The sequence below is a fragment of the Lysinibacillus sp. NPDC097214 genome (genome assembly GCF_050277945.1).
In the GTDB taxonomy this organism is placed as follows: domain Bacteria; phylum Bacillota; class Bacilli; order Bacillales_A; family Planococcaceae; genus Lysinibacillus; species Lysinibacillus xylanilyticus_B.
Genome location: NZ_JBNNSS010000007.1, coordinates 160,521 through 218,191, shown reverse-complemented (window position 1 = coordinate 218,191; position 57,671 = coordinate 160,521). Strand labels below are relative to the sequence as shown.

General features: G+C 35.5%; 56 protein-coding genes and 1 pseudogene (1 of these 57 only partly in view). 40 read left to right on the top strand and 17 right to left on the bottom strand.

The window, feature by feature from the left end; all coding sequences use genetic code 11:
• Positions 1-299: 299 nt before the first annotated feature.
• A complete protein-coding gene (locus tag ACQKMI_RS17460; protein ID WP_427490994.1) occupies positions 300-821 on the top strand; it encodes a type 1 glutamine amidotransferase domain-containing protein in 522 nt (173 codons plus the stop codon).
• A 294-nt stretch (positions 822-1,115) separates the two neighbouring features.
• Here ACQKMI_RS17460 and ACQKMI_RS17455 read toward each other — a convergent pair whose 3' ends face one another.
• Both ACQKMI_RS17455 and ACQKMI_RS17450 read right to left on the bottom strand, forming a co-directional pair.
• Positions 1,116-1,688 carry a hypothetical protein gene (locus ACQKMI_RS17455; RefSeq protein WP_323648029.1) on the bottom strand — a complete coding sequence of 191 codons (573 nt, stop codon included), beginning with the start codon at positions 1,686-1,688 and terminating at the stop codon, positions 1,116-1,118.
• Positions 1,678-2,019, bottom strand: coding sequence for a PadR family transcriptional regulator (locus ACQKMI_RS17450; protein ID WP_427490992.1), 342 nt, complete (start codon positions 2,017-2,019; stop codon positions 1,678-1,680). Before ACQKMI_RS17450 ends, ACQKMI_RS17455 begins: the two co-directional genes overlap by 11 nt.
• Before the next feature lie 840 nt (positions 2,020-2,859).
• Here ACQKMI_RS17450 and glmS point away from each other — a divergent pair.
• Both glmS and ACQKMI_RS17440 read left to right on the top strand, forming a co-directional pair.
• Positions 2,860-4,662 (top strand): glutamine--fructose-6-phosphate transaminase (isomerizing), encoded by a 1,803-nt coding sequence (glmS, locus tag ACQKMI_RS17445; protein WP_427491014.1) that lies wholly within the window; start codon positions 2,860-2,862, stop codon positions 4,660-4,662.
• A gap of 274 nt (positions 4,663-4,936) precedes the next feature.
• A complete protein-coding gene (locus ACQKMI_RS17440) occupies positions 4,937-5,185 on the top strand; it encodes a LapA family protein (RefSeq protein ID WP_323648011.1) in 249 nt (82 codons plus the stop codon).
• Between the two features lie 413 nt (positions 5,186-5,598).
• On the opposite strand, the gene ACQKMI_RS17435 is transcribed toward ACQKMI_RS17440, so the two are convergent.
• Positions 5,599-5,784, bottom strand: coding sequence for a hypothetical protein (locus tag ACQKMI_RS17435; protein WP_427490990.1), 186 nt, complete (start codon positions 5,782-5,784; stop codon positions 5,599-5,601).
• A gap of 326 nt (positions 5,785-6,110) precedes the next feature.
• Here ACQKMI_RS17435 and ACQKMI_RS17430 point away from each other — a divergent pair, with 326 nt between their 5' ends.
• The 7 genes and pseudogenes from ACQKMI_RS17430 to ACQKMI_RS17400 all read left to right on the top strand — a co-directional run bounded on the left by ACQKMI_RS17430 (position 6,111) and on the right by ACQKMI_RS17400 (position 15,462).
• The gene (locus tag ACQKMI_RS17430; RefSeq protein WP_427490988.1) at positions 6,111-8,585 is read left to right on the top strand and encodes an S-layer homology domain-containing protein; all 2,475 of its coding nucleotides are present in this window, start codon (positions 6,111-6,113) and stop codon (positions 8,583-8,585) included.
• A gap of 233 nt (positions 8,586-8,818) precedes the next feature.
• Complete coding sequence (locus tag ACQKMI_RS17425) at positions 8,819-10,180, top strand: TraB/GumN family protein (RefSeq protein ID WP_427490986.1); 1,362 nt, start codon at positions 8,819-8,821, stop codon at positions 10,178-10,180.
• Positions 10,181-10,430: 250 nt separating this feature from the next.
• A complete protein-coding gene (gene tlp, locus ACQKMI_RS17420) occupies positions 10,431-10,667 on the top strand; it encodes a small acid-soluble spore protein Tlp (protein ID WP_053595505.1) in 237 nt (78 codons plus the stop codon).
• 358 nt (positions 10,668-11,025) lie between these two features.
• A pseudogene (locus tag ACQKMI_RS17415) lies at positions 11,026-11,106 on the top strand (RNA polymerase sigma factor); the annotation flags it as partial.
• A 171-nt stretch (positions 11,107-11,277) separates the two neighbouring features.
• Positions 11,278-11,811: an RNA polymerase sigma factor gene (locus ACQKMI_RS17410; RefSeq protein WP_427490984.1), complete on the top strand. Its 534-nt coding sequence runs from the start codon at positions 11,278-11,280 to the stop codon at positions 11,809-11,811.
• Entirely contained in the window at positions 11,798-13,450 is a 1,653-nt protein-coding gene (locus ACQKMI_RS17405) for a DUF4179 domain-containing protein (protein ID WP_427490982.1), read from the top strand. Before ACQKMI_RS17410 ends, ACQKMI_RS17405 begins: the two co-directional genes overlap by 14 nt.
• A 572-nt stretch (positions 13,451-14,022) precedes the next feature.
• Positions 14,023-15,462: an MDR family MFS transporter gene (locus ACQKMI_RS17400; RefSeq protein ID WP_427490980.1), complete on the top strand. Its 1,440-nt coding sequence runs from the start codon at positions 14,023-14,025 to the stop codon at positions 15,460-15,462.
• 107 nt (positions 15,463-15,569) lie between these two features.
• Here the strand turns inward: ACQKMI_RS17400 and ACQKMI_RS17395 are convergent, their stop codons facing one another.
• A complete protein-coding gene (locus ACQKMI_RS17395) occupies positions 15,570-15,941 on the bottom strand; it encodes a winged helix-turn-helix transcriptional regulator (RefSeq protein ID WP_427490978.1) in 372 nt (123 codons plus the stop codon).
• A gap of 30 nt (positions 15,942-15,971) precedes the next feature.
• Between ACQKMI_RS17395 and ACQKMI_RS17390 the strand changes: the two genes are divergently transcribed.
• The 7 genes from ACQKMI_RS17390 to ACQKMI_RS17360 all read left to right on the top strand — a co-directional run bounded on the left by ACQKMI_RS17390 (position 15,972) and on the right by ACQKMI_RS17360 (position 22,996).
• Complete coding sequence (locus ACQKMI_RS17390; protein WP_427490976.1) at positions 15,972-16,691, top strand: nitroreductase family protein; 720 nt, start codon at positions 15,972-15,974, stop codon at positions 16,689-16,691.
• Positions 16,692-17,309: 618 nt separating this feature from the next.
• Positions 17,310-19,082, top strand: coding sequence for an oleate hydratase (locus ACQKMI_RS17385; RefSeq protein ID WP_323647993.1), 1,773 nt, complete (start codon positions 17,310-17,312; stop codon positions 19,080-19,082).
• A 354-nt stretch (positions 19,083-19,436) separates the two neighbouring features.
• Positions 19,437-19,742 carry a CD3324 family protein gene (locus ACQKMI_RS17380; protein ID WP_427490974.1) on the top strand — a complete coding sequence of 102 codons (306 nt, stop codon included), beginning with the start codon at positions 19,437-19,439 and terminating at the stop codon, positions 19,740-19,742.
• 265 nt (positions 19,743-20,007) lie between these two features.
• On the top strand, positions 20,008-20,583 hold the full coding sequence (locus ACQKMI_RS17375; RefSeq protein WP_427490972.1) for a GNAT family N-acetyltransferase: 576 nt from the start codon (positions 20,008-20,010) through the stop codon (positions 20,581-20,583).
• 283 nt (positions 20,584-20,866) lie between these two features.
• The gene (locus ACQKMI_RS17370) at positions 20,867-21,118 is read left to right on the top strand and encodes a hypothetical protein (RefSeq protein ID WP_427490970.1); all 252 of its coding nucleotides are present in this window, start codon (positions 20,867-20,869) and stop codon (positions 21,116-21,118) included.
• Between the two features lie 343 nt (positions 21,119-21,461).
• Positions 21,462-21,965, top strand: coding sequence for a GNAT family N-acetyltransferase (locus ACQKMI_RS17365; RefSeq protein ID WP_427490968.1), 504 nt, complete (start codon positions 21,462-21,464; stop codon positions 21,963-21,965).
• Positions 21,966-22,039: 74 nt separating this feature from the next.
• A complete protein-coding gene (locus ACQKMI_RS17360) occupies positions 22,040-22,996 on the top strand; it encodes an alpha/beta fold hydrolase (protein WP_427490966.1) in 957 nt (318 codons plus the stop codon).
• 66 nt (positions 22,997-23,062) lie between these two features.
• Here ACQKMI_RS17360 and ACQKMI_RS17355 read toward each other — a convergent pair whose 3' ends face one another.
• Entirely contained in the window at positions 23,063-23,632 is a 570-nt protein-coding gene (locus ACQKMI_RS17355) for a TetR/AcrR family transcriptional regulator (RefSeq protein WP_427490964.1), read from the bottom strand.
• Between the two features lie 142 nt (positions 23,633-23,774).
• On the opposite strand from ACQKMI_RS17355, the gene ACQKMI_RS17350 reads away from it, so the two are divergent.
• The 4 genes from ACQKMI_RS17350 to ACQKMI_RS17335 all read left to right on the top strand — a co-directional run bounded on the left by ACQKMI_RS17350 (position 23,775) and on the right by ACQKMI_RS17335 (position 26,801).
• Positions 23,775-24,713, top strand: coding sequence for a DsbA family protein (locus ACQKMI_RS17350; RefSeq protein ID WP_427490962.1), 939 nt, complete (start codon positions 23,775-23,777; stop codon positions 24,711-24,713).
• 15 nt (positions 24,714-24,728) lie between these two features.
• The gene (locus tag ACQKMI_RS17345; protein WP_427490960.1) at positions 24,729-25,034 is read left to right on the top strand and encodes a monooxygenase; all 306 of its coding nucleotides are present in this window, start codon (positions 24,729-24,731) and stop codon (positions 25,032-25,034) included.
• Between the two features lie 287 nt (positions 25,035-25,321).
• A complete protein-coding gene (locus ACQKMI_RS17340; RefSeq protein ID WP_427490958.1) occupies positions 25,322-26,179 on the top strand; it encodes an ABC transporter ATP-binding protein in 858 nt (285 codons plus the stop codon).
• A 4-nt stretch (positions 26,180-26,183) separates the two neighbouring features.
• Complete coding sequence (locus ACQKMI_RS17335) at positions 26,184-26,801, top strand: ABC-2 transporter permease (RefSeq protein WP_427490956.1); 618 nt, start codon at positions 26,184-26,186, stop codon at positions 26,799-26,801.
• A 47-nt stretch (positions 26,802-26,848) separates the two neighbouring features.
• Here the strand turns inward: ACQKMI_RS17335 and ACQKMI_RS17330 are convergent, their stop codons facing one another.
• Together ACQKMI_RS17330 and ACQKMI_RS17325 are read right to left on the bottom strand one after the other, a co-directional pair.
• Positions 26,849-28,483 carry a hypothetical protein gene (locus ACQKMI_RS17330; protein ID WP_427490954.1) on the bottom strand — a complete coding sequence of 545 codons (1,635 nt, stop codon included), beginning with the start codon at positions 28,481-28,483 and terminating at the stop codon, positions 26,849-26,851.
• 2 nt (positions 28,484-28,485) lie between these two features.
• Positions 28,486-29,262, bottom strand: a complete 777-nt coding sequence (locus ACQKMI_RS17325; RefSeq protein WP_427490952.1) for an ABC transporter ATP-binding protein — start codon at positions 29,260-29,262, stop codon at positions 28,486-28,488.
• A gap of 219 nt (positions 29,263-29,481) precedes the next feature.
• On the opposite strand from ACQKMI_RS17325, the gene ACQKMI_RS17320 reads away from it, so the two are divergent.
• Together ACQKMI_RS17320 and ACQKMI_RS17315 are read left to right on the top strand one after the other, a co-directional pair.
• Positions 29,482-30,183, top strand: a complete 702-nt coding sequence (locus ACQKMI_RS17320) for an SAM-dependent methyltransferase (RefSeq protein ID WP_427490950.1) — start codon at positions 29,482-29,484, stop codon at positions 30,181-30,183.
• Between the two features lie 43 nt (positions 30,184-30,226).
• Complete coding sequence (locus tag ACQKMI_RS17315) at positions 30,227-30,349, top strand: GrpB family protein (RefSeq protein ID WP_427491012.1); 123 nt, start codon at positions 30,227-30,229, stop codon at positions 30,347-30,349.
• A gap of 485 nt (positions 30,350-30,834) precedes the next feature.
• Here the strand turns inward: ACQKMI_RS17315 and ACQKMI_RS17310 are convergent, their stop codons facing one another.
• On the bottom strand, positions 30,835-31,059 hold the full coding sequence (locus ACQKMI_RS17310) for a hypothetical protein (RefSeq protein ID WP_427490948.1): 225 nt from the start codon (positions 31,057-31,059) through the stop codon (positions 30,835-30,837).
• 624 nt (positions 31,060-31,683) lie between these two features.
• The gene (locus tag ACQKMI_RS17305) at positions 31,684-32,271 is read right to left on the bottom strand and encodes a hypothetical protein (RefSeq protein WP_427490946.1); all 588 of its coding nucleotides are present in this window, start codon (positions 32,269-32,271) and stop codon (positions 31,684-31,686) included.
• 205 nt (positions 32,272-32,476) lie between these two features.
• Here ACQKMI_RS17305 and ACQKMI_RS17300 point away from each other — a divergent pair, with 205 nt between their 5' ends.
• The 4 genes from ACQKMI_RS17300 to ACQKMI_RS17285 all read left to right on the top strand — a co-directional run bounded on the left by ACQKMI_RS17300 (position 32,477) and on the right by ACQKMI_RS17285 (position 36,832).
• A complete protein-coding gene (locus ACQKMI_RS17300) occupies positions 32,477-33,349 on the top strand; it encodes a helix-turn-helix domain-containing protein (RefSeq protein ID WP_427490944.1) in 873 nt (290 codons plus the stop codon).
• A 499-nt stretch (positions 33,350-33,848) separates the two neighbouring features.
• On the top strand, positions 33,849-34,196 hold the full coding sequence (locus ACQKMI_RS17295; RefSeq protein WP_427491010.1) for a hypothetical protein: 348 nt from the start codon (positions 33,849-33,851) through the stop codon (positions 34,194-34,196).
• Positions 34,197-34,470: 274 nt separating this feature from the next.
• Positions 34,471-35,919, top strand: coding sequence for a PLP-dependent aminotransferase family protein (locus ACQKMI_RS17290; protein WP_427490942.1), 1,449 nt, complete (start codon positions 34,471-34,473; stop codon positions 35,917-35,919).
• 4 nt (positions 35,920-35,923) lie between these two features.
• Positions 35,924-36,832 carry a D-alanine--D-alanine ligase gene (locus ACQKMI_RS17285; RefSeq protein ID WP_427491008.1) on the top strand — a complete coding sequence of 303 codons (909 nt, stop codon included), beginning with the start codon at positions 35,924-35,926 and terminating at the stop codon, positions 36,830-36,832.
• Between the two features lie 234 nt (positions 36,833-37,066).
• On the opposite strand, the gene ACQKMI_RS17280 is transcribed toward ACQKMI_RS17285, so the two are convergent.
• Complete coding sequence (locus ACQKMI_RS17280; protein ID WP_427490940.1) at positions 37,067-37,906, bottom strand: YitT family protein; 840 nt, start codon at positions 37,904-37,906, stop codon at positions 37,067-37,069.
• Positions 37,907-38,280: 374 nt separating this feature from the next.
• Between ACQKMI_RS17280 and ACQKMI_RS17275 the strand changes: the two genes are divergently transcribed.
• Positions 38,281-38,721, top strand: coding sequence for an SRPBCC domain-containing protein (locus ACQKMI_RS17275; RefSeq protein WP_427490938.1), 441 nt, complete (start codon positions 38,281-38,283; stop codon positions 38,719-38,721).
• Positions 38,722-38,876: 155 nt separating this feature from the next.
• Complete coding sequence (locus ACQKMI_RS17270; protein ID WP_427490936.1) at positions 38,877-39,446, top strand: cupin domain-containing protein; 570 nt, start codon at positions 38,877-38,879, stop codon at positions 39,444-39,446.
• Positions 39,447-39,510: 64 nt separating this feature from the next.
• Here ACQKMI_RS17270 and ACQKMI_RS17265 read toward each other — a convergent pair whose 3' ends face one another.
• Complete coding sequence (locus tag ACQKMI_RS17265) at positions 39,511-40,980, bottom strand: serine hydrolase domain-containing protein (RefSeq protein WP_427491006.1); 1,470 nt, start codon at positions 40,978-40,980, stop codon at positions 39,511-39,513.
• 223 nt (positions 40,981-41,203) lie between these two features.
• On the opposite strand from ACQKMI_RS17265, the gene ACQKMI_RS17260 reads away from it, so the two are divergent.
• The 4 genes from ACQKMI_RS17260 to ACQKMI_RS17245 all read left to right on the top strand — a co-directional run bounded on the left by ACQKMI_RS17260 (position 41,204) and on the right by ACQKMI_RS17245 (position 44,759).
• Positions 41,204-41,728 carry a GNAT family N-acetyltransferase gene (locus ACQKMI_RS17260; protein WP_427490934.1) on the top strand — a complete coding sequence of 175 codons (525 nt, stop codon included), beginning with the start codon at positions 41,204-41,206 and terminating at the stop codon, positions 41,726-41,728.
• A 540-nt stretch (positions 41,729-42,268) separates the two neighbouring features.
• Positions 42,269-42,811 (top strand): NADPH-dependent FMN reductase, encoded by a 543-nt coding sequence (locus ACQKMI_RS17255; protein WP_427490932.1) that lies wholly within the window; start codon positions 42,269-42,271, stop codon positions 42,809-42,811.
• A 386-nt stretch (positions 42,812-43,197) separates the two neighbouring features.
• Entirely contained in the window at positions 43,198-44,136 is a 939-nt protein-coding gene (locus tag ACQKMI_RS17250; RefSeq protein ID WP_427490930.1) for a ring-cleaving dioxygenase, read from the top strand.
• Positions 44,137-44,150: 14 nt separating this feature from the next.
• On the top strand, positions 44,151-44,759 hold the full coding sequence (locus ACQKMI_RS17245) for a flavin reductase family protein (protein WP_427490928.1): 609 nt from the start codon (positions 44,151-44,153) through the stop codon (positions 44,757-44,759).
• A 56-nt stretch (positions 44,760-44,815) separates the two neighbouring features.
• Here the strand turns inward: ACQKMI_RS17245 and ACQKMI_RS17240 are convergent, their stop codons facing one another.
• Together ACQKMI_RS17240 and ACQKMI_RS17235 are read right to left on the bottom strand one after the other, a co-directional pair.
• Complete coding sequence (locus ACQKMI_RS17240; RefSeq protein WP_427490926.1) at positions 44,816-45,751, bottom strand: aldo/keto reductase; 936 nt, start codon at positions 45,749-45,751, stop codon at positions 44,816-44,818.
• 142 nt (positions 45,752-45,893) lie between these two features.
• Entirely contained in the window at positions 45,894-46,646 is a 753-nt protein-coding gene (locus tag ACQKMI_RS17235) for an IclR family transcriptional regulator (RefSeq protein ID WP_427490924.1), read from the bottom strand.
• A gap of 257 nt (positions 46,647-46,903) precedes the next feature.
• On the opposite strand from ACQKMI_RS17235, the gene ACQKMI_RS17230 reads away from it, so the two are divergent.
• Positions 46,904-48,337, top strand: a complete 1,434-nt coding sequence (locus tag ACQKMI_RS17230; protein ID WP_427490922.1) for an alpha/beta hydrolase family protein — start codon at positions 46,904-46,906, stop codon at positions 48,335-48,337.
• Between the two features lie 46 nt (positions 48,338-48,383).
• Here ACQKMI_RS17230 and ACQKMI_RS17225 read toward each other — a convergent pair whose 3' ends face one another.
• The gene (locus tag ACQKMI_RS17225) at positions 48,384-49,340 is read right to left on the bottom strand and encodes a MerR family transcriptional regulator (protein WP_427490920.1); all 957 of its coding nucleotides are present in this window, start codon (positions 49,338-49,340) and stop codon (positions 48,384-48,386) included.
• A gap of 448 nt (positions 49,341-49,788) precedes the next feature.
• On the opposite strand from ACQKMI_RS17225, the gene ACQKMI_RS17220 reads away from it, so the two are divergent.
• The 4 genes from ACQKMI_RS17220 (at position 49,789) to ACQKMI_RS17205 (ending at position 54,335) form a co-directional block, all read left to right on the top strand.
• Positions 49,789-51,189 (top strand): amino acid permease, encoded by a 1,401-nt coding sequence (locus ACQKMI_RS17220; RefSeq protein ID WP_427490918.1) that lies wholly within the window; start codon positions 49,789-49,791, stop codon positions 51,187-51,189.
• A gap of 881 nt (positions 51,190-52,070) precedes the next feature.
• On the top strand, positions 52,071-53,114 hold the full coding sequence (locus ACQKMI_RS17215; protein ID WP_427490916.1) for an AI-2E family transporter: 1,044 nt from the start codon (positions 52,071-52,073) through the stop codon (positions 53,112-53,114).
• Positions 53,115-53,405: 291 nt separating this feature from the next.
• Positions 53,406-53,669, top strand: coding sequence for a CD3324 family protein (locus ACQKMI_RS17210; RefSeq protein ID WP_323647946.1), 264 nt, complete (start codon positions 53,406-53,408; stop codon positions 53,667-53,669).
• Positions 53,670-53,795: 126 nt separating this feature from the next.
• Positions 53,796-54,335 carry a GNAT family N-acetyltransferase gene (locus tag ACQKMI_RS17205; protein WP_427490914.1) on the top strand — a complete coding sequence of 180 codons (540 nt, stop codon included), beginning with the start codon at positions 53,796-53,798 and terminating at the stop codon, positions 54,333-54,335.
• Between the two features lie 59 nt (positions 54,336-54,394).
• On the opposite strand, the gene ACQKMI_RS17200 is transcribed toward ACQKMI_RS17205, so the two are convergent.
• Together ACQKMI_RS17200 and ACQKMI_RS17195 are read right to left on the bottom strand one after the other, a co-directional pair.
• Complete coding sequence (locus ACQKMI_RS17200) at positions 54,395-55,744, bottom strand: MATE family efflux transporter (RefSeq protein WP_427490912.1); 1,350 nt, start codon at positions 55,742-55,744, stop codon at positions 54,395-54,397.
• Positions 55,731-56,198, bottom strand: a complete 468-nt coding sequence (locus ACQKMI_RS17195; RefSeq protein WP_427490910.1) for a GNAT family N-acetyltransferase — start codon at positions 56,196-56,198, stop codon at positions 55,731-55,733. The genes ACQKMI_RS17200 and ACQKMI_RS17195 overlap by 14 nt, the downstream gene beginning before the upstream one ends.
• A gap of 176 nt (positions 56,199-56,374) precedes the next feature.
• Between ACQKMI_RS17195 and ACQKMI_RS17190 the strand changes: the two genes are divergently transcribed.
• Complete coding sequence (locus tag ACQKMI_RS17190; RefSeq protein ID WP_427490908.1) at positions 56,375-57,205, top strand: MerR family transcriptional regulator; 831 nt, start codon at positions 56,375-56,377, stop codon at positions 57,203-57,205.
• Between the two features lie 39 nt (positions 57,206-57,244).
• Here ACQKMI_RS17190 and ACQKMI_RS17185 read toward each other — a convergent pair whose 3' ends face one another.
• A complete protein-coding gene (locus ACQKMI_RS17185) occupies positions 57,245-57,556 on the bottom strand; it encodes a carboxylic ester hydrolase (protein ID WP_427490906.1) in 312 nt (103 codons plus the stop codon).
• Between the two features lie 7 nt (positions 57,557-57,563).
• Between ACQKMI_RS17185 and ACQKMI_RS17180 the strand changes: the two genes are divergently transcribed.
• Positions 57,564-57,671, top strand: partial view of a hypothetical protein gene (locus ACQKMI_RS17180; protein WP_427490904.1) — the start only. 192 nt of this gene lie beyond the right edge of the window; only the first 108 of its 300 coding nucleotides appear in the window; its start codon is at positions 57,564-57,566; its stop codon lies beyond the right edge, outside the window.

Here is a 57,671-nt window from a genome sequence, read left to right as displayed (position 1 = left end):
CACGTCCTGTGGCATTACCGAAATGACCGACATCGTGTCGGCCCTCGTGCAGGCCTAGGCACAATTCAAAATCCAGACGAAATTACGCCAAGGCGAAATTTATCAACAACTCGATCTCCTTTCAAAGGAGGTCGGGTTTTTTTATTAGGCAGAAAAAAGAGACGGATAGAAAAGCAAGAGTTGTGGATAGAATTATCGAAGTGACGGATAGTATTGAAAGCTCGCCGATGAAATGAATGTTTTCAAAGAGAATGGGAACAGTAGTACAGAGTCACAATGACAAGGAGTGTTGTATTGCAATGGCTAAAATTGCTACGGTGATTACTGATATGTTCGAGGACGCCGAATTTACGAGTCCTAAAGGAGCATTAGAAGCGGCAGGTCATGAACTAATAACGATTGATACGACAGCGGGCATTGAGGTAGAAGGTAAGCACGGAGAGAAAGTAAAAATTGATAAAGGCATCGATGAGGTAACGGCTTCTGAATTTGATGCATTGTTCATCCCAGGTGGGTTTTCTCCTGATATATTACGTGTAGATGATCGTGTTGTGGCATTTGTAAAGGAGTTTATGGACGATATGAAGCCAACCTTTGCTATTTGTCATGGGCCTCAATTACTCATTACAGCAAAAACATTAAATGGTCGTGACTCAACTGGCTACAAATCAATTCGAGTAGACTTAGAAAATGCAGGTGCGATATTCCATGATGAGGAAGTGTTTGTTTGCCAAAAACAATTAGTAACAAGTCGCACACCGGAGGATCTACCAGCATTTAATCGAGAAATTGTGAAATTATTAGAGAGTGAAGAAGGCTAAGTTTAAAAGGCACAAGCGATTCTGCTTGTGCCTTTTATGTTTTAACTTCTTTCGGTAAATGTCTTTTGTACCGAAAGCGTAGCGACAGGTACAGAATTCTCCCACCTCTATAGTGGTGGGATTAATGCAAATTAAAGTTACTTTTCAGCAGGTGTCCAAACACCTGCTAAAATATAGGAACTCAGTCTAAGAACGCCACGTCCTGTGGCAACGACTGAGTGACCAACATCGTGTTGGCCTAAAGCCTCCGGACGCAATTATGCCGAGGCATAATTGATTCTAATTAGGACAGTCCTACTTCTTTTTCAACGCGATAATAGCATTGGTAATTTGCCCAAGTCCGATACCGATGATAATGCCAACACCAGCGCCGATTGCAGTATTAATCCAGCCTCTGTCCAAAAAAGCTTCATATCCACCGCCAGTTAGAAAACCGATTAAACCGCCGATACCCAATCCTAAAAATAGAAAACCACCATAAAACAACCCGATCGCCTCATAATCTGCAGGGTCACGATCTTCGTAATACTGTTGGAAGCGTTCATTTAAATCCTCAGATTGCTCAGAGTTACTAGCAAATTTCAATTCCTCGCTGGCCTTATTAAAAGCATCCTGCTCCGTTAAACCTTGTGACATTAAATCATTCATATAATCGCTCATATATAGTGTCATGTCGTCTTGTGCTTCTCGACCCTGATCGGAACGCCCTTTAAACTTGGCCAGTTGCTTGTCTAGTTTACGTTTAGTTTGCCCGCTTTTTTTGCGCAGCTTTTCCATATAGGTCATTTCTGCGTCTTGCAAATAATTCTGAGATTGTTCTTTTGCAAAACGATTAATTCTCTCCTGAATTTCACGACTAAAGCTCATGTTCGTTCCCTCCATTATTTCTTAAAATTTCAATGCGACTACTTAAAAAATCCCATTTAGCCCAGAAGGACATCAATCTTTCTTGTCCTTGTTCATTAAGCGTATAAAATTTCCTTGGTGGACCCATTTCAGATGGCTTTTTGACAATATTAACAAGACGGTTTCTTTCTAACCGCATAAGTAACGAATAAACAGTTCCTTCAGCTATGCCCTCAAACCCCATTTGCGTGAGATGTTTGACAATCTCATAACCATAGATTTCACCACGGCTGATGATTTCTAATACAATACCTTCTAAAACTCCTTTGAGCATTTCACTCAGATTATCCACGATCTCACCCCTAGACTAAGCTTTACCTGTACTAAGTGTTGCTAAGTACTGTATATAGTATTGCTAAGTAGTGGGTTTTGTCAAGCGCAATCAATTATGCCTCGGCATAATTGCGTCCGGAATCGGCTTTGTGCTTAGGCCTGCAGATGTTTTTTGTGCGAAAGCGAAGCGTCAGCAACAGATGTTTTTTGTGCGAAAGCGCAGTGCTAACGCAGCTTCTATAGCAGAGAATAGTTGTTGCTGACCTATGAAAAATACATCATATATTTAATAGGAATTTCAAAATAATGCTTTATAGCAGATTGTTTGTCTACATGTTGTCACTAAAAAGTAGGGGAAATAGGTGTTTTTTATAACGAAAATTTGACGTACAGCATATGATTGAGTATTATGGAGAAGTTGAATATGAGGTCCGACCTTATCATTTAACGAGAGCGCATAAGGAGGGAAGAAAGCGCAAAATCGGAAAAACAATTATAGCGCCTGAGCTGAAGAAATTGGACGAAACTATCTTCAGCAGACGAGGTGGAGGTTTATCGAAAATTCGGCGGATACCTCCCGATCGACATACCCGATTGTCACTTTTCATTTTGAAAGCATTTGAGTGATTGAATGTACAGAAAATGGAGAAGGTATAGTTAAAGCAATAGATAAATAGAGAAACCTCACGTATCGAATGGTTACTGTTCAGATGGCTGAATGAGTGTTAAAAATGTGTATGTATTAGTTACGCTTATTTTATTTAAAAATAAGTATAGCTTTTACATTCATAAAAAATTCGATAAGTTAAGGTCTAATTTGTCATTGCGTCAAATTGACGATATCGGAGGACAAGAAATTATGTGTGGAATTGTAGGATATATTGGTGAATCAGATGCAAAGGAAATCTTATTAAAAGGTTTAGAGAAACTAGAGTACCGTGGCTATGACTCAGCAGGTATTGCAGTACGTAATGAAGAAGGTGTAACAGTCTTCAAAGAAAAGGGCCGTATTGCTGATTTACGTGACGCAGTAGACGAGGACGTTGCTGCAAAAGTAGGTATTGGTCATACACGTTGGGCAACTCACGGTGTGCCAAACCGTCTGAATGCACATCCTCATCAAAGTACATCAGGACGTTTTACGTTAGTACACAACGGAGTTATTGAAAACTATCATTTATTACAAAAAACTTATTTAAAAGGTATCCCGATGAAATCTGATACAGACACAGAAGTCATCGTGCAATTAGTAGAGTTATTTGTGAAAGAAGGTTTAAGCACAACTGAGGCGTTCCGTAAAACTTTATCTTTATTACACGGCTCTTATGCTTTAGCTCTTCTAGATGCAGAAGCGGCTGATACAATTTTCGTTGCGAAAAACAAATCGCCACTTTTAGTAGGTGTTGGTGAAGGCTTCAATGTAGTAGCTTCAGATGCGATGGCTATGCTACAGGTAACTGATCAATATGTGGAGCTACACGATAAAGAGGTCGTAATCGTACACAAAGCTAGCGTTGAAATTTCAAAATTAGACGGTTCAATAGTAGAGCGTGCACCATACACAGCAGAGCTTGATATGAGCGATATTGAAAAAGGTACTTACCCTCACTATATGTTGAAAGAAATGGATGAGCAGCCAACAGTTATTCGTAAAATCATTCAAGCATACGAAGGCGAGAATGGCGAATTAACAATTGACGCAAATATTTTAGAAGCATTACGAGCAGCAGACCGTCTATATATTATTGCTGCCGGCACAAGCTATCATGCAGGTCTAATTGGTAAGCAATATTTCGAAAAAATGGCTGGTATTCCAGTAGAAGTTCATATTTCAAGTGAATTCGGCTACAATATGCCATTACTTTCAGAAAAACCATTGTTTATCTTTATTACACAATCAGGTGAAACAGCAGATAGCCGTCAAGTACTTGTGAAAATTAAAGAGCTTGGTTATCCAACATTAACAATTACAAACGTACCTGGCTCTACACTATCACGTGAAGCCGATCATACGCTGTTATTACATGCAGGCCCTGAAATTGCAGTAGCTTCTACAAAAGCATATGTAGCGCAAGTAGCTGTACTTGCTGTAACAGCCTATGTAACGGCGAAAGCTAATGGCAAAGGCTTAGAATTCGATTTGAAACAAGAACTTGCGATTGCAGCAAATGGTATCCAAACAATTATCGATTCAAAAGATGTATTAGAGGATATCGCAGAGGACTATTTAAAAATCGCACGCAACGCATTCTTCATCGGTCGTAACATCGACTTTTATGTAAGCCTTGAGGGTGCCTTGAAGCTAAAAGAAATCTCTTACATTCAAGCAGAAGGCTTCGCAGGTGGCGAGCTAAAACACGGAACAATTGCCTTGATCGAAGAAGGTACACCAGTGTTTGCCCTTGTTACACAAGAAGCGGTATCATTAAACATCCGTGGTAATGTTAAAGAGGTAGCTGCACGTGGAGCATACCCATGCATTATTGCCATGGCTGGCGTAGATGAAGACGGTGACCGTTTAGTAATCCCTCAAGTTCATGAATACCTAACACCACTTGTATCTGTAGTGCCATTACAATTAATTAGCTATTACGCAGCACTACACCGCCGCTGTGATGTGGATAAACCACGTAACTTGGCTAAATCAGTGACGGTTGAGTAATTTTATGTAAGCTACAGGTTTCTTCTTGTTAGCATATAAATAAAGTCGTTAAAAATAATTATTTAAATATCGTGCAATTTGCATCCGTTCGCTTGTAATAAAAGAAGCGAGCGGATGTTTTTTGTTTTGGATGTTTCATGGTAATAAAGATATTTGAAAAATAATAGAGTTGTTAAGGCTATACCCTTACTGCGAAATAGTGATTGTCCTAAGTTAATCCAGATTCTATAATAGTGAATATAGAATCGTTAAATAACAATGAATGAGGTGACTTATGAAAAAGCAATGGAACTTAATATTAGCAATAATTGTGGTCTTAATTATCGCGGTATTTTCAGTTATAAATGTTGACAAGGTAACGGTTAATTATTTATTTGGAAAAGCAGAGTGGCCATTGATCCTCGTTATTATTGGGTCAGTCCTATTGGGAGCCCTATTAGTTGGATTAATTAGTATGATGAAAATTTATCAACTTCAAAGAGCTTTGAAAAAAGCAGGAGGAGAAATAGATCAACATTCTTAAATGTTGATCTATTTCTCTAAGAGCCCTATTGTAAAACAACCCAGCTGTTGTTATATAAACATCACTAAAATAAGATATCAATATTTTTTTTCATTCAATAATTTGAATATCGTTTTTCAGTACTCTTGCAAATCAATATTAATATTAAAGGGATCTCATTGAAGTATTAACTGAATTACTCACGCTAATACTTAGCTCAGCCTGTTTCCCACTCACAACTCCAATGGTAATGCATAGCTCAAACTAATACATTCAAATTTTAAATTAGGTACTAGCTATTTACCTATTTATTTTACATTAACATCAATATTGGTTCATCGACTGAAGGGTGGCCAATACGGTGATGTTTGCTTCCTTAAAAAAGCAGTGCCCAGAAAAAATGGGGCACTGCTTTTTTAATTATCAATAATTATTTATGGTAGTTTCTGTATGATATCAGAATAAACATTTATCTTGGTTGCAATATCAGCTTGTTTTCCATTAATGTCGTAATCCGCCCTAATCTCACCATAAATATTCTCAATAATGATAACGTTACTGTGGAAATAAGGCTTCATAATCAGTTCAATTGCATTTGCCTTACGATCTTTGATTTGCATGGATGTATAAATACCGTTATTCAGATAGTATGTATTTTATTTACCAATTATAGAGGTATAAATTACCTGTTAGACCAATTTAGTAGTAAAATTACCTTATTTTTAGTATTTATTTTTTGGAATGGAAGTAATATTATTGTCTAGTAAGGCAAATTATGATTGGTATATTTAATCATTATAAATTTAGAAGATGCTTTACATATAATTTTTTGTAATAAATATATTATTTTCGAAAACTTATTATACATATTTTAAAAATTAATAGAGCGATAATATTGTTTTCGCAGAATAATCAGATTTTACTAAATTTCTGGAGGAATATAATAATGGCAAAGCAAAACAAAGGTCGTAAATTTTTCGCAACTGCAGCTACAGCAGCTCTAGTAGCATCAGCAATCGTACCAGTAGCATCAGCTGCTGAATTTAAAGATGCAGATAGCATTTCATCTTGGGCAAAAGAAGCTGTACAATTTTTAACTGACAAAGGTTTCATCCAAGGTGATGAAAAAGGAAACTTCAACCCAGCTGGTACCCTTACTCGTGCGGAAGCTGCTGAAATTTTATCAAAAGCATTGGATTTAAAAGCTACAGGAACAGAAGATTTTTCTGATGTAAATGAAAATGACTGGTTCTATAACGCAGTACTTGCAACTTCACCAGAATTATTTGACGGTATGGGCAATGGTAAATTTGAACCTAAAGCTCAATTAACAAGAGAACAAGCTGCTAAAGTTATCGTACAAGGTTACCAATTAACAGGTAAAGCAGATCTTAGCAAATTCTCAGATGCTTCTAAAGCTTCTAAATGGGCTGTATCTTACTTAGAAACGGCTGTTGAAAACGGTGTAATCAATGGTAAAGGCTCATTATTAGCACCACAAGATAAAATTAGCCGCGAAGAATTCGCTACTATGGTAAAACGTACAATTGATGCAACAACTAAAGTGGTAACACCAGCTGTAGATTCTGTAAAAGGACTTAATGCGAAGGAACTTGAAGTGAAGTTCAACACAGCTGTTGATAAAACTGATGCTGAAATGACAACGAAATATGTTATCAATGGTGTAACTATCACGAACGCAAAAGTATCTGAAGACGGCATGACTGTTACTTTAACAACTAATAAAGAGTTAAAATTAACTAATGACAAAGTTACTGTAAAACCAATCAAAACGAAAGCAGATGCTAAAGTTCTAACTGAAGAGTTCAACAAATTAATCACATTTGCAGACACAACTCCTGTTAGCGTAAATTCTGTTGAAGCAAAAGGCACTAAAGCCGTTATCACTTTCGATGAGCCTGTACAAAGTGAAGGAACAGTAAGCTTAAATGGTACTGAACTTGCTAAGGATCGTTATACTTTATCTGGTAAAACGTTAACAATCAATGGTTTAACTGCTGAACAAACTTATAAAGTAGACATTGTTGGCGCAACTGATTTCGCTAATAATATCGCAAATCCTATCGCAGTTAACTTTACAGTTCTTAAAGCAGACGTTGATAATTCAAAACCAACTGTTTCTACAGCTGTGAACGGTACAGAAATCACTTTTGATTTCTCAGAAGAATTAAAGAAACAAAATCTTGATGGAAAAGCTCCTGCTGCAGAATATGCAAAAGTAACTGTTGGCTCAACTGTTTTCTACTTAACAGATGCTGATATTAAAAATGTAGATGATAAAACAGTATTCACTATTGATGCAGCATCTGCATTAGATACAGCGAATTTCATTAATACAAACATTAAAGTAGAAGGACATAAAGATTTAGCTGGAAATGCTGGAGATGCATTTGAGTTCAATGCTATTCTATCTAAAGATTTAACGCCTGCTACACTTGTATCTGCCTCTACTAAAATGTTAGTAGCTGATGATGTAAATGCTACTACAGACGTAGATGCTTTATACCTTACTTTTAGCGAACCTGTAAAAGTAGATGGAAAATTAACAATCAAAACTCAAAATGGTATTGCTTACACGACTGGAAAAGAAACAACGGTGAAAGCAGATGCTGGCTTCGATGTAGATGGTAACGGTAAAATTGAGGGTGCAGAGAAAAACACAGTGAAAGTTGACATTGATTTAGATAGCAATTCAACATATACATTTGAATTATCTGCTAAAGCAGTTGCAGATTTAGTTGGCAACGTGACTACAGATACAATTACATTCAATGTTACAACTGGTACGTTCGAAGCTACACCTGAAACAACTACAGATTCATTAGTATTTGGAACTACACCAGTTGTTGTAACAGATAACAATGTATTTACTGTTGAATATGCTGCAGATGTGACTGCAACAGCAACAAATGCTGCTAACTACACACTTGGAGGAAAAGAGCTACCTGCTGGAACTCAACTTCAATTTGTAGATGGTACTAAAAAAGTAAGATTCACTTTACCAGAAGGTACTATCACAGCTAATGGTAATTATGTATTTGAAGCTAAGAATGTAGTAGATTCTAAAGGTAACACACTTAAAAATGGAAAAGCTACTACTCTAGTAGCACTTAAAGAAAATGTTGTGCCTGTAGCTTCTAAAGTAACGGTAGTAGATAGCAAAACATTTACAGTAGACTTCTCTAAAAGTATTACTAACCAAGTTACAGCAACAGGTTTAACAGTTAAAATTGCTGGAAAAACTGTAGATCTTGATTCTGCTGTTGCAGACGGTGGTAAACTTACTATTAAAACTAAAGCTGACTATGATCAAACAGATAGCATTGTAGTTGAATTCAAATCAACGAACCTAGTTGATGCTAATAACAACAAAGTTAAAGACGGTTCTATTTCAAAATAATAAGTTTGTAATGTAAACCGTTCAAAATATAAAAGCCTTGTGGAGATATCTCCACAAGGCTTTTTCTTTTTTGAAACCCAAATAGGATATTAAATAACCAAGCATTTTCTGGTTTTTAAAGTCGATACAAAATTGTAAACATTTTCACATTTAGTATAAAACAGAGCGGAAATATATGTTATAATTTCAAACGATGTTAACTCAGAAAATAGGACCAAGGGAGAGAAGATAATATGATGAAAAAGATAATGAAACGTACGGGTGCTGCGTTGCTTGGCGCTTCATTGATGCTGACTACAGTTGTGCCAGTGATCCATGCAGAGGAGCAATCACCTCCCTTAGCGCCATCGATTAGTGAGTGGGCTATTGAGACCTTAAACGAGGGTGAAAAATACGGTATTTTCCCAATTGAATGGTATTACGAAGACTTCCTTCAAGAAATCTCTGTGGAAAAGGTAAATGAACTGCTAGCATTAACGGAAAAGAAAATTGCCTCATTGGGCTTAGCGGAAAATAAAAAGTATAAGCCAGTAAGCGTGAAGAACGATAACACACGCGGTGATATTGTAAAGCGTTTGTATAATATCGTGGCGCGGTATGATTTACCTGTTGGCAAAGATGCCATTAAGTTTATGAAAGAACATAATATTTTACAAGGCTCTTCAAACGGACTGCAATTAGAGAAGGAAGCAACGACGCAACAAGCTGTGCTACTAGCTGTTCGCTTCATTCAGAGTACATATGCACTTGCTGAGCAAGGAGCGAAGGGGGTAGCCTGGGTAGTGGAGGATGAGGATACACGTGTGTATTTACTAGGTTCCATTCACCTAGGTACACCTGACTTATATCCATTCGATCAAAAATTAGTGAAGGCGTTCGATGAAGCTGATGCGCTATTAGTAGAGGCAAATCTTCTGGATACGAAAGGGCACGAATATTATGCGGAAAAGGCAATGTATTCAGATGGCTCAACACTGAAAGATGCTGTTGCACCAGAAACATATGCGAAGCTTGAGAAAGTTGCAAAGCTATACAATCTTCCGATGGAACAACTGACATTGCAAAAGCCTTGGACGTTGTCAAGCACCCTAGCAATGCTGTCAACAGATGATTCCTTTGGTATAACACCACAAGAAATGGCGATGCACGGTATTGATATGTACTTTTTATTAAATGCACAGCTGCAACAAAAGCCAGTGATTGAATTAGAAGGTATGAAAGCACAAGTTGATATGTTTGACGCGTTATCGCCAGAAGCACAGGAACAGTCATTAGTTGCTGTGTTGGATAACATCATCATTCCATCTGAAGAAAACCAATCTAACATCCTCCAAGAGTGGTTTACAAGCTGGAAGCAGGGCAACGTCGAAGAGTTTGCAAAAAGCTTCCAAGCGATGGAAGGCGGAACGTCAGAGTACAATGAAATGCTATTTGGTTTACGTGATGAACAAATGGCAAAGAAAATCATGAATGTACTTAAAGATAAAAAAGGTACGTACTTTGTTGTTGTTGGTTCAGGTCACTTCTTAGGTGAGAAAAGCATTCGCTATCATTTGGAGAAAAACGAGTACAAAGTGAAGCCATTTTATCAATAAAAAAAGCTAAAGAGCACGGGGATTAAGGGTAAGTTGTACCTTAATATAGTTATTTGAGTAAAAAAGCCTTTAAGGGATCTATTTCCTTAAGGGCTTTTTGTCTCCTCACTTGGCAAGAAAACTGTAAGCCTTTCTCCAGTGCTTGTTGTGCCAAAAAGGGCAAAAGCACTTTTCTTAGTAAAAATTAGTGTACATATAAACATAAAAAAAATACAAACTAATTGTAACGTCGAAATTTTAGGAGGTTACAATGGCCAATTCAAGACACTCGAAACCAGATGATAGATCCAATAACGTTGAACGAATTCGTGATATCGTTAAGAACACTGAAGAAAAACTCCATGAAGCGGAAATTAGTTTGGAGTTTGCAGACCCTATGCAAAGTGAAATGATTAAAGAAAAAAATAAGCGACGTCAAAAGTCGATTGAAGGATTAAAAGAAGAAATGAAAGATGAAATGGCAGCACGTAAAAAAGGAGAAGTGTAGAATTGGAGGTTTAGAAAGAGGAACTACCTTTTCGCCAACTTGAAAGTACTTCCCAACAAAAGCAGATGGTTTAGAAGTTCTATAATGGGCCTCTATATCACCGTCTGCATTTATTATGAGGTTGTAAATAACTTAAAATAAATATAGATAAAATGAACCCCGCACTTTGACATTGTTTCAAAATGCGGGGTTCTTTAGAATAAAAGCTTTCTCTTCTATTGTAGCTGTCTTAGTATTGAATAACAAAGTACATAAAAGGCATTAAGTATAATTAAAGAATAATTTAACTAAAAAAGATGAACCTTTTCCAATAGTCATTTGTTTATAAAGTATAACGCAGAGAAAGGAGCGCCTTGGATTGACAGAGCGTGAACTATTCGATTCTTATAACAAGTGTGTATACCGCACATGTTATTACATGCTGCGGAACGCACAAGATGGAGTTTTAGGATAAAAGCTTTCTCGTCTATTGCAGCTATCTTAGTATTGAATAACAAAGTATACAAAAAGGGATTAAGTGTAATTAAAGAATAATTTAACTAAAAAAGATGAACCTTTTCCAATAGTCATTTGTTTATAAAGTATAAGACAGAGAAAGGAGTGCCTTGGATTGACAGAGCGTGAATTATTCGATTCTTATAACAAGGATGTATACCGCACATGTTATTACATGCTGCGAAACGCACAAGATGCGGAAGATCTCTGCCATGACGTATTTATCACCGTTTTTCGTCAGGATTGGCAAAGCGTTGAGCATACGCGTGCCTGGATTATGCGCATCGCAATGAACCAGTGCTTAAACTTGCTAAAACGGAATCAGACTCAGCGGGATAAACAGGGTCAGGTTCAATGGCTTCATGAGCAGGCCACATTTTCAATTAAATCCGTAGACACGATTGTAGCAGAAAAAACAGCTCAGGAAGAATGGGAGGAACTACTGAAGCAACTACCAGACAAATTGATGGCAGTTGTTACACTCCGCTATCTCGGTGAGCTATCCATGGCTGAGATCGCTGAAACCCTGCAGATTCCTGTGGGTACAGTGAAGTCGAGACTCCATAAGGCATTAAAAATCATGCGCAAAAAACTTGATCAAAAAAACAACTTATGGTTGAAGGGAGAGAACCAATTTGGAACGCATTGAAAACAAGGTTAAAAACCAAATGAAGGATTCAAATAACGTCGATTACCCTGACTTTGATCAGATGTGGAGCAGTATCCAGCAGGACGAGCTAAAGGTTGCTGGTGGTGAAGCGATTGGCCTTCGCCCTCGAAAACGAAAACGCTTTGCTTTGGTGGCAGGGCTATCTGTAGCTTTGATGGCTACACCAGTTTATGCAGCACTCACTTATGACTGGTCCAGCATGCTTACCTATAGAGAAGGTATTCAGTCCGCGTTAGAGAAGGGCTTAGGCCAAAAGATTGAGCAATCCGTTACAAAGGAAGGTTTCACGTTAACCATTCACACGGCGTTTGTAGACGAGAACAGAACTGTATTGCTGTATAGTTTGAAACCTGAAACATCCCAAGATGTAAAGGATGTAAAGGATATAAATTTTAAACTTATCGGACTAAAAGATTCGAAGGGTAACTTTATTGAAGGGAATTATACGAACGAGTGGAATGAGGAGCATGGTGAATTCCAGGGATTTTTTGAGACGGACTGGGTTGCCGAAGGGCAGACGACCGATGTTGAGTTTATAATGGAGAATATCCAATTCATCGGCAATAAGAAGCAGTCCATTAGCTATAATCCTAATGACTCAACTACGCAAGTGTTCCCAATTCAAAAGGATGGGGTGGGTAGCGTGACCTTACAGTCTTTTGAACAAGCTGAAGGTAAAGTTCTCCTAAGATCAGACGTTACGCTTACGGATACTGAAATGCCGTACAAACGTGTAGAATTCGAGGCAATCAATGATGCAGGTGAATCTGTTAAACAAGTGCAAGGTACTTCTTTTTCATTCCGCGACGGAAAATCAAACGTCGATCAACTATTCAAGTCTGACACTTTACGTAAAGAAGGAACTAAATTCCAGATCTCTTATGAGCATATACTAGAAACAAAAGAAAGTACTTGGAGCACAAATATGAATCTTTCCAAAAAACAGATGGAAAATGGGTCATATAAGCAAGTGCTAGACATCCCTATGGGTAATGTTCCTAACACGAAAATCCATGAAATGAAGGTTACACCAACCCAAGTTCGTTTGCTGCTTACTCAAGATCAAGGTATGTACGAAACTATTCCTTTTCAGGAATATCAACTGGATGTAGGTGGAACTTTGTTAAATTCTAGGGGTGTATGGTTTGGTAAAAACATTGGCGAAACAGAGCTACGCTTTGAAGTAAAAGGGCTGGATGTGGCTTCTCTTGCTAATCAGCCTGTAACCTTCGTCGCGAAGCACCGTGTTGATGCAATTAGGGGAGACGACAATCCAATCCATTTGACTGACATATCAGTAAAACCTCAAAGCGTAACGTCTAGCATTGCAGGGTATCCAATCACATGGACTTATTATTTGAAGGACAATAACCTCTATGTGGAATCCTTGAGCTCAGACCCGGCGTTTGCTGGAGTCAATCAAACCTATTACCAGGACGGCGATAATGGACCTATCTTTGGGAAACCAGACCTGATGGGTACACTTAAAGATGGAAGTAATAAAGCAATGGATGTGTATGAAAATTTCAATAAGAAAGAGCTAGATATTTACATTGAAAAGTATTTAATCGACAAGCCGAACGAGGAGCTTCGTATTCCGCTTAAGTCTGGAAAATGATCTGTATTAATTATTGAAAATTTAAGATAGTCCTATTCATATAACAAAATGAAGTAACGTAAAAACCCAACTTCTCTATATTCATTTGCAGAGAAGTTGGGCCTTTTAATTAAAGTAACAATCTCTTTTAAATGAGATTAACTATAACGCTCTTATATTCTACTTTCTCAATTTACAACTTTATTATCTCTTCACATCAATCACCTCTTTAGCTATGCTTTGAGGTGGTTATTTTTATGGATATTTGTGTTAAAATTAATGACTGTCTTGTGAATTATATAATGAGCAATTATCAAGAAGGTTAATGAATAACTTTTCTTGTTTCATTAACGAGGGCGATTGTTCATTGATCGCTTTTTGTGCTAACTGGGGAGGATTAGTTGAAGTACATAATGTTGATGAGGGATAAATTAACGGGGCCTGACGATAATTGCTTGATTGATATCCGTTTCAATGGTGGAGATATTCAATTTGACGTTTTAGAAGATACATAGTTATTAGTTGATATATAATAAAAAAATACTTAGCTATCTATTGGTTTTTTTAACTAGATGGAAGTGAAAGGGAAAAATATGAGAAAAAAAGTTATTTTATCATTAATGTTAATGACATTTCTTTCTGCTGTAGAAGGAACAATTATTAGTACAGCAATCCCCCGTATAACGAATGATTTGTCAGGCGTCGAACTTGTTAGTTGGGTTTATGCAATTTATATGCTTGCCACAGCTGTTTCAACTCCAATCTACGGGAAACTGGCTGATTTATTCGGTCGTAAAAAAGTTTTACTTATCGGAGCTACAATATTTTTAATTGGCTCTGCACTTTGCGGTATCGTTACATCAATGGAACAGCTCATCATCTTTCGTGCCCTTCAAGGTCTAGGTGCTGGCGCTATTATGCCAATAACAATGACCATCATTGGTGACTTATATAGCGAAGTGAAAGATCGTGCAAAAGCACAGGGGTGGATTAGTGCTGTTTGGGGTATTTCTGGCGTTATTGGACCATTAGTTGGCGGATTTTTAGTTGATTCCCTTTCTTGGCGTTATATCTTCTTCTTAAACGTGCCATTTGGAATTATCGCTTGCATAATGATTGTCATTTATTATAAAGAATCTATTAAGCCTGCTAAACATCATATCGACTATCTTGGTGCAACAGTATTCTCATTAAGTACAATCGCTCTACTTTACGCATTACTAACAGGTAGCAGTAAGCAAAACTGGGGGGACATGACGATTGTTGGTCTCTTAATCTTTGCAGCTGTTTCATTCATTGTTTTCTTATTCATTGAGAAAAAATCGCCGGAACCATTAATTCCGCTAGCACTTTTCTCTAACCGTACATTATCTATTATAAATATACTAACTCTTATTTCTGGTGCAATGATTATTAGTATTACAATGTATCTTCCGATTTGGAGCCAGGGTGTATTAGGAAAAAACGCAACAGACGCCGGACTCATTTTAATGCCACTACCTGTAATGTGGACATTTGGCACTATTTTCTCAGGTAAATTAGTTGGTAGCTTAAATACGAAACAAATCATTCTACTTGGAGCTAGCGTCCTTTCGGTTGCTGCCTTTTCATTATTTACATTGTCAACAGATTCACCAGCATTCCTCATTTATGTTGCAGTTGGATTATTCGGCTTAGGAATGGGGCTTATAACACCTATCTACATGGTAACAATTCAAGCGGCTGTTCCAAATCATACGCGCGGGACAGCAATTGGCTTAAACACATTTATCAATACGTTTAGCCAAACATTAGGAGCTGCAGTTTTCGGGGCAATGTTCAACACGATGATTCATGCACGCGGTATTAAAAACCTTGACCTTGTAACTTCTGGTGGACATGAAGGAACGACAGCAAACATAGTAACTGAATCGCAAGAAGCATTAGCTTCAAGTGTACATTTTATTTATATGGGTACGTTTATATTAGCACTAGTAACTTTAGTAATTGTTTGGTTCTTATTAAAACCATCTACACAAACTAGTGAGCAATAAAAAATGTTAAAAAGAGGACAAGCGTGTCCTCTTTTTTATATAAATATTCTAGTAACTTCATATAGTTCTCGATTTGTTTATCTACTAAATAATAATTGTTTTGTGAATTATGAGTGGGAATCATTAGGTGAAGTTTGATCACAATAGATTTGTTGTTCTTTATCTATACCTTTAATAGTTGCATACTGATTACCCCATGCACACATTGTGTTTAATACTGGTACAAATGATCTTCCTAAATCCGTTAAGCTGTATTCTACTTTTGGTGGTACCTCTTTAAAAATTTCTCTTCGTACAAGTCCATCTCTTTCTAACTGTTTCAATTGATCCGTTAAGACTTTTTGTGTAATTCCAGGTAATAAATCATAAAACTCTTTTGTCCTTACTGATTTTTGGCTCAAGAAAAAGAGTATTAAACATTTCCATTTCCCACCTGCGATATTCATAAAAAGGTTGATTCCAGTATTATAGTTAACCATGTACTTTCTCCCCTAAATAGGCACTTAAAAGTGGCTATACCACATTTTTGTGCGTTATTTTCTTATTTATTATTGCTTACTATAATTAAAGGTGCAATAAATAAAAATTTCGGAGTTGATACCATGAGTGTAAAAAATATTTTGGAAAAAAGACGTTCAGTTAGACATTACGATTCAAGTTATAACATAAGTTCTGAAATTCTAGCCTCATTAGTTGAAAGTGCAAGTAAGTCTCCTAATGGAAATAATATTCAAGCTACTCGATACTTAATTATTGATGATCCGGACTTAAGAAATTTATTAATGCCTATAGCTTTTAATCAACAACAAGTGACAGAAGCTTCAACTTTAATTGTTATGTTGGGTGATTATCAGGCATTTGACAAAGATAATATTATTAAAATACATGAAGAAGGCTTCCAAGCGGGTTATTTTGATGAATCGCTCAGAGATTATCTAGCGAATGCTGCAATAAATTATTATGAAAATAAATCAAAAGAAGATCTAAAGATAGAATTAACTAGAGATGTAAGTCTTGCGTCCATGTCATTAATTTTGTTAGCAAATGAAGCTGGTTTTGACACAATTACTATGTCAGGCTATGATTCTAAGAAATTAAAAGATATCTTAAATATTTCTGAAAGGTATTTAGATGTTATGCTTATAGCCATTGGTAAAGGTACTAAAGTCGGCCATAAGACCGTAAGGCATAATGTTAGTAAGGTAATGTATAGAAATAACATAATTTAGTTATCTTATTATTTTAATCGACAGAGAAAGAAATATGTTATTCCGTATTCGGGCGCGATTATAGAACAATGTAAATAAAAGATGATCACATTTTTTAATAAAAATCCAAACTAAAATCTAATGAAGAATAAGCCATTTTGATCAACCTTTGAACGGAGCCGTATCACGATTTTTTAATCGCGTATACGGCTTATTTTTGTTGCTGAAATTGTTTTGATTTATAAAAGGGGGACCCTGAACCATTATTTTGTTCCTTTTTCGTCCCCTTTTAGTTTCTCAATATAATAATTATGCAAGGCTGTCCTCGAAAATTTGTATACTTTATCCTTTTAGGATAGCCTTCTGGTTAATATGATTGAAGGAGAATTAAGCAATTAATCCAAGCGCTTTCAAGTTTATTCGTTATAAGATGCATTTACTTTTTATTTATTGCAGTTCCGCTGATACAAAAGGTGTTGGTATAAAAATACAATAAAATGATGTGTCAAATTAGAAGGATATGTATTTTTACATGCCAACTCCGAAATTGAATTTTTTGTTAATTTATCTCTCATTTTACCATTATCATGCTAATTAGTGGTATGCTATATCACGATAATAGTTTATGGAGGCGGTATTATGTATTACAGTAATGGTAATTATGAGGCTTTCGCACGTCCTAAAAAACCTGTGGGTGTTGATGAGAAATCAGCGTATCTTGTTGGTTCGGGGCTAGCTTCACTGTCAGCCGCATGTTTTTTAATTCGTGATGGTCAAATGAAGGGAGAGAATATTCATATTCTCGAGGAACTAGATATCTCAGGCGGTAGCCTTGATGGTATTCTAAATCCGACAAGAGGCTTCATTATTCGTGGTGGTCGGGAAATGGAAGATCATTTTGAATGCTTATGGGACTTATTCCGTTCAATCCCATCTTTAGAAATAGAAAACGCTTCAGTTTTAGATGAATTTTATTGGTTAAACAAAGAGGATCCTAACTATTCAAAATGTAGATTGATTGAAAATAGAGGTCAAAGACTTGAGGATGATGGCAAGTTTACATTATCTGATAAAGCATCTGAAGAAATGATTAAATTATTCTTTACGCCTGAAGAGAAATTAGATGATGTAAAAATTACAGATGTTTTCTCTGAAGAGTTCTTTGAATCGAACTTCTGGCTATATTGGTCTACGATGTTTGCTTTTGAAAAATGGCATTCTGCAATGGAAATGCGTCGTTATATTATGCGTTTCATTCATCATGTTGGGGGCCTTCCTGATTTATCTGCTTTAAAATTTACGAAATATAACCAGTACGAATCTTTAGTACTACCTATGATTAAATATTTGGAAAGCCACAATGTTGATTTCCAATTTAATACGGTTGTAGAGAATGTTTTAGTTGATAAAGTTGGCGATAAAAAGGTAGCTCATACTTTAGTGTTAAAACAAGATGGTGTGAAAAAGAATATTGAGTTAACAGAAAATGAATTAGTGTTTGTTACAAATGGTAGTATCACGGAGAGTACAACTTATGGTGACAATAATACGCCAGCCCCTATAAGCACTGATTTAGGCGGAAGCTGGTCACTTTGGAAAAACATCGCTTCCCAAGACTCTGAGTTTGGTAGACCAGAAAAATTCTGCGATGATCTTCCGGAAGAAAGTTGGTTTGTTTCAGCAACACTAACTACATTGGATGCTAAAGTTGCTCCATATATTGAAAAGATCAGTAAAAGAGATCCGTATGCAGGCAAGGTAGTTACTGGTGGTATTGTAACTGCGACAGATTCTAATTGGATGCTAAGCTATACGTTGAACCGACAACCTCATTTTAAAGATCAACCAAAAGACCAATTAGTCGTTTGGATTTATGGTTTACTATCTAATAAACCAGGTGATTTTATTAAAAAGAGTATTACTGAATGCTCTGGAAGTGAGATAGCGCAAGAGTGGTTGTACCATATGGGTGTTCCAGTAGATGAAATACCGGATTTAGCGCAAAATTCTTGTAATACAATTCCATGTTACATGCCTTATATAACATCTTACTTCATGCCTAGAGCAATGGGAGATCGTCCTTTAGTTGTCCCTAATGGATCTGTTAACTTAGCTTTCATGGGGAACTTTAGTGAAACTGAAAGAGACACAGTATTTACAACTGAGTATTCAGTAAGAACAGCGATGGAAGCTGTCTATCAATTGTTAGATATTGATCGAGGCGTTCCAGAAGTATTTGCATCTACTTATGATATCCGTACTTTATTATCTTCAACTGCTCGCTTACTTGACGGTAAAAAATTAACAGATGTAGATGCGCCATTTATCTTAAAACAAATAGGTAAATTTGGTATTCATAAAACAAAAGACACAATCATCTATGATTTACTCAAAGACAGTAAATTGATATAAATATATATGCTAAAAAAGCTGATTCTTAATTGAATCAGCTTTTTTGCGATACGATCTTAAAGCATCAACCATAGCGGTTAGATCCTTAGCATTTTTCAGAAACAGTCTAGTTGCCACATTAGCAGTTATATCGCTGTACTTTTTCATTTGTTTATCAAAGCGTACGGGAATTTATAAAACCCCTTTGTATTTTTGATTATATAGTATATTATGGAATAAAATTACAAAGATATAGAGGGGGGATTGTTTGATGAGAAGGTATACTTTTTTTGCATAGCAAAGGCTATTGCAATATAAGATAAATAAAATAGCCTTTGCTCTTCCTAAAAAATATTAACATTTAGGAGTGCAAATATGAGCTATAAAAAAGCAAAGCATATTCTACCAGCTGAGTTGTTAGAGTTAATACAAGAATATGTGGACGGTGAATATATTTATATACCGCGAAGAGCAGAACATAAGAAGGACTGGGGGTCCAATACTGCAACCAGAAAAGAATTGGATGTAAGAAACTATAACTTCTTTCAGCGGGTTTCCAAAAAACCGCTGAAAGAAGTTAAAGCCTCCGGCGGATGTCACGGAATCGGAAAGGAGTTCTTTGTGCAAGCACAAAGCCGATTCCGGACGCAATTATGCCGAGGCATAATTGATTTTTTATAACGATTATCTATCGGGAGCGGACACGGCTACTTTAGGTGAAAAATATTATTTGTCCTCAAAGAGTATTCAAAGAATTGTACTAAAAGAGAAAAAAAGAAGAATAGAATAAGCCAGTGTGGTTTTTGGCCACGTTGGCTTATTTTCTTTTATGAAATATGTATGAGGTTTTTTCATGCAATCTAGGCAGGGTATGATTTAATCAGATTCTTTAGAATTTGCATCTTTAGTTTATTTTGATATGCATTCAAAAAAAGGAGAGAAAAAAATGAACTTTACCGAGTTATTAGGAACCTCTTTTCCAACAGTACAAACTGAACGTATTAAATTAAGAAAGTTGAAGTTGGAGGATGCTCCTGCGTTATTCAATTATTATTCAAATGAAAATGTATATCGCTATCTTGATTGGAACGGACCAGAGACTTTAGAAAGAAGTTATGAAGTAATTCATTTTTGGAACGAAGGCTATGATAAAGGTTGGATTATTCGTTTTGCTATTGCTAACAAAGAAACGGATGAAGTTATTGGTACCATTTTCTTGAGTGAATTTGCGGGCAAACGAGCTGAAATTGGCTATGAATTATCTGAAGAATATTGGCATCGTGGTATTATGTCTGAAGCTGTTAAAGAAGTATTATCAATAGGATTTAATCAGTTAGGTTTAGTAAGAATACAGGCAATTGTCACGGAAGGAAATATAGCTTCAAAGAAGTTATTGTCGAAATTCAACTTTAAGGAAGAAGGCTGCTTAAGACAGTTTGAATGCCATAGCGTTACAGGAGAATGCAAAGATATGTTGATCTATAGTTTGTTGAATACCGAGTTTTCGAAGAAGAATATATAAGTTTTATGGTAATCTCAGATGGCGCTTTTCTATTTGATAATAATGATCCCGACGATCGAGGACGGTATGTAAATGATGGAGATTATGCCTTGAGATAATTGCTAGAATTCATCTATGAAATGGATGATTATACGGACTTTTTGAAGTGCGACAACAATCTAATTAATGAGTTTTGTCGCGTTATTAGGTAGTATTCTACTTTTTTATATTCCTGAAAATTCCTTTTAATAGAATTTTTGATATGTAATAATAAGCATACAATAAGTAAGGAAAGGGGAATAAAATGGAGAGAAATATAAAGTTAAGTATCAAATATAGCTTAATTAGTTATATCATTATTTTTGTTTTAACTTTAATAATCAGAGGTTTGACAGGTGCAGAACAGTATCAAAACATTTTATCTAAAGATATTATTGAGATTTTTAAATTGCTTGCAAGTGCATTTGTACAAAATATAGGAATTGCTTTACTACCCGCAATTATCATTGGTTTCGTTTTTTATTTTTATATTTTTCCTAAACAATCAAGAGAGTAGATATAGATCTGCTTTCTTTTTTTGAATGAAAGAATCATATATATTTTTCACAAAGCTTTATAACAAATAATTTAGAGTTATAACGCATGAGAAGGTGAGAAAAATGCTGGGAAAAGTAATCGAGTAATTGCACAATACTTCGTGTTTCAGAAGCTATTATTCGGAGACGATTGAAAGATTTAGAGGGGTGATTTTTCTTAGTAGTCTACGCATATGCGCTAGAGCGGAATGTTTGTATATTTCTTTGTTTCAAGTTTCCAATATGATACCGCAATCGAATTGTTTTTTTATTACGAGTATGGATTTTGTGATGTATTTTTAAAGAACGAGGGGATGAGTTAGCTTGGAAATATCTATTAATAGCTTACGAGAAAGTGACGCAGAAGAATTATTTCAGTTTGAAAAGAATAATAGACTATTCTTTGAACAAATGGTACCCAGTCGTGGGGAAGATTATTATATGTTTGAAAAGTTTCAATTGAAACATAGAGAGCTATTAGAAGAACAAGAAGAAGAAAAATCAAGGTTCTACTTAATAAGGGACTACTCAGGAAATATTGTCGGAAGAATTAATTTAGTAGATATAGATAAAACGAACGATATAGCAGAGGTTGGCTATAGAGTAGGTAAAGAATGTGGCGGAAAAGGAATAGGGGCCAAAGCCTTAAAACTACTTTTAGAAACAGAAGTAAGTGTAAAAAAGATTAAAGCAAAAACAACAACAAATAATATTGCATCTCAAAGGGTTCTTGAAAAGAATGGTTTTAAACAAGTGTATTTAAGTGATGATGAATTCGAAATGAATGGCCAAAAGCTACAGTTTATCGATTATCTTTTGGAACTCTAAAAGCCAAGGTGTCTTCTATTGGTTAAGTTAGGCTTGTTGGATAGTAAAAATCCTGTGAGGGGTGGTTGAAAGACGTGTTCAAACGAATAATGATACTTTTTTCAATTGTTACAGCGATACTTTTGTTAATTATTACGACAAGTTATATTATTCATCAAATACAATTATCAAAGGAAGATCAATTATTTACGCCAACAGGGAAAATGGTAGAAGTGAATGGTCATCAAATGCATGTGTACATAGAAGGAGATGGAGAAGGCGAAGGTACGCTTGTATTTATGTCTGGAGGAGGCACAAGCTCACCTGTTTTAGATTTTAAATCATTATATTCATTGTTAAGCGATAAATATAAAATTGTTGTCGTTGAAAAGGCAGGCTATGGATTTAGTGACATTTCAGATACTGACCGTGATATGGATACTATTTTAAATGAAACAAGAGAAGCTCTATTAAAATCAGGCGTTGAAGGGCCATATATTTTATTTCCGCATTCGATGTCTGGTATTGAAGCATTGCATTGGGCTCAGGTTTACCCGAATGAAGTAAAGGCAATTATAGGGTTGGATATGGCCGTTCCTGCTGCATATAAAAATTATGCTATTAATATGCCTCTATTGCATTTAAGTGCCTTTGCTGCAAATATTGGTTTTACTAGATGGATTTCGGGTCTGTCTGAAAGTGATGCTATAAAATATGGGACTTTGACAGATGAAGAAAAAGAATTGTATAAAGTGATTTTTTATCGCAGAACGGCAACTAAAAATATGATGAATGAAGTTAAGCATATTAAGAAAAATGCAGAAAAGGTAGGAGCGGCTGGAATCCCAAATGTTCCTATGCTTTTGTTCTCTTCAAACGGTCAAGGGACAGGTTGGAATGGGGAGGCGTGGAATGAATTTCAGAAGAATTTTATCAGTAAGCATAAATACGGAACATTAATAAAATTAGATTGCTCCCACTATATTCATGATATCGAATATAAGCGAATAGCTAATGAATCAGAAAATTATATAGAGAGTTTAAATCGTTAAATCTTCAGAGCATGTTTTGAACAATCTTTTCAGAACATGCTCTACTTTTATGTGATATGGAAACTCCTAGTTTTTAGAATCTAAAGTAATCCCAGATAATATATAAGGAATTGACAATTTAATAAATTCCTCCGGGGATTTATCCATACTATTTTTTCTCCATTCCTCAGAAGCACCGTAAATTCCCCAACTTAGTATGACTGCGGTAGTTTTTAGTGCCGCATCCTCTTTCATATTATGTTGTTTTAATAACATCTTGTAAAAAACGATTTCGAGATGCTCCCTAATAATACGGGAAATGGTATCTTCGTATCCTCTATGACAACGATTAGATAAAGATTTTTGAAAGTTCGTTATGGCTGTAAAAATAAGAATAATTGATTCTTCATTTAGATCGCTTTTTTCGAAGATACTACAATTTAAATTAACTAATAATACTTCTGATAATACTTTATCCAATAAGTCATATACATCTTGAAAGTGATAATAGAATGTTGCGCGATTAATCATAGCTTCTGTCGTAATATCCTTCACAGTAATACCCTTAAACTCTTTTTGACCTGAAAGTTCAATAAAAGAATCCATAATTAATTTGCGAGTACGAAGAACACGAGGATCAGTCTTTGATTGAGTCATTTTTTTGCATCACTCCTACTTTTTAAACAATTTCTTCAATGTGTTGTATATACGACAAATCTAAAGAACTATTGGTACAGATGATTTTCATTATTAACTAAAATACGCTTATAAAGCAATTAAAATGAAAGTGGTGAGTATGATGACGAACAATAATAATTTAATTTGTGATTTAGAAACGGGTGTATGTGGTGTTTCAGAAGATAGCGAAACGCAGGTGATTGATTTCGATCAAAAAAGGATATCGATTGATTTATATTATGTGACTGATCCAATCTGCTCGCATTGTTGGGCATTAGAGCCAGTTCTTCGTCGCTTTGTAGAGCAATATGGTCATTATGTTAATGTCCATACTATAATGGGCGGTTTGCTAGAAAAATGGGCCGGCTTTGCTGATGTATCTAATGGTATATCAAGCCCATCAGATGTGGCTGGACACTGGAGAGAGGTTGGCGAGCATAGTCGTATGCCGATTGATGGTACGCTTTGGCTTGAGAATCCCATTCAATCTTCCTATCCTCCATCTAAGGTGTTTAAAGTGATTCAACAGCAAAATGAGGATTTAGCAAATATATTTTTACGCCGTGCAAGAGAAGCAGTTTTCGTATTTAATCAAAATATTGCAGAGAAATCTGTTTTAATTGCAATCGTTAATAATATCGGACTTGATGGGGAAAAGGTTATAAAAGAGGCCGAACTAACGATTGGACAGCAATTATTAAGTGAAGATCTTGCGTTAGCTTCAAAACTAGGGGTTAGAGGATTTCCAAGCATTATCATGTTGAACGAAGAAAATAAAGGTGTAAAAATTGTCGGTAGCCGAACGTTAGATTCCTATATTGCTGGGCTGAAACAAGTTCTTCATTTAGATGAACTACAGCCGAAACAACAGCCGGCACTTTTCAGTTTACTTGAGAAAGAAAAGCTTCTTTTTTCGAGAGAGATCGAAGTAATGTATGATATTGAGCAAAAGGATATCAGCGTATTTGCTGAAAAAGAGCTTGCATCAACTGCTTATGATGCGAAAGAAATACTTGGTGAAACTTATTTTGTAATGAAAGAAAAGAGTCGTTTTATATAAAAGGGGGGGTTAATCATGAACTATTTATTACAAGTGGATTTTACAATGGATGGACCATTCGGTGAAGAAATGTCCGAGGCATTCGTTGATTTAGCGAAAAGTATTAACGAAGAGTCGGGTATGATCTGGAAGATTTGGACTGAGAATGCAGCGGCTAAAGAAGCTGGTGGGATCTATTTATTTGAAACCAAAACAGATGCTGAAAATTATTTAATCATGCATTCAGAACGATTAACAAGTTTTGGTGTTACCGATATTCGTGGGAAGATCTTCGAAGTGAATGAAGCATTATCAACAATTAATCATGCACCAATTAAATAGTTTCCTAAGCTAAGGTCATCATTGGCAGTTTTATCAACTAAATAATGCGGAATTGAAAACATGGGATTGTGATTAAACAATCTCATGTTCTTTTTTTGGCTAAAAATAATTTATTACTTGCAAAAATAATCTGGTGTGTATATATTGTATATAAAGTGTATATACATTATTTTGTGAAGAGCTTGATAAATACGGATGTATTCTATCTGCTGGAAAGGTTCGTTCATTTCGCGAAAGAAAAGGACACTCAAGGAAATGCTTACATTATTGTATACGGAGGATGAATGATGGAAAATGTCATTGAATTACAGAATATTCATAAAGCCTTTAATGGATTTCAGGTAAAGGATTTTTCTATTAACGTTAAAAAGGGCTATGTAACTGGATTTATTGGGGGAAATGGTGCAGGTAAATCAACAACAATCAAGTTGATTATGAACTTATTACAGCAAGATAGTGGTACTGTTTCATTATTTGGTATGAAATATAAGGGACATGAAAAAGAAATAAAAGAACGTATTGGTTTTGTCTATGATGAAAATGTCTTTTATGAAAATGTAACGTTAAAGGATATGAAAAAGATTATTAAACCCGCCTATAAAAACTGGGATGATAAGGTTTTCCAACATTATGTTGAAAAGTTCGAACTACCATTGAATAAAAATATGAAGGACTTTTCGAAGGGAATGAAGATGAAAGCTTCGTTAGCCATTGCTCTAGCTCACCATGCAGAATTAATTATTATGGATGAGCCAACTGCTGGGCTCGATCCGATATTTCGTAGAGAGTTACTAAACATTTTACATGAGTTAATGCAGGATGGGGAAAAAACAATTTTCTTTTCGACACACATTACAACAGATTTAGATCGTATTGCGGATTATATTACCTTTATTCATAACGGAGAACATATTTTCACGAAAGAATTTTATAAGATTGAAGAGGAATATGCCATTGTTAAAGGGAAGTTGGATTTATTGGATAAGGAAACGGAACAAGAATTTATTTCAATCCGAAAAACCAATGCAGGCTTTGAAGCATTAACAGCTGATAAAAATCGTGTGGCAAACATATTTGGGGATTCTGTTATTGTGGAAAAACCAACGCTTGAAGATATTATGTATTATACGAAGAAAGGATGGTAACTGTATGTTTAACCTTGTACTTAAGGATATTATAATACAAAAGAAATTGATTCTATTTTACATTGCGACTATCATACTTTATTTAGTGGCAGATATTTCATCCCCAATATTAATAGGATTTGTTTATAGTGTAGTATTTATATTGAGTGCTTTTTCTTATGATGAAAAAGATAACGCGAATATTCTGCTTAATTCACTACCGTATACGAGAAAGGAAATTGTTAGTTCAAAATATATAGGTTCGCTGATATTTGCAACAATATTTATATTCATCGTTTATGTCGGTAATTTCCTCTTGAATGGAACAGAAGTGTTGTTTATATGGAAGGAAATGTTGCTTATTTTTGGCCTTGTTATGATCGCTATTTCATTTTTGTTACCAATTGCGTATAAATTTAAAACGCAATATTTTATGATTGCATCAGGTGCTTTATTTGGTATCTATATGTTAATAATTAATACCTTTATTCCTGATTTTAATGATAAATTAAGAGTGTTAATACAAAAGTTCATGACTCTACAAGAAACGCAAATGTATCTCATAGCTATTCTTACAATTGTAATATTGTATATTGGGTCGTGGCTACTATCTATTCGTATATATGAGAGAAAAGCTTTTTAAAATTTTTTTGAAAAAGTTCTCAGAAGAAAAACGGCATGAGCCTAGACTCATGCCGTTTTTGTATGCTTAAACGCAAGTTTCCATAGTATAAAATTCGTGATGACAAGCACGAGTAAGTAAATGATTACACCATAAGAAATATGAGCTACCATGACGTAATGCAGTCCCGCCAGAACACCTAAAGGGAGAAGCAATATAAACGTTTTCCAGCTCTGGGCATCGCCAACTTCATTATAAGGCTTTGTGAAAGGAATCTTACTTCCGATGCCGAGGTAACAAATGACGGTGTACATGCAGCTTGCTACTAAAACAGTCAGTAAATCAGGGATTATTCTCATACCATAAATGAAGCAGAAAATGATGCTCAGAACAATATACAATGGAATATACAATTTAATCAAAAATGCTTTTAAGCTACCTTTTTTTAAGTTTGTATAATCTTTGATTGGAAAGACTTTATAAATCCAAGCTGCTTTATATTTTCCTGAATGCCCGAGCAAAAGCACAGCTGTCGGAATAATTAGCATGCTGAAATAAATATTTAAATAGCCCATGCTATCGGAATAATCAGTAGCTTCGTACCTTGAAAAAGAAAACATAAAAATAAATGGAATGACAAATGAAAACCCTAAAGACGGATATACTTTCAGTTTAAACTCTCGCTCCTGTTTCATCATAAGGGAGGCGAAGCGGTAAAAAGCTCTTTCTTCATTCGTTCTACAAATGATTGTTAACAAAAGCGTCTTAAGTCGATTGTTCTTTTCTTTTTTCGATTTGCTAGTGTTTAATAGTTTTTGCAGATTACGTTCAAAGGTTGGAATTAGCTTTAGGTAAAGCCATATCGAGATGATTGGCATGACGACAGCTAAAATACTGAATATCACTGTAAATAAAGAGACATCACCGTTTAGCAGTAACTCATAAGGAGCGGCAAACCACATAGGAATAAGAAAAACACTCCACCAATGAAATGTTACGACCATATCAAAATTGACGAATTCAAAGGATCTAATAAGAACTTGATAGCCAATCATCAGCATTAATGATAAGCCAATTTGAACATAATTGATGATATCTTTCAGCTTTTCTCCATCAAAGAATCTTAAAATAGCGATATATAAAACAGCAGTTAAAACGACAATAAAAATATTAATTAAGACTAGTAAGAGCAACGTTACAATAAAGAATACAATTCCTTGTCTGAATAGGCCAACTACTAGAGAGATGGATGTAAAAGCAATCGTTAAATACGTCAAGTAGATGAAAATATGCATAAACTTGGCTGCATTGATCGTTCTAGCAGAGATAGGCTTGGTCGAGAGAATGCTTCTGTCCCGTACATCCAAAAGTACGGAAGAAAAATCAGAAATCAATGTTGTCATGATGATAAAAATAATCATGGCATAAGCAATACTCATCTGGAAAATATAGTTTTGACCAAATCCCATAAAAGGAATTAACATAAGCCCAAATAAAACATAAATCCATAAAGATTTGATGTAGCCGTATTTTTGCTCTTCCTTGTTTTTATTTGATGCTTGGTTAAATATTGTCGGTACTTTACGCTCATCCATTGTTAGTTTAATATGGAGGATCTTTCTCATGATTTCGTAATCGACGCCCATTTTTACAAAAATAAATTGAATTTTATCAAGCACTTGTAGGATTTTGAAATCTTTCATGCTCATACCTCTTGTACAATAGAAACGAATTTCTCACCAATTTCCTGATGATCATGGAAGCCTGTCAATTGGTTGAAAATCCTTTCCAGAGTGCCTTCAGTATTGTCTGCCTGTAGTTGGGCAAATGTCCCGTCAGCAGCGATTTTTCCATCATTCAACAGGATGATACGACTACTGATTTTTTCGACGACATCCATGATATGAGAGGAATAAAATATTGTTTTTCCTTGGGCAGCCAGTTGAGTCAAAATTTCTTTGAAAATCATCACACTATTCGCATCTAATCCATTGATCGGCTCATCTAAAAATAACAAGTCGGGATTATGTATCAGGCTAGCAATAATTAATAGCTTTTGCCGCATCCCTTTTGAATAAGAAGATATTCTAGAATGATACGCTTCTCCAACACCGAACAATTCCATTAAGGATTTTGATTTATCAGCAACAACCTCTAATTCAAGGCCATAAAGCTGGCCGATGAAGGTTAAATACTCATAACCCGTTAAATTATCATAAACGTCTGCTATTTCCGGTACATAGCCAATTCTTCGTTTATATTCAATGCTGTCTTTGCCGATATTCTCCCCAAAAAGCTTAATTTCTCCATCGTAATCACCTTCAAGCCCTAAAATGATTTTGACAGTCGTACTTTTACCGGCACCGTTCGGACCGATATAGCCAATGATTTCTCCCCTTGAGACGTGCAAGTCGATCCCTTTTAAAATTTCTTTGCTACCATAACTTTTCGTCAAATTCGTAATCGTCAAGATTTCTTCCATGTTGCAACTCCTTTCTGTTGATTCACTTTATCTTATGTATAGTGTAATTGATTTAGAGAAAATATCCATAACTATAAAGTTTTATTTAAAAATGTATAAATACCCTTTTTTCGAAATCGCATCGGTTAATTTCCAGTAGCGACCAACTTTGCTTTATAATTAATGGATAGAATATTTTGTTTTTTTGAAAATAAGGCAGGTGCAAAATGGAGGCGTAAAATGCTAATCAAATCAAATGAACAATTGCTAGTTGTATTAGATGATTTATTACGTGAACCACAGAAATTTTGGAATGAATTTTATGATCAAACATTCAAAAAGACACCCTTTTTTGTTAATAAACCTGATGAAAACTTAGTAAGCTATTTAGAAAAAATGATGATTCGTCCAAATAAAGTTTTAGAGTTAGGTTGTGGTGCAGGTCGAAATGCCATTTACTTAGCAAAACAAGGTTGTTCAGTTGTCGGTGTTGATTTATCGAATAAAGCATTGCAATGGGCGCAAAAAAGAGTTGATGAAGCAAACATAAGTGTAGAATTAATTTGTGCCAATATTTTTGAGTTGAATTTACAAGAAGAGAGCTTTGATTTTATATATGATTCAGGCTGTTTTCACCACATAGCACCTCATCGTCGTGTGACGTATATTGAAATGATTCATAAATTATTAAAGCCTAATGGTTACTTCGCCTTATGCACATTTGAGGAGCATGGTGTATATGGTGGTTCTGCCATTTTGGATGAAGAAGTTTATATAAAACGTACCTTAGAAGGTGGACTAGGGTATACAAAAAATCAACTAAAAGAAGTATTTCAAACATTTGAAGAAATTGAAATACGAAAAATGATAGCCATGTCTGATGAAGATCAGTTTTTCGGTTTAGAAGGATTTTTAGTAGGTTTATTTAAAAAGAACTTATGAGGGGAGAAGCGGATGGGGAAAATTAAGGTCTAACTCTCCGAATATAAACAGTAATGAATGGATTGAAAAATTACTTTTCCGTGATTATCTTAGATCACATCCCAAAGCAGCAAATGACTACGCTGCATTAAAAAATAAATTAGCGTCTAAATATCGATACGATTGATCGACATATACAAAAGAAAAAAAGCCGTATATCCAAATGATTATCCAAAAAGCTAAGATGTAAGGAATACAAGGCTTTGAGTCTAGAATTATTACTGGGAAATAATTGCGATTAATTGCTCAGGGAGTGGCGTAAGCTCAAAAATTAACAGATAATGGTCATCAGTATCTTCTGGGAATTTTCAAAGCAGGAGGAGAAAAAAACGTCTTCCTGCTTTTTTAGATTAAAAGGTTTATTGCTTAGTAACATCAAGATGTAAATAATCAGTAGGCTCAATTAAATAACTAAATTACGCGTTACTGTAGTTTGTACTTTAGGTTTACCAATTGTATATGCCTTCCAGTTACCTGTTATATCATAGTATATACCTTTGATATAAAAATCTATCTGATAGGTACAAGGTTTTGTAATGTTTGTTTCTGATTTTGTGCCTTGAGTCATTGTAACTGTTGATGATTTACTATAGGTATGTTCAAATTTATAATCTATTTCGCTAATTTTTTCTCAATGTCACTTAGTCGAGTGTTCATTTCATCCATACGTTTCTGTAATAGGATGGCATTTTGTTTTTCAAATTCTAACATTTCATCTTTTCGTTTTTCATTCTTTTTAAAAGCGTAATAAATTTTTATAATAATAACAAATGGTAGTATATATAGAGAGATTACTAAGAAGAAACCAACGATATTACTAAAAATAAGGCTAGCCATTTTCAATCCTCCTACTCTTTGTGTGGTTATTTTTTCTGAAACATTTTTTACTGTTTATCTTAATATGACTTTTTACCGATATGGATTAGATAAAGCTTCAAGAATATTCATCATCATAATTTAAATGTTTCATTTATAATTATATTATTACAGCTAAATTGCAATATCAATTTGAACACTTTTTTCGAAAACATCTCAGAGGTTTCTTTGTCTTCTGTTCGTCGGTCGGCGTTAGTCCGTTCAGCCTGTGTTGGCTAGATCTGTTAGGGGTTTCCCTTGTGGAGATAGCCAATACAGCCCGAGCAAGTTCATTGTAGATTGTCTCGCGCGAAACCTTGAGTTTTCGTGCAAGCTCGCTCTTATTAGTAATTCCAGCATTTAAGTTGCCTTGAAGTTCTCCACGTTGAAACTGTGTAAGGCGTGGTTTCTTATTCCGTGTTTTTATGTATTCTGTTCTAACATCGTATTCGAAATCCCTTCTTATTGATTGGTTTAGGAGCCTCAATAATACACGATTTCACATACGATGTTTTTATTTTTCTAAAGTGTTCAACTTGATTCTACAATTCTCCTAAAAAACAAAACGGCTATAATCATCACGATTAAAAGCCGTTTTTTCATGTGTTAATAACTATCGTAAGCAGAAACAGTAGTTGAACCGTATACTGCAGTTCCTCTAACTGTAGTCGTTGATACAACAACACCGCCAACATAATTATCACCAGCTGATAAACTAGCGTGTGTTGGATTATCTTTTGAAGATGATGCAGGGAAAGTACGTCCATAAAGTTTACCTAATTTTCCGTCCTTGCCTAAAAGTCCGTAAGCTACATGTTCGAGTTGAGCCTTAACAGTACCTTTATTCGAATTTGCTTTAACTGTACAATTATACTTATTAGAAAACGGGTTCCAATGATTAATATTGCAACTAGCTTGTACACCTACCCACACACCATTTAAAGTTTTGCTACCCGATAAAGTAGGAGAATAACTAAATATTGGCATAATGTCTGTGCTTTCTGGAGCTAAGTTACCATGTTCTAAAACGAACTCTGCATCTTCATCCGAAAGAACCTCACCTACTTCATATTCATCTGCGATACGATTCAATTCATCTGTAATTGGATTGGATTCAGAAGCGAAAGAAGAAGTAGTAAATCCTCCGATAAAAATTAAAGTCATAAATAAAGCGCTTAGGATTACTCTTTTCAATGTTAAAACTCCCTTCATATTTTTAGTGGATTTTCTAGGTATGAACTAATGTGTAAACCATGCAGCGGTATTTGTGATTATATCTTTAATTATCTCAATCATCTTGTACACCTCCATATCTTTTAAAATATAAATAAAGTATAATAAATAAAATGCAATAAAATTTAGAATATTCAAAAAAGAATAAATTAGGAGAGGATACTAGTTGAATATTGGGCGTATTATCAAACAAATAAGAACTTCTAAAGGGCTTTGTCAATCCGATATAGCCAAGTATTCTGGTACTGCACAAGGAAATTATTCGAAGTTCGAGAATGGACAAATAGAGGTACGCGCAAGTGTATTTTTAAAGATTTTAGATAGACTGGATATTTCTTTAGAGGAATACCAATATATCTCAAACGAATACAATCTAGCGTACAAAGAATCAATCCTAAAAAAATTCTTTTATATCTCTCACCATGACGAAGAATCTTTAGAAAATATCAAATGGGAATGCAAAAATTACCTTAAACATAAAGAAAGCGCGGCGATTCGCGATATAAAAACAATTTGCAAGGCATTAATATGTATTACAGGTTCAAATGATTTCCGCGAAGCAAAAAAAATAGCCTTACCGATTTGGACTAGGCTTTCGAAAAGTAACGCTCTATACTTATATGACATGTATTTTATTAATGCGATTATGTATATTTTCTCTGTTGAAGAAGCTATAAATATTCGAGCCTTTTTATTGAGAGAATACAAAAAATACAAAAAAATGCCTTATTCAAAAGCGTTAATTAGAATAGCTTATTTAAACATGTCCTTATTATTAATTGAAAACAATAAGTATGACTTAGCAAACGAGGATTTAGACCTTTGTATTAAAATATGTAAAGAAGATCGAATGTATTTGCACTTAGCGGTCTGTTATATCAGAAAAGGGATTTGTGGTAGCTGGGAAAATCATTTTGAAGCCGAAACATTGATTCAAAAAGGATTAGACATACTCGATATACTTGAAGAAAAACAACTATTACAAATAATGCTTGATGAAGTAAATAAATATAGTAAAGGATTTCAATATCTTAAATAAATAACTATAATGGATCTAGTTTGTAAAATTATAGGTAAGTAGAATTAGCATCATACGTGCTTCGTTAATAAGGAAATCATGACTTTTCATTTGTTCGTAGTTTAGAGCGTGCTAGTCAGAAAATTGATTGCATGGAAGTGGATAGGGTCTATAGCGGGCTGCACCAGTTAGGAGTGCCGAATATTCAGAAATGGAAAAAGTCATCGTCAATGACTGATATAAATGGTAAATCAGAGGATGAAATGGTTATTGAATGATCTTTAATTGCCAGATAATGAATGAGATCAAAAACATAAGGTGATATGTGGAGACGTTCAATGAAAAAGAGTCAGTGATACACCGTGGTCGTTGGAGTCAGACTGATAGAAGGGCTCAAGGCACTATAGTTTATCGACTCTCTTCTCCCAGGCCTAGTATTCAATACGGGTCCTGAAAATTCTGAAAATGACTTTGTCTTCTGTAGAATTTTGTATATGTTCGTGAATAATCTAGGAAAGAGATTATTAAGCCCATTTGGGAGCGTATTTCAAAATATGATCAGTGGTATTTGAGTGATATGTGTCTAATCAACACGATTTTATTTTTATTTCCAGTAGATATAGCTATTGAATTCACTCAAAATGTATTAAAAAGATTAAACAAATATAATAGCTTTAGAGACATAGAATTATTAAAATCTGCGTTTAATATTAATTTGTCACTGTTAGTAATAACGAACGAAGACTACTCTACAGCCCTTTCTATAATTAATGATTCATTAAGACAGTATAAAAGAAAAATGAATTACTATACTAGCTCTGCATTTTTCAAGAAAAGCTATTTGTCATTTCCATCTTGGTTACAATGACTCAACAATTTTCTTGGATAAAGCCTTTCAACTTATAAGGCTATATGAAGATGATGAATATTTCGAAAAAATTCAATTAGAATTTATTAAATTTACAACGATTCATGATCAAGAATTAAAATAATATTAGCATATAATAGGTGCAATTCTTCATTTTGAAGGGTTGCCTTTTTTATGAGCTAGAAACCATACCACTATGAAGGGAAAATACATATACTGTGGACCTTTTGAGTTAGATATGGTTATGCAAAAATAAAGCAAGGAGGTCAAGGGAATGTTTAATGATTTTAAGCTTATCGACGATCGTCCGGTTTATATTCAATTAAAAGATTATTTGAAAGAAAAGATTATGAAGGGACGCTTGCTGGAGCATCAGAAGCTTCCATCTACCCGTGAACTAAGTAAATTATTATTGGTCAGTAGAAATACGGTACTGAATGCATATGCAGATTTAGAGCAAGAGGGCATTATCTATGCAGTGAAAGGAAAGGGGAATTTTGTAGGGAAGGTTGCAACATTGAAAGCACCCTCCATCGAGCTTAAATGGAAGGAAAGGCTCAATAAAGCGACCTTATTAGCTGATGAATTAGATTTAATGAAGCAAGATATCCACTGGGAAAAAGGCATGATTTCCTTCAATAGTGTTGCCCCCGAAGAAAAGCTTTTTGATGTTGAAAATTTTAAAAGAGCCTTTCTGACCCGGATGTCCCTTGAAGGAGATATCGTTTTGAATTACGGATACGCGAAGGGTTATAAACCTTTAATCGAGTATCTTCTTCACTATATGGAAATGAAGGGTGTAGATATTTCCAATAAGGATATTTTGATTACGAATGGCTTTACCGAGGGATTGGATATTTTATTATCGTCCTTAGCAAAAAAATCTGGACGTGTTATTTGTGAAAACCCTACTCATCATGCGGCATTAAAGCTTTTTCGCTTACATGGATTTGATATCCACGGAATCGACATGAAGGATGACGGTATCGATATTGAACAAGTTGAGAAAAGCTTGTCGGAAAAGGAATTTGATTTTGCTTACTTAATCCCGTCTTATCATAATCCGACAGGCATTGTTACATCCTCTGAAAAAAGAGCTGAAATTATTAAGCTTTTTTCACAATATCAAATTCCAATTGTAGAGGATGGCTTTAATGAAGAATTACGTTATTCAGGCTCGCATTTAGCACCGCTAATGACTTTTATCGGTGAGGGCAACAATGTTATTTATATCAGTAGCTTTTCAAAAATTCTTTTTCCTGGCTTACGTGTTGGATGGATATTAGCAGATAAGGAACTCGTCCACTGTTTGGAAAGTATGAAAAGAGCTCGTACTATTCATACATCGACACTGGATCAGGCTGTACTTTATCAATATTTACAGGATGGCTATTTTGAAAAATACTTAAAAAAGGCCAAGTTCGTTTATAAGAAAAAATATGAACTAGCCCGTCAAGCATGCCATCAGTACATTCCTTTTAAGAGAATGACAGGAGATGGTGGACTTCATCTCTTTATTGAGCTAGAAGAGTGTATGAATGCTCGTACACTATTGGAAAAGTGCTATCAAAAGGGAGTTGCTTTTTATCCTGGAGATGTTTTTTACAGCAATGGCGAAGGCAGTAACACATTTCGCTTAGGATTTTCTCGGCTAACAGAAGAGGATATTGTGCGTGGTATTAAGATTATTGGAGATACCTTGAAAAATGAAATGGGGAGTTGAAAATATGAAGGTTGGCGTTATTATGGGGGGCGTTTCCTCTGAAAAGCAGGTCTCTATTATGACAGGGGAAGAGATGATTGCTCATTTAGATAAGAGTAAATACGAAGCCGTAGCTATTAAACTAAATGAAAATAACACGGCAGAGCTTATTGAAAAGGTGAGCAATATCGATATTGCTTTATTAGCACTACATGGCAAGTTTGGAGAAGATGGCACGATTCAAGGTGTACTAGAGACGTTGGGTGTTCCATATACAGGTAGTGGTATACTTTCAAGCAGTATTTGTATGGATAAAAATGTTTCGAAAAAAATTCTACGTTATGAAGGCATTGAAACACCTGATTGGCTCCATCTTTCGAGGAGCGAGGAGCTTCAGTTAAATGAATTAGATAAGATGGGATATCCGTTAGTAGTAAAGCCTAACTCGGGTGGCTCCAGTGTTGGGGTAAAAATAGTTAATGATAAAGATTCTTTACTCACTTCGATTGAGGAAGTATTCAAATGGGATGCTGAAATCATTATTGAGAAATATATAAAGGGTGAAGAAATAACATGCTCCATTTTGGACGGGGAGCTATTACCAATCATTTCGATTCGCCATACAGCGCAGTTCTTTGACTATAAGGCGAAATATGAGGATGCTGCTACGATAGAGGAGATTGTAGAACTTCCACCTACCATACATGAACGAGTTACCGAAGCGGCAAAAGGTTGCTATAAAGCATTAAAGTGTAGTGTTTATGCCCGAATCGATATGATGATCAAGGATGGAATCCCATATGTCATGGAAGTAAACACATTGCCAGGAATGACAAAAAACAGCTTACTACCAAAAAGCGCATCCTCGGCAGGCATTACCTATACGCAACTTTTAGATACAATTATTGAAACTTCCTTACGGGTTAGGGAATAAGGGGTTCATCACTAAAATTTAGAATGAACCGTGCATATAAGTTGATCTTCGTTACGGCTGGGCGACACCAGGAAAGCGGCCAGCTGGAACGGAAATCAACCACTCGCTATGGTGATAAAAGAAAATAGATAAGTACGAGTAGTTCATAGTTTCAATGGAAAAAACACCTCTATGTTGATTTTTAAAGGGGGAACGTCCCCATTTTCAACAAAAGGTGTTTTCTCAGTTGTCTAATTAAGCTTTAGATAATTCAATAAATCCATGTCCAAAGACATCTCGTACATCATGAATGGCAATAAAGGCATCCTTGTCAATTTCTTTGACAATCTTCTTTAGTTTCACAACTTCTTGTTTACTAATGACAATATACAGAATTTCTTTTTGCTCCTTCGTATAATAGCCATGACCTGATAGGACCGTCACGCCTCGATTCATAAAACCATTCACATGACTGGCAATCTCTTCTGGTTTTTTCGAAATAATCGTAACGGCTTTTTTGGGGTTCACACCTTCAATAACAAACTCCATCACCTTTGTTCCGACATAAAGCATAATAATAGTAAGCATTAATGCTTCTGCCCCGATAATAAAATAAGATGAAAAAGCAACAATTAAATCAAAAAACAATAGACCATAACTAATACTCCAGCCTAAATATTTGTTTGTCATTCTAGCTAAGATTGTTGAACCTGCTGTTGTTCCACCAACTCTTATGATTAAGCCTATGCCAACTCCAGCGAACACCCCGCCAAAAATAGTATTCACGATAATTTCATTTGAAGAAATTGACCACGATTCTGTTAAATGTAAAAAGAGTGAATGGAGAGATACGGCAATAATCGTATAAATAGTCGTCTGTCTACTTAAAAATTTATAACCAACTACTAATAAAGCTGCGTTTAGCACAAGGCTCACAATACTTGGCGACCATCCAAATAAATAATAGGCAATGATTGTTACACCTGTTACGCCACCTTCACCTAAATCATTAGGTATAACAAATAAGTTTACAGCTAGTGCAAAAAGCAGCGCGCCGACCGTAATCATTAAAAAATCCATACTGAACTTCTTCATATATACACCACCAAAACAAATTGATTATTTCCTAAATACATACTATATCAAGTTCTAGTCATTTTATATACTTTTTGGAATGTTCGTTTGTAATAAATCTATAATTGTTAGTATGTCCTTTATCAGTGGAAATATCGAATTGAAGAAATTGTTTACAAGGCTAGTATTAAACATACCTCTCGAAGTGCTTTTCTTCATTTTGGAGAATCGTAACTTATTTACACTACATTTTCAAAATATAACCTTACTAATGGCGAATTAAGAACTGTGTGGGAATAGTAAAGAAGGAAATGGGGAAATTTTAGAAAGAGTTTAACTTCTTTCAGTAAATGTTTTTGTGCCGAGCATAATTGATAAAAGGATGATGATTAATAATGAATACTGACGTAATTACCAAATTAAAAATCCATAAGCCTGCCAGTGAAGTATTTGAAGCTATTGTATCTCCAGATAAAATCGGGAGCTTTTGGTTCTCAAGTAGTTCAGAGAGATGGGAAAAAGGAAAAAAACTTACTTTAAAATATGATGAGTATAAAGCAGAGGTTGTTATTACTGTGCTTGGTATCGAGATAAATAGGACTATTGCGTTTACTTGGGGAGAAGAACATGGGAACGGAACGGTGGTTACAATTACACTTACGGGGGAGGATTCAAATACACTTATTAAAGTAGTAGAATCAGGACTTAAGGAAGAAAACCCGGACGTAATAGCAAAAATGATGGAACAAAAAGAAGGCTGGGTGTATACATTAACTTGCTTAAAGGGGTATTTAGAAAACGGAATAACTACTTTAAGAGCATCGTTAATTCATTAAGAGAATTTTGATAGATAGACCCGTTGTAATAAGTGAAATCCTTAAAGCTATCGGTAGTTCAAAGTGTTATGTCTAACGATGATGTTTGCAAATGAAGTACATTCCTTTAGCAAGTTGCATAGGATATTCTTATAATGTGTGAGAGGATTGAGAAAATGTACTACATTCCTTATTACGGAAACGTGCCTATGTATAACTATAACTATGGAGATCAGCTTGTTTATTGGACATCTCCTTATCAGGTAGGGTATGCGAACAGCGCTGAACCTTCTCGTTTTTCCAATGGTGGAAGTATTGAATTAAAAGATTATGGAGCTCAGCCACTTGTCATCGATCTTGAAAATGCGACTAAGCAAAACGATACGTATCGTACTGCTTTGTGGACAGGGAAGAATTTACAAATTACTTTAATGAGTATTAATGTTGGTGATAATATAGGTTTAGAAGTACACCCAAATGTGGATCAATTTTTATATATTGAACAGGGTGAGGGACTTGCTCAAATGGGCACAAGTAAAAATAATTTAAACTATGAAAGAAAAGTTTATGAAAATTATGCCGTAGTAGTGCCTGCTGGAACATGGCATAACGTCACGAATACAGGAAATGTTCCACTAAAACTTTATTCGATATACGCTCCACCTAACCATCCACTTGGTACGGTACATGTTACGAAAGCAGACGCTGAGGCTTCGGAAGCAGGCTATGGTCATGGTAATGAATAATCCATTTTAGATAGGATGCATTTTCCCCGATAATACAAGCATAACTACAAAAGACAACTCCTGCTCAGAGAAGTTGTCTTTTTTGTCGGCGTTTAAATGAAATATATATAGATAATAAGCCATTCAATGTTAAAAGAGTAATCATTGTTATGGTCAAAAATGCAATATCAGGAGCAAAATATCTAATAGTGTGCCAAGGTGTTCCTGTACTATAACTTAATAATGGAATTGAGATAATGGCCAAAACTAAAAGTATAAAACCGAATATACCCGACACGCCTCTTTTATTCACTTTTTTAGCTTTAACTTTTATTAGAAGATAAATAAGCATCACAAAAAGTAAACATAAAATAGTAATTGTTATGATTTGAAATGTAGGTTTATATTTAGGGACGTCAACGGGCTCTTTTCCATTTAAAATATTAATAATTCCTTGTTTCAAGTATAGAAGTGACTTTTCCTCTAATATATGACTTTTATTAGTGAGGATCACACCGCCCCAATCGGTTTCTGGTATATAAAATACTTCTGAGCGTGCGTCAGGATTTGAACCAGAATGCCAAATCATTTCTTCTTTAGATTCTGGATAGGAGATTCGTACACCAAGGCCATAATATCGAGATTTACTAGTTAGAACAAACGGTGAAATATAAAGGTTCATCGCATTTTTACTTAAAAAATTGTTTTGCTTATGTTGACTAAGTAGTCTAATATACTGCACCATATCTGTTGCACTTGCCGTTATATATCCATACGGTGTGCCTCCATTATCATAGGTGACTGCGCTTTTTACAGGGTGACCAAGCCATGATTGATAGCCAGCTAAGTATCCTCTTTCATAGGCCATGCTACTATTAGCGGCTGCATTTTTCATTCCTAATGGGGAAAATACTTGTTCTTCCATATATTCAGAGAATGTTTGATTGGTCACTTCTTCGATGAGAGCGCCAAGAATAGAAAAGTTAGCATTACTATACTGATGCTTTTCTCCAGGTGCAGCAGTCAACTTAACATTCGATAAACTCTCTACATTTTCCTTTATAGCACTCAAATCATTAGATTCTTTATCCGATATAGCTAAGCCAGAATAAGTACTTATCCCACTTGTTTGGGTAAGTAAATGTTTAATAGTTATTTGAGAAGCGGCTTGTTTATCTTTTAGGGTAAACCATGGCATATACTTTTGAACGGGATCATCTAATTGAATGATGCCTGCATCAACCAATCTCATAATGGCTAAGCCCGTTAGTGATTTACTAATAGAGCCGACTACAAATGGAGTTTCGGCAGTTACTTTTTCTTCGGATTCCCCGGTTACGCCCCACGATTTGGAGTAAAAGATATCATTTTTATGAACGATAGCAATAGATGCTCCTGGAATTCGTTGCTCTGCCAAAAAGTTTTCAACATAATTGTCTATAGTACTCTTAATGTCTTGTTCTGCGGCGGAGATTTGTGAGACTGGTAGAAACAGATTGAACGGAATTAATATTAAACATACTAATATAGCTTTATATATAGGGCTTGTTTTCATTGTTGTTTTCACCTATTTCCTTCAAAAAAATTTTCCCTTCATAATTTCATAGCTACGAGCTTTCATCCATGTTTAGAAAAAATATACACTTCTTTATAGTATATGATAGTTGTTGTGTATACTATTCGAAAGAAAGTTGTCTTTAAAGTATACGGATATTTTACATATAATTACTTTCCTTTTTACACTACTTAATCAAAAACTTTTGGGAGGATTATACGAATTGGACTTTAAACTACTCGGAGATGAAATTGAAGATTTAGTGGAGTTATTAACTCAAAACAAGTGGATTTATCATACTGATCAAAATGTGCAAGAGGAATCCGTTCGAAAAGGGTATGCAGAAGGATACTATCACAGCGATCGCGAAACGTTTTGGATCATTGATAATGAAGAAAAGGTCGGGATTATGATAATTCATGACATAAGCGATACAATCCCCTTATTCGATATCCGTTTAAGTACACATTATAGAGGAAAAGGATACGGAGTAAAAACGCTCATTTGGTTACAAGATTATCTATTTGGAGAAAAAGGTAAGATTCGTATCGAAGGTTATACGAGAGTCGATAATATCGGTATGAGAAAATGTTTTACGAAAGCTGGCTTTGTGAAAGAGGGCTATTTAAGAAATGCCTGGGAAAATGCAGATGGGACTGTAACTGATAGTATCCTTTATGGGGCAATAAAAGATGATTGGACTTTAGGTAGGGCAACACCGATTAAAATCGATGACGTACCATTTTGAAAAATAGACAAGTTAAGGACGTTGAGGAATGTATACAGAAAATGAAATGTTAAGAGCTTTAAAAGAATCCTGGTCAACTCAATCTAAACCTATTTAGGCTGGATCTACTTAGTATGTTAATCATATCCATTACTGTTTAGGTCAGCTTTTCTATTCATACTAACGGTGAGGAGCTGTTGATTTTTCACGGAGAGTGGCGACTCCTGCGGGATGAGCTTGTGCTGAAAGCCCCGCAGGAACGTAGTGACGAGGAGATTGAAGCCAAGCCCGCGGAAAGCGCCAACTCGGAGTGAAAATCAACCTTTGTTTATTGATACACATTATTCATTCTTTGCTATTTTTTTATAAACAAACTTGTTGACGCAAATTAAACCATCGTGTTATTATTATCTCGAATTCAAGATAACTAAATTCAAGATAAACGAATTCGAACCTTTTAATCCATTCAGAAAGTAAAATTTTACTTTTCTTCAGAAGGAGGAAATCATCATGGGTTTTTTAAATAGATTTTTTAGTTCAAAAAAAGAGGAGGAAAAAACAATGGCAGAATTAAATATCGGAATTATTATCGGATCAACACGTGAAGGTCGAGTAAGTCCACAAGTGGCACAATGGGTAAAAGAAATCGCAGATCAACGAGGCGATGCTAATTATACAATTATTGATATTGCTGATTACAAATTACCTTTACTAGGTGAACCAGGGCAAGATGCTTCAGGTGCTCAAGCTTGGTCAGAAATTATTGCAAAACAAGATGGATTTGTATTTATCGTACAAGAGTACAATCACTCTATTACAGGTGCTCTAAAAAATGCACTAGATTATTTACGTGAAGAATGGAATAACAAAGCTGCGGGTATTGTTTCTTATGGATCTGTAGGTGGTGCACGAGCAGCTGAACATTTACGTGGTATTATGGGCGAACTTTTAATTGCAGATGTACGTGTACATCCAGCATTATCACTATTCACAGATTTTGAAAATGGTACTGATTTTAAACCAAAAGCAGTGCAAACAGATTCTGTTAACCAAATGTTAGACCAAGTAATTCCATGGTCAAAAGCTTTATATACAATTCGTTAATCCTGTTCAACTTATTTCAGCGAGTGTCCAAACACCCACTGAAATAGAGGAACTCAGTCTAAGAACGCCACGTCCTGTGGCAACGACTGAGTGACCAACATCTTGTTGCTGCCGCTGCGTTAGCACTACGCTTTCGCACAAAAAACATCTGTTGGCCCAAAGCCTCCGGCGGATGTCACGGAATCGGAAAGGAGTTCTTAGGGGATGTTAGCCTAAAATCATCGCATCCATGCGATAACGGGTAACTGACCTGCATCCTGCAGGCCTGAGCACAAAGCCGATTTCGGACGCAATTATGCCGAGGCATAATTGATAGATTGAGGTAGAACGGTATTGGGTAAAGTATAGGTGAGAAAATACATTTAGTCATGAAAGGGCTTGTTAACATGAAAAAACATACTGCGGGTATACACCATATCACAGCTATTGTAGGGCATCCACAAGAAAACATTGATTTTTATGCTGGTATATTAGGCTTGCGTTTAGTAAAACAAACAGTAAACTTCGATGACCCTGGCACATATCATCTTTACTTTGGTAACAAAGGTGGTAAACCTGGTACAATTATTACATTCTTTCCATGGGCAAATGCTTACCAAGGTCGTATTGGTGATGGTCAAGTTGGCGTAACTACTTATGTTGTACCAGAAGGAACACTACCATTTTGGATTAATCGTCTTGCAAAATTCACTGTTCCATTCCAAAAAGCTGAACGCTTTGGTGAACAAGTATTACAATTTGATGACCCACACGGACTTCATATTGAATTAGTTGCACGTGCAGAAGGCGAATTGAATGAATGGACATTTGGTGAAGTAACTCCTGAGGTTGCAATTAAAGGATTTGGCGGTGCCACACTGTATTCAAGTCACCCAGAAGAGACAGCAAAAGTATTAACTGAAGTTATGGGTCTTGAAAAAGTAGCAACAGAAGGCGAGTATACTCGTTACAAATCCAGCGCAGATATTGGCAATACGGTAGATTTAAAAGTTGTTCCTGGTATGCGCGGTCAAATGGGCGTTGGAACAGTTCATCATATTGCCTGGAGAGCACAGGATGATGTGGATCACCTAGAATGGCAAGAGTATGTAATGAATCATGGACAACATGTAACCGAAGTGAAAGATCGTAATTATTTTAATGCGATTTATTTCCGTGAACCTGGTGAGATTTTATTTGAAATTGCGACAGATCCACCTGGATTCGCTCATGATGAAACACCTGAGACAATGGGTAGCCAATTAATGTTGCCATCTCAATACGAACAGCATCGAGAACAATTGGAAAGAGCATTAATTCCAATCAAAGTGCGTGCGCTTGATTAAAGGAGATGGGACGTTTGATTTCAATTGATCCTAAGAAAAATACAGAGCGTGAAAATTATAAGTTATTGATAGGTAACATTATTCCGAGACCTATTGCCTTTGTTACGACGAAGTCAGAGCAAGGGATTATCAATGGTGCACCTTTTAGTTTTTTTAATATCGTGTCTTCCAATCCACCGATGATTTCTATAGCCGTTCAAAGACCGAATGGGCGCTTAAAAGATACCGCTCGCCATATCCATCATCAGCAACAATTTGTTGTGCATATTGTAGATGAGGATAATGTTAAGCAGGTGAATGAAACAGCCGCGTCCTTACCTGTTACTGAAAGTGAAATTGATCGAGCACAATTTACATTAATCGATAGCCAACTGATATCTGTACCAGGTATTCAAGAGGCAAAGGTTCGAATGGAATGCCGTTTAGTACAGGCGATTCCTTTAATGAATGGTGACGAACAGACAGGTGATTTGTTTATTGGTGAAGTCGTACAATATCATATAGATGAGACCATATATAATGAAGGGCGAATTGATCCAAGAAAACTAAAAGCAGTTAGCAGACTAGCTGGGGCAAATTACGCAAAAATTGGTGATATATTTGAAATAGAACGTCCTGATTAAAAATAAAATGCGAAAATGTTGATATAACAGCATTTTCGCATTTTTTTGTTCTAAACTTATATTAAAATTCTCTCTATATTCATTAAATCTTCGTTTGTTAATAAGACATCAGTTGCTTTCACATTGTTAGCCACTTGTTTTTTATGTTTCCCACCTGGGATAACGGCATCAACGCCATTTTGAGCTAATAACCAAGCAAGCGCTAGATTTGGTAATGTCGTTTGCTTTTCCGCTGCAATTCCATTTAACGCCTCTACTTTTAGTAATGTTTGTTCAAATAATTCGCCTTGGAATAAAGGATCCGAAATACGCCAGTCTCCAGTACCTAGCTTAAAGTCTTTTGTATACTTTCCACCAAGTAGGCCATATGCAAGCGGGCCGTATGGAATAAATGAAATTTCATTTTTTATACAGTATGGCAATAAATCCTGTTCTGCTGAACGATTTAACATATTGTAAGGAGATTGTAGGACAGAAATATCATTATGCACATTTGCCTCTATAAGCTGTTCTAATGTTACGTTTGAAATGCCTATTGCTCGGATCTTTCCTTCTTCTTTTAAGCGTGACAATTCACCAATCGACTCCGCAAGAGGAGTTTCGTTATCCGGGAAGTGTAGATAGTAAAGATCTACATAATCCATTTGTAGTCGTTTCAAGCTACTTTCGAACGCACCACGTAGATATTGTGGATGATTATCTGTTTTCACTGAACCATCCTCAAACCAATGTCTACCGCCCTTTGTTGCTAAAACGAAGTCTTCCCTGGAGTATTTTTTTAATACTTCGCCAACAAGTTCTTCTGAACGCCCTTTTCCATAAATGTCTGCTGTATCAATAAAAGTTATCCCTAAGTCAAGTGCAGCTGAGACTAGCTCCTTCCCATCTTGTTCATTTAAGTTTTCAAATAAGTTATGTCCACCTACAGCATTTGTCCCGAGACCAATTTCGGAAATTTTGATATTAGTTTTTTTTAATGTATGAAATTTCATATTCCTACCTCCTCGTTGTTCTGTAATCAGAATAGAGTAAAAGGGGTGTTTTACCAACATACATCGTTATAGTTTCATATATAGAAACAAGTGCATTTTAATTGCAAATAAAGGGCCAATAAAATATACAAAGGCCTTTACATTATGCTAAAAGATAATGAATTTCTTCCGTCAATTGCTGACTTGCCTCGCCTAACTTTTTTGCAAATGATCGAATGGCAGTTTTCTTAATTTGATTCGTTGAACCGTGCAAAGCAATGGCCCCGATGACTTCTTCATTCACATATATCGGAACGGCAATACAACATTTACCTTCATTCGTTTCTTCATTATCAACAGCATACCCTTGCGCTTTAATGACCTGTAAATGAGGAATCAATAGACCATAATCATAGAAGGTTTTTGATGTAAAGGTATTCAGTTCAATACTATTTAATAGTTCACGTTGTTTTTTAGGTGGCAGATGAGCTAATACTACTTTTCCTAGCGCGCTTGAATGCATAGGTGTTCGAGTATCGATTACCTGAAAAGCAGGCTGTTCAAAAGGCTCCCTAATCACATTTTTTATCACCATCTCACAATCTTCCAATATACCAATATAAGTAGTTATTTCTTCTTGGCGGGCTAGTTGGTATGGCGCTACAAGAGATGCCCATTGGATATCTTTGTGCCAGTATAAGTGCTCATCCCTGAAAATATGCGGATTTAATTGATAATACTTATTATATTTAAGAACATAGTTCATTTTTTCTAGCGTATAAAGCATGCGAAAAGCGGATGTCTTATTCATTGATAATTCTTCCATAATTTCAGTTAATGTAAGAGAATGCTTTTGACGTAATACATCTAAAATCAAAAGGCCCTTTTTTAATGTCGATACTTCATAGGAATCCATTTTGTCCTCTCCTAACTTCTAAAATAACTTAACCTGTGCCTGTGAAATATTCATATATTTCTTTTTAATATTATAAAGGCAATTTTTTATAACTTCTCAATTTTTATTTTAATAATAAACGACCTCTAATTTGTAAAATAGTGGATAATATAAAAATGTCAGTGTTTTTTTGTATTAAATGTTGATTCTCCTCTTACTGGAGGTAATACACTTTGATTTGAATCAGCAAGATCAAAAAAACAAGGAGGTTTTTCATTATGAGATCTATTGAATTGTTTTATATCATCTTTAATATTGTTTTACTAGGTTGGTTAGTCTTTGGTAGAAACAAGTCACGGCAAGGGGTGCTGATAGGTGGTGGTATGTCTATTCTATTTCTGCTTGTCCATGGGATCATAGAAGGTATGCGTTGGCAAATGATACCGACCTATTTAATGACATTATTTTTTATCGTTGTTGTTGTGATGAGGCACTTTTTTGACCCAAAAGATCAAATAGAACAACAATCAAATATGCGCCGATCACGTGTTGTTCTTAATTCAACATTAGCTGTACTTTATTCTGCTGTAGCTGTTAGTCTGCCTATGGTGCTTCCGGTATTTACTTTTGAAAAGCCGGTGGGTCCGTACAAAATTGGAACAGTCACTTACGATTGGGTGGATACTCAAAGGAAAGAGACTCTTACACCGGAGCCTGATGACAAACGCGAATTAATGGTACAAATCTGGTATCCTGCTGATACGACTGCTAAAGGTAATACGGCTCCTTATATTTCCGATTCTGATGTTTTTGCAGAGGGGTATAGTAAAATCCTGAATTTACCGAAGTTTTTATTCACAAATTTTGGTTATGTCAAAACACATGCTATTGAGAACGCTGAGATTTCTAATCAGGAAACAACCTATCCGGTGCTCCTGTTCTCTCATGGTTTTAGTGGACATAAAAATCAGAACACTTTTCAAATTGAGCAATTAGTCAGTCAAGGCTATATCGTGGTAGGTATGGATCATACTTACAGTAGCACGACTTCAGTCTTTTCTGATGGTCGTGTAGCAAATTACGTGCCGCAAAAAACTGAATCAATTGCATATTTAGATAAAGCAAATGAAGGTTGGGTAGAAGATGCTAAATTTGTGCTGGATCAAGTGGAGCAGCTGACTCAGAATGATCCTGAAAACCGTTTTACAGGTCGAATGGATATGGAGAATGTAGGTATGTTTGGTCATTCCTTTGGTGGAGCAACAAGCACCCAAATGCTAATGACAGATTCAAGAATAAAAGCAGCTCTTAATATGGACGGTGTTTTATATGGAAAACTCCGAGTTCCTGTGGATGGGCTGAAGAAGCCGTTTATGATGATGAGTGCCGATGACACAATCAGAGAGGCGAAGGAAAAAGATGGTAAGGAGCTCATCGAGTTTGTAAAGGAAACTTTGCCACGGTACGAGTATGTAACTGTGGGAGGGAACTATTGGATGAAAATTAAAGATATGAAGCATATGGGCTTCTCCGATTTATACCTGTTTTCACCGCTTTATGAACGGATGGAAGGGGTCGACATCCAAAAGGCATACCGATTAATTAACGATTATTCATTGGATTTCTTCGATCATTATTTGAAGCAACAGCCATTCAAACTATTGGAGCAAAATATAGGCGAACATCCAGAGTTTACGTTACTGAAAGGTTGACTACCAAAACGAATAGTTGAGGGTAATTAGCCCTCGATTATTCGTTTTATGTTTCTTCCATATGTTTAAGCCGCCATTCTATTCCTTGAAATAGTAATTGATTAGCTTTAGAGAGTTGGAAGTATTGTGGGCTTAGGATAGCACATAACGTTTCGCATCGTTCGAGTCGTTTGGTTTTGGTTATTTGAATATACTCTGCAAAGTAGCGGAAGTGATCTTCTTTATTGTTCAATTGCTGTGAGTTCGCATAGAGCCTAGCGGTGTCGTCGATAATGGTCTGTACAATCGGGCTGTTGGCAGGCAAATTTTGCTTCAACGCTTTATTCAATCGATGATGGATGCTCTCAAGCTTTTTGACCAATGTTGTAGCATTATATTTTGACTGATGAACAATATTAAAGTACAGAAATTCAGTATTTTTCAAGTCTTTTATAAACTGAGGATCATTTATGAGCTCCTGTAATTCATGCCAAGCAGCTGTTTGTTTGGCGGAGCCTTTCACTTGATTAATAATATATTTATCAAAATAATGAAAAAACGAATCTCTCCACTCTTTAGGAATGCCAATTAATAATTGGCATTCCTTCAATTTTTTATCGATAAATTGTTTTTTATGTTCGGCATTTATTGTTCGTGCGTTTACTAAGTTATGAATATACTGCAATGAATCCCCGTCATGTTCCTTTGCTTGACGAAGAATCGATATCATATCCATAAGCGTAGTAACCTGTGTTTCCATCGATTCGATCTGCCAATCAAGTGTTTTATCAACTGATATTTCTTCAGATATCATTTTGCTTATTTCATCAATTCCGAAATCCAGATAACGCAGGTTTGTAATCATTTCAAGGCGCCATATATCTTCAGCTGTGTACAATCGATGGCCACCCTCAGTATAACTTGTAGGTTTCAGCAATCCAATTTCGTCATAGTAACGGACTGTCTTTATCGTGGATCCTATCATTTTAGCTGTTTCACCTATTGAATATTTTTTTTCTTCCAAATGATTACACCTCCTGATTGGATCACTTATATCTAACAATGATAAATAAACAAAAGTCATTATGCTAGTAAAGAATTTATTTCTCTTATTTTACGATAAACGGGAAATAGATTAATCCTTAAAAGGTTGAATGACATAAAATGATATAAATTGCAGGAATCAATAACAACTATTGCATTAGGAGAGATCGAGAGAAAGGACTTATCAGGCAAGTAATGCTGATTATGGCACTAATTGAGGAATTGGACTTGCACAACTGTGAAGTTTAGCTACTTCATTCAGCAACGTAACGTAAGTAAACCATTAACTCGTTTTCTAGTAAAAAGATAAATTGCTATACTAATCTAATTGTTGACTCGATTCGAAAACATAGCTAATATACTGATTATTAGTAAAAATGCATAAAAATGATATTTATTAGCTTTTTATTGGAAATGGAGTGGTTATTATGGCGAATTTTTTACGAAGAAAGTCAATCGAGCAAGCCAATAAAATAACTGAAGTCGAACGTTTTAAACTAAAGCGTGAACTAGGGTCGTTGCAGTTACTGCTGTATGTACTCGGGGCTACAATAGGAGCTGGGATTTTTGTACTGCCAGGAACTACTGCTGCTCTACATGCAGGCCCAGGTGTCGTTGTTTCTTTCTTAATTGGGGGTCTTGTAACAATTGCAGTTGGATTAGCCTATGTCGAATTCGCAGCGATGGCGCCCGTCGCAGGGAGTGCTTACACCTATTCTTATATTGCGTTAGGTGAAGTGATTGCTTGGATCATCGGTTGGGATTTACTATTGGAATTTATCGTTATTTCTAGTACAGTCGCAGTTGGTTGGAGTGGCTACGTCGATTCATTTTTACGATCTGTGGGAATTCACTTGCCAGAGATTTTAACAAAAGATATTGCCCATGGTGGGGTTGTAAATCTACCTGCTGTGGCTGGTTGGCTTATTGTAGCTTGGATTGCAATGAGCGGGATTAAAAATGTTGGCCGATCAAATATGTTATTTACAATGGCAAAAGTCGGTGCGATTGTCTTATTCCTTGCTATCGGTGCTTTTCACATTAACCCTATAAACTGGACACCATTTACACCGTTTGGCTGGTCAGGAGTAATGGCGGGAGCGGCATTAGTGTTCTTTGCCTTTACTGGATTTGATGGTGTAACAACTGTTCTGGAAGAAGTAAAAAATCCACAAAAAACAATACCAAAAGCTTTAATTGGTGGCTTGAGTGTATTAACACTTATTTATGCATTTGTTGCACTAGTATTAACAGGTATCGTACCATTCCCTGAATTGGATGTTCCAAATCCTACAGTGTATGCACTACAATCTGTTGGTATTCAGTGGGGAGGTGCTATCATCGCAGTATCAGTTATTTTTGGATTGCTTGCTACGATGATTGCAAATACAACCAGTGCGACGCGCGTGTTGTTTGCAATGAGCCGTGATGGGCTTCTACCAGAGCGTATTGCACAAACAAATAAAAAAACAGGAGTACCAGTATTATCAACTTTAATTGTGGTTGGAACGGGTATTCTCTTATCAGGATTTTTATCAATCGGGGAATTAGCGGAATTTGCTAACATCGGCGGTTTAACTGCTTTTGCTTTAACAACAGTTAGTGTCGTTGTTCTTCGCTATACACGACCAGATCAACCACGTGTATTCAAAGTACCTGCGCTATGGCTTGTAGCAACTGTAGGCGTTGGAGGATGTATTGTATTAATTTTTAGTCTTCCGCCATTTACTATAGTCCGCTTTTTGATTTGGTTAGCGATAGGTTTAGTTATATACATAGTCTATGGATACAAGCACGCTAAAATAGGCTCTAAAAATGAAGATCTATAAATGATAAAAACACCTCTTTAGCTCTAAAGAGGTGTTTTTTATAACTAATGCACATTCTTGTTAATTACAACATAGTATAAGTTATGCCCAGGCGTTGATTTCGCAGAAGGTATCACCAAGAAAGTCATTTATCATTTGCTTTCTTTGTGCCGTATTAATTTCCCCCAACAAATAAAAAGACTATCTTCGTTAAATCTTGAAGTTCTGTGCACGTTCAAGATTCTTCCGGGTATTTCTAATGCTAACTTCATTTGAGCTAATGGCTCTTCAGGTGTAGTCCCATCTTTCTCCATCCGATTAGTCCAGATATTATATGGACCCGTTACTTCAATTTGACGTTCATAAGGAGCAATTGGTTATGAATGTCCTTCGAGGTTCTTTGGGATTTTCACAAATTCCGTCTTTTCTATTATTTTCAGTTTAAAATTTTAATAAGAATATCATACTGAAACTAAGGAGCAATACCAAAATCTGTTGTTGATTAAAAGGAATGAACGTAATTATGCCGAAGCAAAATTGATTACCTTCTTAAAAGAAGTTACATTGGCTATGATGGTGTTCAAAGGGGTATAATAGAATAATAGAATTTAGGCTTATAACGCTGATACAGCTTTCAATAAAATACAAAAGTATGGTCATTAATTTACAATTTGATAAGACATATAATTCTTTTCGCTCCATGGATTTATTTATTTCTTATAAGACTTATAAAGCAGCATGCATGTAAGTCTTATTCTAAGTGATGATGGGAATAATAATCCAAAGAAGGGGGCATTTACATAAGAATGATACGTAATGTTTTACATCAATTTATTAATTGCTTATGTTCATTTGATAGCGAAACCCAGGCAGCGAAGCCGTTTTGTAGAAGGAGTGAATACATGAGTAATTTCTTTCGAAGCCACGGATTTAAACGTTTTATAATTCTTGTTGGGATCGCTATTGCACTATATTTGATGCGAAGTATGATCAATCTTATTCTTCTCACGTTCATTATTACTTACTTGATGAATCAACTTACCACGAAGACAACAAAAAAGATTAGAAAATACACACCAATGAACGAGAAGGCTGTAACAGTTACCCTCTATCTTTTACTTCTTGCAGGTATTGTGGCAATTATCTATAAGTATTTGCCTGTCGTAACCCAACAAATTACACAGCTCTTTGATCTTATTGCTAGCTTTAGTCTCGATCCAAATGATAATGAGATTGCAAGGTATTTAGCTCCAACTTTTGAGAAGATTGAACTGGGTAAATATTTAGAGCAGGGCGTAGACCTCACGCTGAAAAACCTTACGAATATTGGTAAAATCATTTTGCATATATTCATCGCACTAATTTTGAGCTTGTTTATTTTACTTGAGAAGAAACGTATTATTGATTTTACAGCGAAATTTAAAGATAGCAAAATGAGCCATCTTTACGATGAATTACATTATTTCTCAAAGATCTTCATTCGTTCTTTTGGTAAAGTGATTGAGGCGCAGTTCATTATTGCCGCTGTCAACTGTGTTTTATCTATTATTGCTTTATCCATTATGGGCTTCCCACATTTAATTGCACTGGGGATTATGCTCTTTATACTAGGATTGGTGCCAGTTGCAGGGGTCATCATGTCCTTGATTCCTCTCACTATAATTGCATATAGTATCGGTGGACCAATGTACATTGTTTATATTTTGGTTATCGTTATGGTACTACATGCTATGGAGGCATACTTCTTAAATCCAAAGCTGATGTCTGCCAAGACAAATCTTCCAATTTTCTATACATTCATCGTCATTCTCTTCTCAGAGCATTTCCTTGGTGTATGGGGATTAATTATTGGTATTCCATTATTCATGTTCCTTCTTGATATTCTCGGAGTTACGTCCTCAGAGGATGATCGGCAAATGGTAATGGAAACACAAGTGGACAAATAAATTGAATAAAGTTTCGTTCAAAAAGGAATCAGTATGTCTGATTCCTTTTTATTTTATTTATTGAAAATATATACATATGCTAAGATGAACTATGACACGAGTTAGGGGGGATAGATGTGAGTAATTATGTTAAGTTGCTAGATACGGAAGCAGCCCATGCAAAGCCTAATTTTGATACGGCAATACTTTGCATGGGGTGAATTCCAATATTTGCCCTGAAGTATTTCTTATAAAATTAGCTTTGCTGCCTTATTTTATTCATTTCAAAATAAAAATGAGGGGTTGGCATAAATGGCTTATAAGAAGGCTTCAGCTATCTTACCGAAAGAGCTTTTAGTAGAAATCCAAAAATATGTTCAAGGTGAAACGATTTATATTCCTAAAATAGAAAACACTTATTTAGAGTGGGGTGCTCGCTCAGGCTCAAAGAAATATATTGAGGATAGGAATAAGTCTATAAAAGAAGCATTTACGAATGGAGCTTCCATTGAACAATTATCTAAGGAATATCATTTAGCTGTAGAAACGATTAAAAAAATTATATATACAAAGTAAATGTTTAAGCACTAGCAACTGATATGTTAGTGCTTTTTGTATGCCTAGTACGTTTCTTAATCGAACTAGGCATATTCTTCCCGGTAGAAATTTTGTTCAATATAGTTAAAGGGAGGAGTTTAATTTATGATTACAGGGCAAGGTGTATTTTTAAGATCAATTACTGAAAAAGATGTAGATAGTATTTACGAGTGTTTTCAAGATGAAGAAATTATGTATATGACAGGTACACGTAACATTTTAACGAAGGATCAGATTAGAGAGGCTTTGCATCGATTTAGCGAAGATCCCACACGACGTGATTTTGCTATTTGCTTAGTAGAAAATAGCCGTGTTATTGGTGATTTAGCCATTATGGAAATAGACTTAGACAATAAAAAGGCAATATTTCGCATAGCTTTACATAATACAGAAGATTGTGGCAAGGGATATGGGACTGAAGCGGCTCAGCTTGTTCAAAAATATACGTTCGAGGAGCTTCAGCTTAATCGCTTAGAGTTACAAGTTTACTCCCATAATATTCGGGGAATCAAATCGTACGAAAAGATAGGCTTCAAAAAGGAAGGAACTTTAAGGCAATCCTTATATATGAACGGTAAGTATTCTGATGAAATAATTATGAGTATTCTACGTGATGAATATATGAAATTAAAAAAGAGCCATTAGTACAGCTAACCCCCTCTCAATTATTGTATTGAAAGGGGGTTAACTTCATTTATATTGCTTTATTTTAAGGAACTTGCTTCTGAGAAGATGGTATGCGTTTTTTTCTTCATAAATATAAAAATTAGCAATGCGGTAATACCTTCTGCGACAGGGAACGTCCACCAAATAGCTTGTGGGCCAAAGAATTTAGGCAATAGTACGAGAGCAGGGATAAATAATAGAATACTGCGAAGTAACATGATGGTTGTTGCAAGACGTATTTTTTCAATTGACTGGAAGAATTCCGCAAATACCATGTTCACTCCAAGGAATGCATACCCAATTGCAAAATGTACAAAGCCTTGTGTAGCCATATTGCGAATGTCAAATGTGCTATCACCAAATAATGCAATTAGCTGCGAAGGGAATAACATAGCAATAATGACAGTCGTTAAACCTATAATAAATGCAGTGGCAATACCTATTTTCAATAATGCTGTTAATCTCTCAGTTAACCTCGCACCGTGGTGATAACTAACTAGTGGCTGTAGGGCCATACCGATGCCAAGGAATACCGTTAACAGTACGGTATGAATATAGTTAACCATTGCATAAGCAGTAACTCCATCTGAGCCTAAATAATGTAAAAATGTCACATTGTATAAAATAACCATAACAGCGACGGAGGCTTCAACGATAAAGCTTGGTAGCCCAATAGCGAATATTTTCTTTAAATCAGATATGCTGAAAAATGTACGGACAAATTTTAATTCGGATTGCTTTCGGAAGAAGTGTAGGCATAGCACCGACATACCGATTATTGTGGAGAGTGCTGTAGCTAGGGCACAGCCAGTCACGCCGTAATTGAATACGAAAATAAAGATGTAGTTTAAAATAATGTTTAACACAGATGTAGTGATTAAGCCCATCATCGCAAGCTTTGGATTGCCGTCATTTCGAATAAAAATGCTTAGTAAGTTTTCAATTGTATAGAATACACCGAAAATCAAAATAACATGTAGATACTCTTGAACATAAGGGAAGGTGGCGTCACTTGCTCCAAATATATAGGAGATTTTCTTTAAATTTAATAAAAGGATTAGAATCAGTGTCATGACGACAACGATCATTGTTGTAAATGCTAATGTAAAGAGCTGATGTGCTCGTTTTTTATTGCCTTCACCGAGGGAAATTGAAAATAGTGTTGCTCCACCCATACCAATCCAAAGGGAAATGGATAGTAAAATCGAGAAAATTGGTACGGCGATATTTACTCCTGCTAAAGCGGCTGGTCCAACTCCATGACTAACGAAAATACCATCCACTAAAATATTGACTGACATCAGCAACATACCAATCATAGCCGGGAATAAATATGATAAAAACAAGGGCCTGAGCGGCCTTGTTTCAATTGGATTAATGGTAGTCATGAGCATATACCTCCTTTACCATCACCTTTTCACCTTTAGTATCTAGCTCACCGTTAAAGACGAAGCCAAACTTTTTATATAATTGAATAGCTACTGTATTGTTGTCATAAACGCTTAAATATATATTTTGACAGCTGTATTTAGCTACTAAATATTGAATAAGCTGCTGTAAAAAGTATTTTCCCAATCCTTTGTGCTGGTAGCGCTCATCAATGAAATAGCGATCTAACCAAACACGTTGTGAATTGTCCTTTTGTGGAAACATGCCATACATAGCGAAGCCGACTGCATGATCTTCCTTATACAATCCTACAGGGATAAAGCGTTTATCTTCTTTTGCCTCTGCTAAGCATTGTTCTGTACTTTCAATAAAATCTTGCTGATTATCAGCAATGCGTAGTGTTAATACTTCCTCTTTGTTTAAAGCTGTAATGTCACGAATTTCCGTGAACATAATGTCAAAACCTTTCTATTTTTAATTTCTTTCAGCGAATGTCAAGGCATTCGGAAAGGGGGTGCTTTGTGCACACAAACCGATTCCGGACGCAATTATGCACTGGCATAATTAATTGTGAATAGCTACAATCTAATGTATATAGTTACTATATAGTCAAGGAGGGGATTTTAAAAATGTTTAATAAAAATGTAAAATATTTTACAACTGGTGAGTTTGCTAAAATTTGTAAGGTTAATAAACAAACGTTAATTTACTACGACCAAATTGGTTTATTATCACCAATTATGAAAGATAGTAAAGACTACCGTTATTATTCTGTTGCACAATATGAATTTTTCAGTGTGATCGAGCTATTAAAGGCGGTGGGCATGTCTTTAAAGGATATTCAAAAATATATGGCCGAAAAATCACCTGAAAATTTTTTAGACTTGATGTATCAGCAAAAGGAAATTGTAGCGAAAAAACGTCGAGAGCTGGAGATGATTGAAAGCATTATTGATGTCAAAATCGATTTAACAAAAGAAGCCTTACACCTTGATTTTGATAGCATTACAATTGAACATCTGCCAGAGGCAACGTTGTATTTAAGTAAAAATATCGAGGATTCGACGGAAGAACAGTTTACGAAGGCTGTTTCAGATTTTATAGATGAATTAGATCGCTCGCAATTAGACACAGGTTATCCCATTGGAGGGATTACAAGAAGAGAGCAAATATTAGCTGGAAACTATGATAATTATAGTTATTTGTATATAGAGCAGCCACATCCACGAGAAGGTCATCCTTATTTCGAAGCCATTGAAGGAGATTTTATTGTCGGATATCATATAGGAACATCTTCTACACTTGGTGAAACTTACGAGCGATTATTTAAGGTTATGAGGGAAAAAGGTTTTGAATTAGGGCAGTACGTATATGAGGAATATATTTATGATGCCGTGATTAAAAATCGTGAAGAGGATTATGTAACGAAAATTATGATAGAAATTAAAAAGGGTTTTTGATAAGTTAACTTATCAAAAACCCTGGCTTCCCAATATGTTTTAGTGCAACGTTAAGTTTATTTCAGGATGTTCCTTCTGAATTTCTTCTAATTTATTGTCATTGATTCCTTTTAAATTTTTATTAAAAAAGCCTAGTGACAATTCATTAATCAGCTTAAAGATAGCATTCACTTTTGCGCCAGATTCATTAATAATTGGTGAAACTGCTGCTAAATCTGTAAAACTACCATGATTTGTTTTAGGAATAATAGCTGTGTAAACACCCGGCTTTTCAATCGTTTTATTTCTTAAATAGGATTCTACAAACAATTCATCTCGATTACCTGGTTGTTGGCTATATGCTTCTTTCATAAAATTAATGGATGCCTCCGCATTCAACAGCATAAACGGCTTTTCTGGGCCATTTGTTGGCATAGCGTCACCATATAAACCACCATCCATAGACGATGAAAATCTAGATGAACAA

Excerpts from the sequence above, each read along its gene's own strand:
- ACQKMI_RS17265 (WP_427491006.1), bottom strand. The coding sequence starts at position 40,980 with ATGAAAACAAGCCCTATATATAAAGCTATATTAGTATGTTTAATATTA.
- ACQKMI_RS17370 (WP_427490970.1), top strand. The coding sequence starts at position 20,867 with ATGGAGAGAAATATAAAGTTAAGTATCAAATATAGCTTAATTAGTTAT.
- ACQKMI_RS17440 (WP_323648011.1), top strand. The coding sequence starts at position 4,937 with ATGAAAAAGCAATGGAACTTAATATTAGCAATAATTGTGGTCTTAATT.
- ACQKMI_RS17325 (WP_427490952.1), bottom strand. The coding sequence starts at position 29,262 with ATGGAAGAAATCTTGACGATTACGAATTTGACGAAAAGTTATGGTAGC.
- ACQKMI_RS17220 (WP_427490918.1), top strand. The coding sequence starts at position 49,789 with ATGGCGAATTTTTTACGAAGAAAGTCAATCGAGCAAGCCAATAAAATA.
- ACQKMI_RS17210 (WP_323647946.1), top strand. The coding sequence starts at position 53,406 with ATGGCTTATAAGAAGGCTTCAGCTATCTTACCGAAAGAGCTTTTAGTA.
- ACQKMI_RS17230 (WP_427490922.1), top strand. The coding sequence starts at position 46,904 with ATGAGATCTATTGAATTGTTTTATATCATCTTTAATATTGTTTTACTA.
- ACQKMI_RS17355 (WP_427490964.1), bottom strand. The coding sequence starts at position 23,632 with ATGACTCAATCAAAGACTGATCCTCGTGTTCTTCGTACTCGCAAATTA.
- ACQKMI_RS17320 (WP_427490950.1), top strand. The coding sequence starts at position 29,482 with ATGCTAATCAAATCAAATGAACAATTGCTAGTTGTATTAGATGATTTA.
- ACQKMI_RS17375 (WP_427490972.1), top strand. The coding sequence starts at position 20,008 with ATGAACTTTACCGAGTTATTAGGAACCTCTTTTCCAACAGTACAAACT.
- ACQKMI_RS17380 (WP_427490974.1), top strand. The coding sequence starts at position 19,437 with ATGAGCTATAAAAAAGCAAAGCATATTCTACCAGCTGAGTTGTTAGAG.
- tlp (WP_053595505.1), top strand. The coding sequence starts at position 10,431 with ATGGCCAATTCAAGACACTCGAAACCAGATGATAGATCCAATAACGTT.
- ACQKMI_RS17275 (WP_427490938.1), top strand. The coding sequence starts at position 38,281 with ATGAATACTGACGTAATTACCAAATTAAAAATCCATAAGCCTGCCAGT.
- ACQKMI_RS17255 (WP_427490932.1), top strand. The coding sequence starts at position 42,269 with ATGGCAGAATTAAATATCGGAATTATTATCGGATCAACACGTGAAGGT.
- ACQKMI_RS17205 (WP_427490914.1), top strand. The coding sequence starts at position 53,796 with ATGATTACAGGGCAAGGTGTATTTTTAAGATCAATTACTGAAAAAGAT.
- ACQKMI_RS17195 (WP_427490910.1), bottom strand. The coding sequence starts at position 56,198 with ATGTTCACGGAAATTCGTGACATTACAGCTTTAAACAAAGAGGAAGTA.
- ACQKMI_RS17240 (WP_427490926.1), bottom strand. The coding sequence starts at position 45,751 with ATGAAATTTCATACATTAAAAAAAACTAATATCAAAATTTCCGAAATT.
- ACQKMI_RS17190 (WP_427490908.1), top strand. The coding sequence starts at position 56,375 with ATGTTTAATAAAAATGTAAAATATTTTACAACTGGTGAGTTTGCTAAA.
- ACQKMI_RS17215 (WP_427490916.1), top strand. The coding sequence starts at position 52,071 with ATGAGTAATTTCTTTCGAAGCCACGGATTTAAACGTTTTATAATTCTT.
- ACQKMI_RS17235 (WP_427490924.1), bottom strand. The coding sequence starts at position 46,646 with ATGGATTCCTATGAAGTATCGACATTAAAAAAGGGCCTTTTGATTTTA.
- ACQKMI_RS17400 (WP_427490980.1), top strand. The coding sequence starts at position 14,023 with ATGAGAAAAAAAGTTATTTTATCATTAATGTTAATGACATTTCTTTCT.
- ACQKMI_RS17395 (WP_427490978.1), bottom strand. The coding sequence starts at position 15,941 with ATGGTTAACTATAATACTGGAATCAACCTTTTTATGAATATCGCAGGT.
- ACQKMI_RS17270 (WP_427490936.1), top strand. The coding sequence starts at position 38,877 with ATGTACTACATTCCTTATTACGGAAACGTGCCTATGTATAACTATAAC.
- ACQKMI_RS17185 (WP_427490906.1), bottom strand. The coding sequence starts at position 57,556 with ATGAAAGAAGCATATAGCCAACAACCAGGTAATCGAGATGAATTGTTT.
- ACQKMI_RS17435 (WP_427490990.1), bottom strand. The coding sequence starts at position 5,784 with ATGCAAATCAAAGATCGTAAGGCAAATGCAATTGAACTGATTATGAAG.
- ACQKMI_RS17330 (WP_427490954.1), bottom strand. The coding sequence starts at position 28,483 with ATGAAAGATTTCAAAATCCTACAAGTGCTTGATAAAATTCAATTTATT.
- ACQKMI_RS17345 (WP_427490960.1), top strand. The coding sequence starts at position 24,729 with ATGAACTATTTATTACAAGTGGATTTTACAATGGATGGACCATTCGGT.
- glmS (WP_427491014.1), top strand. The coding sequence starts at position 2,860 with ATGTGTGGAATTGTAGGATATATTGGTGAATCAGATGCAAAGGAAATC.
- ACQKMI_RS17340 (WP_427490958.1), top strand. The coding sequence starts at position 25,322 with ATGGAAAATGTCATTGAATTACAGAATATTCATAAAGCCTTTAATGGA.
- ACQKMI_RS17285 (WP_427491008.1), top strand. The coding sequence starts at position 35,924 with ATGAAGGTTGGCGTTATTATGGGGGGCGTTTCCTCTGAAAAGCAGGTC.
- ACQKMI_RS17385 (WP_323647993.1), top strand. The coding sequence starts at position 17,310 with ATGTATTACAGTAATGGTAATTATGAGGCTTTCGCACGTCCTAAAAAA.
- ACQKMI_RS17335 (WP_427490956.1), top strand. The coding sequence starts at position 26,184 with ATGTTTAACCTTGTACTTAAGGATATTATAATACAAAAGAAATTGATT.
- ACQKMI_RS17350 (WP_427490962.1), top strand. The coding sequence starts at position 23,775 with ATGACGAACAATAATAATTTAATTTGTGATTTAGAAACGGGTGTATGT.
- ACQKMI_RS17310 (WP_427490948.1), bottom strand. The coding sequence starts at position 31,059 with ATGGCTAGCCTTATTTTTAGTAATATCGTTGGTTTCTTCTTAGTAATC.
- ACQKMI_RS17430 (WP_427490988.1), top strand. The coding sequence starts at position 6,111 with ATGGCAAAGCAAAACAAAGGTCGTAAATTTTTCGCAACTGCAGCTACA.
- ACQKMI_RS17280 (WP_427490940.1), bottom strand. The coding sequence starts at position 37,906 with ATGAAGAAGTTCAGTATGGATTTTTTAATGATTACGGTCGGCGCGCTG.
- ACQKMI_RS17425 (WP_427490986.1), top strand. The coding sequence starts at position 8,819 with ATGATGAAAAAGATAATGAAACGTACGGGTGCTGCGTTGCTTGGCGCT.
- ACQKMI_RS17455 (WP_323648029.1), bottom strand. The coding sequence starts at position 1,688 with ATGAGCTTTAGTCGTGAAATTCAGGAGAGAATTAATCGTTTTGCAAAA.
- ACQKMI_RS17290 (WP_427490942.1), top strand. The coding sequence starts at position 34,471 with ATGTTTAATGATTTTAAGCTTATCGACGATCGTCCGGTTTATATTCAA.
- ACQKMI_RS17460 (WP_427490994.1), top strand. The coding sequence starts at position 300 with ATGGCTAAAATTGCTACGGTGATTACTGATATGTTCGAGGACGCCGAA.
- ACQKMI_RS17250 (WP_427490930.1), top strand. The coding sequence starts at position 43,198 with ATGAAAAAACATACTGCGGGTATACACCATATCACAGCTATTGTAGGG.
- ACQKMI_RS17200 (WP_427490912.1), bottom strand. The coding sequence starts at position 55,744 with ATGACTACCATTAATCCAATTGAAACAAGGCCGCTCAGGCCCTTGTTT.